Raw genomic sequence first — 57,671 nt, 5'->3', positions numbered from 1 at the left:
TATTGATATCTTTCAGCTTCGAGGTGAAGTTCCCCAGCACCAGCGAGCCGGAATCCGCCGAGGTAACATAAAACAGCATGCCGGTAATGGTGGCGACCGAGGCGCTGAACTTAAACGCCGGATACTGCGCCAGCAGGCTGTAGAACCCGCGCTCGGCATGCGCCATCACTTCCTGGGCAAAACCGGCATCGCCGTGGATGATCTCGTACAGCGCCGCGTTACCGAACACCGACAGCCACAGCAGCGTGAAGGTGAACGGGATAATCAGCGTGCCGAGCACAAACTCACGGATGGTGCGGCCACGGGAAATACGGGCGAGGAACAGGCCGACAAACGGCGACCACGCCACCCACCACGCCCAGAAAAACAGCGTCCAGCTGTTCATCCACTGCGTCGGACGATCAAACGCAAAGGTGTTGAGCGTCATGCCCATAAAGCGGTTGATGTAATCACCGACGTTCAGCACCAGCGCGTTGAGCAGGAAATCCGTCTTGCCCATAAACAGCACAAACAGAATCAGACCAAGCGCCAGCGCGACATTCAGCTCCGACAGGATGCGGATGCCTTTATCCACGCCCGAGGTCACCGAAATGGTGGCGATCACCACCGACAGTACAATCAACGCCATCTGCGCCGTCAGCCCTTCCGGCACATCAAATAACACTTTCAGCCCGTAGTTGAGCTGTACCACGCCGATACCCAGCGTGGTGGCGATACCAAAAATGGTACCGATCACCGCCGCGATATCCACCGTGTGGCCAATCGGGCCGTTAATGCGTTTGCCGAAGATCGGATAGAGCGCGGAGCGAATGGTGAGCGGCAGATTATAGCGGTAGCTGAAGTAGCCGAGCGCGATGCCCATCAGCGCATACATCGACCAGCCGGTCAGACCGTAGTGAAACAGCGTCCACACCATCGCCTGACGCGCCGCTTCCAGGGTCTGCCCGGCGCCTTCCGGCGGCTGCATATACTGCGTGACCGGTTCCGCCACCGAAAAGAACATCAAATCGATGCCGATGCCGGCGGCAAACAGCATCGCCGACCAGCTCAGCAGACTGAATTCGGGTTTGGACTGCTCCGGGCCCAGCTTAATGGCGCCGTAGCGTGAACAGGCCATATAGATGACAAAGACGATATACAGCGTGGCGGCCAGCATGTAGTACCAGCCAAAAGTGGACGACACCCAGTTGACGGCGCTCTGGATCCAGCCGGCAGCGAGATCGCTGTACAAAATGGTGACAAGTGAAAATGTCAGAATCAGTCCGGCAGAGGTGTAAAACACCACGGGATTGATTCTGTCTTTTTCACTGGCAGGTGGATTAATCATCGGTTACCTCTGGTTAATTTCCTGTAATTATTCAATGAAGTAGCAGGGCCGTAGCGATCGGCCTTATCGGTATCGTTCTCCTGTTTTCCCTCCTGATTGTCCGGCACGGTTAAGTATTCACCTTCCCGTTGCGCTTTCATAACAACCGAAGCACAGTATCCTAACAAGTTTCTTTTTTATATTGAACGTGCAATCAAAAAAAGTTTTAATAGGGGTCTTACATTGCGGTGGAGCTGGAGTCATGCCAAAGGTGGGAATGCAGCCGATACGTCGTCGGCAACTGATTGATGCGACCCTGAGTACCATTAACGAAGTCGGGATTAATGACGCGACCATTGCGCAGATTGCGCGGCGCGCCGGCGTCTCGACCGGCATCATCAGCCACTACTTCAAAGACAAAAACGGTTTGCTGGAAGCCACCATGCGCGACGTGACGCGTCAGCTGCGTGATGCGGTGGCGGCACGACTGAAACCGCTGACGGGAGCCGGCACCGAAGCGCGCCTGCTGGCGATTGTCGAAGGTAACTTCGACGACACCCAGGTGCACAGCGCGGCGATGAAAGCGTGGCTGGACTTCTGGGCCAGCAGCATGCATCAGCCGCAGCTGGGTCGCCTGGAACGCGTCAGCAGCCGTCGCCTGTTTTCCACGCTCGCTGCCGAGTTTCGCCGCGAGCTGCCGCGTGAGCAGGCGCGGCTGGCCGCGCACGGTCTGGCCTCGCTGATTGATGGCCTGTGGCTGCGCGCCGCGCTGAGCGGCAAACCGTTTGATCTGGCGATTGCCAGAACGCTCACCACCCAATTCATTCGCCAGCAGCTGGCTGGCGCCGCGAATCACTGAGGAAGGAGCAACCATGTCCCGATTCACCGAGCAGCATTTATACATTGATGGTCAATACGTTGCCGCAGCAGCGGGCGATACATTCCAGACTATCAACCCGGCCAATGGCGAAGTGCTGGCCGAGGTCCATGAAGCCGCGCAGGCGGATGTCGATCGCGCGGTCGCCGCCGCGCAAAAAGGCCAGAAAATCTGGGCGGCCATGACGGCGATGGAGCGGTCACGCATCCTGCGCCGAGCGGTGGATATCCTGCGCGAGCGTAACGATGAGCTGGCGGCGCTGGAAACCCTCGACACCGGTAAACCGCTGAGTGAAACCCAGGCGGTGGACATTGTTACCGGTGCCGATGTGCTGGAGTACTACGCCGGCCTGATCCCGGCGCTGGAAGGCCAGCAGATCCCGCTGCGTGATACCTCTTTCGTCTATACGCGGCGCGAACCGCTTGGCGTGGTCGCCGGAATTGGCGCATGGAACTATCCGATCCAGATCGCGCTGTGGAAATCTGCGCCGGCGCTGGCGGCCGGTAACGCGATGATCTTTAAACCCAGCGAAGTGACGCCGCTGAGCGCGCTGAAGCTGGCAGAAATCTACAGCGAAGCCGGCGTACCGGACGGCGTGTTCAACGTGCTGAACGGGCGCGGCGCGGTGACCGGTCAGCTGCTGACCGACCATCCGGGCATCGACAAAATCTCCTTCACCGGAGGCGTGGCCAGCGGCAAAAAAGTGATGGCCAACGCGGCCGGCTCCACGCTGAAAGAGGTGACCATGGAGCTGGGCGGCAAATCGCCGCTGATCGTGTTTGACGACGCCGACCTCGATCTCGCCGCCGACATCGCCATGATGGCGAACTTCTACAGCTCCGGCCAGGTGTGCACCAACGGCACGCGCGTGTTTGTGCCGACGGCGTTGCAGCAGGCGTTTGAGGCCAAAATCGCTGAACGCGTGGCGCGCATCAAAGCTGGCGATGTCAACGATCCGGCCACCAACTTTGGCCCGCTGGTCAGCTTCCCGCATCGAGACAATGTGTTGCGCTATATCGAATCCGGCATCAGCGAAGGCGCGCGCCTGCTGTGCGGCGGTAAACGCATGAGCGGCGCGGCGTTTGATAACGGTGCCTGGGTAGAACCGACCGTGTTCACCGATTGCCGTGATGAAATGACCATCGTGCGCGAAGAAATTTTCGGACCGGTGATGTCGATCCTGACCTACGACAGCGAGGAAGAAGTGGTGCGCCGCGCCAATGCCACCGAATACGGCCTGGCGGCGGGTCTGGTCACCCGGGATCTGAATCGCGCGCACCGCGTCATTCACCAGATTGAAGCGGGCATTTGCTGGATCAACACCTGGGGTGAATCCGCCGCTGAAATGCCGGTGGGCGGTTACAAGCACTCCGGTATCGGCCGCGAGAATGGTCTGATGACGCTGCAGAGCTACACGCAGGTGAAATCTGTGCAGGTCGAACTGACCCGTTTTCAGTCGGTATTTTAATCAAGCTTAACCTGAGGAGCGACTAATGGAATTTGATTACATCATTATCGGAGCCGGATCCGCAGGGAACGTTTTGGCAACAAGACTGACCGAAGACAGCAGCGTGAACGTCCTGCTGCTGGAGGCCGGCGGTCCCGATTACCGCTTTGATTTCCGCACGCAAATGCCGGCGGCGCTGGCCTGGCCGTTACAGGGCAAACGCTACAACTGGGCGTACGAAACCGAGCCTGAGCCACACATGAATAACCGCCGCATGGAGTGCGGACGCGGTAAAGGGCTGGGCGGTTCGTCGCTGATCAACGGCATGTGCTACATCCGTGGTAACGCCATGGATCTCGACAACTGGGCGCAGCAGCCGGGTCTGGAAAACTGGACTTACCGCGACTGCCTGCCCTACTACCGCAAGTCGGAAACGCGCGATATCGGTGCTAATGATTATCACGGCGGCGAAGGCCCGGTGAGCATCACCACCTGTAAGCCTGGCAACAACCCGCTGTTCGCCGCGATGATTGAAGCCGGCGTGCAGGCGGGCTATCCGCGCACCGACGATCTCAACGGTTATCAGCAGGAAGGATTTGGTCCGATGGACCGTTTCGTGACGCCGCAGGGCCGCCGCTCCAGCACCGCGCGCGGTTATCTGGATACGGCAAAACAGCGTCCGAATCTGAAAATCATCACCCACGCCACCACCGATCGTATTCTGTTCGAGGGCAAACGCGCGGTCGGCGTGCAGTATCTGCACGGCGCCAGCGATACGTCGCACACCGTGCATGCGCGGCGTGAAGTGCTGCTGTGCGCCGGTGCTATCGCCTCGCCGCAGATTCTGCAGCGCTCCGGCGTTGGCGCGGCGGCATTGCTGAAGCAGCACGATATCCCGCTGGTGCATGATCTGCCGGGCGTCGGTGAAAACCTGCAGGATCATCTGGAGATGTACCTGCAGTACGAGTGCAAAGAGCCGGTGTCGCTCTATCCGGCCCTGAAGTGGTGGAACCAGCCGAAAATTGGTGCCGAGTGGCTATTCAAAGGCACCGGTATCGGCGCCAGCAACCAGTTTGAAGGCGGTGGCTTTATCCGCAGCCGGGAAGAGTTTGCCTGGCCCAACATTCAGTACCACTTCCTGCCGGTGGCGATTAACTACAACGGCTCGAATGCGGTAGAAGCGCACGGTTTCCAGTGTCACGTCGGTTCGATGCGTTCGCCAAGCCGCGGTCACGTGCGCATTAAGTCGCGCGATCCGCGCCGGCATCCGGCGATTCTGTTCAACTACATGGCACACGAGCAGGACTGGCATGAGTTCCGCGATGCCATCCGCATCACGCGCCAAATCATCAACCAGCCGGCGCTGGATAAGTATCGCGGCAAAGAGATCAGTCCGGGGCTGGAGTGCCAGAGCGACGAGCAGCTGGATGAGTTTGTGCGCAACCATGCTGAGACCGCTTACCATCCGTGCGGCACCTGTAAAATGGGCAGCGATGAGATGGCGGTTGTGGATGGCGAAGGTCGCGTACATGGCCTGCAGGGGCTGCGCGTGGTCGACGCCTCAATCATGCCGCTGATCATCACCGGTAACCTGAATGCCACCACCATCATGATTGGCGAGAAGATCGCCGACAACATTCGTGGCCGCCAGCCGCTGCCGCGCAGCGAAGCGGACTACTTCGTGGCGGGCGATCGCCCGGTGCGCGGCGAGCCGCTGCGTGCATAAAGCAGTAATATCTCAGGGGAGAACGTACGGTTCTCCCCTTTTTTTCGCCCTCTTCTCTCTCGCCACCCTGCCTGCCATTAAGGTCTGTCAGACTTTGCGCCGCACGGTGCTGCCGTCCGGTTGATGTAGCAAACTAACAGTATGTTGTAACTAGATAACCTAAACGCCTCCGCTAAGCGCCGGGCTCGTCCAGCGCCAGCGCCTGCAAAAAGCGTTGCAGGATGGCGTTGTGACGCGGGCCCTGGCGGGTGACGAGCGCGATTTGACTGTGGTAATGGAACTGCTGCGGCGCGAGGGCGCGCATTTGCTTTTTCTCCACCCACTGCGCGGCGTAGTGGTCCGGCAGGAAACCGATATAGCGCCCGGTGAGAATGAGAAATGCGATCCCTTCGCGATCGGAAGCGGTGGCGCTGCAGTTCAGCTGCTGATGCAGCGCAATCGCCTCCGCCGGCATGCGAAACAGCGGCGCTATCGCATCGCAGGCCGCCAGCGCGTGGTGTTCCGGCCGCTCCGCCTGGTTAAACAGCGGGTGCGCGTGGCTACAATAGAGCTGCGCATGTTCATCATACAGCTGTGCGTACGCCAGCCCGGAGACCGGCGCCGCCATCGGCAGCGCGCCCACGTGCAGGCGTCCTTCCAGCAGACCTCGCTCGATATCCGCCGCGGTTAACATACTGATGTTGATACGGATCCCTGCCCCGCTCTCCCGCAGCGCCGCCAGTGCATGGGTGAGACGCATGCGCGGCTGCGTCACCAGATTATTGATGATGCCGATGTTGAACTCTCCGCGCAGCTGCTGATGCATCTGGTTCACCTGCTGGCGAAAATCTTCCACCGCCGCCATCATGGTCTCGCTGTGTCGTAAAATTTCACGCCCTTCCTCAGTGAGCGCAAACCCGGCACGGCCGCGCTGGCACAGGCGCATGCCCAGCCGTTTTTCCAGATCGCTCATGTGCAGGCTGATGGCCGAGCGCGTAATACCGAGCAGGCTTTCGGCAGCGGAAAAGCTGCCGCACTCGCTGACGGTTTTGAAAACGCGCAGCAGTCTGAGGTCAAAGTCGGTCACCTGGGCCAGCGCTTTCTTTTTCATTCAGGTGAGTAAATCCATAAGTGAAGACAAGTTAATTAGCATTTAACTTAACCGGCGGCGGATTGCAAACTCTGCTTAACACATGCCGGAGAAAACCCGATGTCACAGCCGATCAATACCGCCGACCTGAATTTACAGGCGCACTGGATGCCGTTTACTGCTAACCGCTATTTTCAGCAGGATTCCCGTTTTATTGTCGCCGCGCACGGCCACTGGCTGACCGATGGCGACGGCCGCCAGATTTTCGATAGTCTGTCCGGTTTATGGACCTGTGGCGCGGGCCACACGCGCCGTGAAATCCAGCAGGCAGTCGCGCAGCAACTCGGTACGCTGGATTACTCGCCGGGCTTTCAGTACGGCCATCCGCTGTCGTTTCAGTTGGCCGAGCGCATCGCCAGCCTGATGCCCGGCCATCTCAACCACGTGTTCTTTACCGGTTCGGGGTCGGAGTCGGCGGATACTGCGGTGAAAATGGCGCGCGCCTGGTGGCGGGCCAAAGGCCAGCCCAATAAAACCCGGCTGATTGGTCGCGCGCGCGGCTATCACGGCGTGAACATTGGCGGCACCAGCCTTGGTGGAATCGGCGGCAACCGTAAGGCCTTTGGTCAGCTGCTGGAGGTTGATCACCTGCCGCATACGCTGCAGCCAGAGCTGGCGTTCACCCCCGGCCAGCCCGCCACGGGCGGCGAGGCGCTGGCAGATGAGATGCTGAAGCTGATTGAACTGCATGATGCTTCGACTATTGCCGCGCTGATTGTTGAACCGCTGTCCGGTTCTGCCGGCGCGATTATTCCGCCGCACGGCTACCTGCAGCGCCTGCGTGAAATCTGTACGCAGCACGATATTTTGCTGATTTTTGACGAGGTGATCACCGGCTTTGGCCGCATGGGACGCTGGAGCGGCGCGGAGTATTTTGGTGTCACACCGGATCTGCTCAGCTTCGCCAAACAGATTACCAACGGTGCCATTCCGCTGGGTGGCGTGGTGGCCAGCAGTGAAATCTATCACACCTTTATGTCTCAGCCGCTGCCGCAGCACGCGGTTGAGTTTGCGCACGGCTACACCTATTCGGCGCATCCGGTGGCCTGCGCGGCCGCGCTGGCGACGCTGGACGTGCTGGAAAACGAGGCGCTGATTAGCCAGTCGGCCGAACTGGCACCGCATTTTGAACGTGCGCTGCACGGGCTGCGCGATTGTCCGCAGGTGGTGGATATCCGCAACTGCGGGCTGGTCGGTGCCATCCAACTGGTACCCCGTGAAGGTGACGCGACCGTGCGGCCGTTTGAAGCGGGCATGGCACTGTGGAAAGCCGGCTTTTACGTCCGCTTTGGCGGCGATACGCTGCAGTTCGGCCCGATGTTTGATACCCAGCCGGCCGAACTGGACCGGCTATTTGATGCGGTAGGCGAAGCCCTGCACGGCCTCAGATAATCTCAGTGCTGTAGCTGACCGGCTGCGGCGGAATAAATGCCTGCACCGGCGTCAGTTCGCCGCGGTATTTGCGCAGCTGCACCACGGCGATTTGTCCGCTACAGCCCTGCGCCAGCGATGAAGTGCCGATATCCAGCGTCAGCACATTCGGATTGCCGTGGCGACACAGCGGTCGCAGCGCGGTGGGATCGACCGGATCGTACCAGGCGCCGGTCGGCAGCTGCACCACACCCGGCATAATGCTTTCGGTGACGCGAGCGCTGGCCAGCACGTGACCGCGCTGATTGTACAACTCGATAATGTCGCCGTCGGTAATGCCGCGCGCGGCGGCATCGTGCGGATGCAGGCTGCACACCTCACGTCCTTCGCGTTTGCCGCTCAGGCTGTAGTCACCAAAATCCAGCTGGCTGTGCAGACGCGTGGCCGGCTGATTCGCGATCAACCACAGCGGATGCTCCGCATCCGGCTGCTGCTGCGGCGCGCGCCACACCGGATGGCCGGGGCAATTTTCATAGCCAAAGCTGGCGATGGTGGCGGAAAAGATTTCGATTTTGCCGCTCGGTGTCGGTAGCGGTGCCGCCGCCGGATCGGCCCGAAACGCATTGATCATCCGCCCGCCATCTTTCAGCTGCGGCAGTTCAATCACGCCCTGCAGCCAGAACTGGTCGAAGTCAGGAATCGTCACCTGATGCGCGGCCAGTTTTTCCTGCAGCTGCGCATAGTGATGGCGCAGCCAGCCGCGGGCGTCGCGTCCTTCGGTGAACGCCTCTTCACGGCCTAAACGACGCGCCAGTTCAGCAAAAATGGTGTAGTCATCCTGCGCCTGCGCGTAAGGTTGCGCCACCGGCTGCATGGCAAACAGATGACGATCGGTCGGCGCACCGCCGATATCTTCACGCTCCAGCGTCATGGTGGCAGGCAGCACGATATCCGCATGGCGCGCGCTGGCGGTCCACGCGGTCTCGTGCACAATCAGCGTATCCAGCTGGCAAAACGCCTGCCGCAGCCGCGCCAGATCCTGATGATGATGGAACGGATTGCCGCCCGCCCAGTAGGCCAGACGGATGTGCGGATAGGTCAGACGCCGGCCGTTGTAATCAAACTGCGTGCCGGGATGCAGCAGCATATCGGCGATGCGCGCCACCGGAATCAGCCGGTCAATACCGTTCCTGCCCTGCGGCAGCGCCGGGAAACTCACCAGATTATGATGCTTACCGTAATGGCCGAGTGCGCCGAGCGCATAGGTGTATCCACCGCCCGGCAGCCCCGGCTGTCCCAGCGCGGCCGCCAGCACCAGCCCCAGCCATACCGGTTGCTCACCGTGTTCCGCGCGCTGCAACGCGTGCGCCACGGTAACCAGCACGCGCTTGCCGTGCAGCTGGCGGGCAAAATCGGTGATTGTTGCCGCGCTGACGCCACAAATCTCAGCCGCCCACTGTGCGTCGCGCCGCGTACCGTCCTCTTCGCCGCGAATATAGGCGACCATTTGCGGCCAGCCGACGGTGTAACGCGCGAGGAAAGCCTCATCGGTGCGCTGCTCGTCAATCAGCACCGACAGCAGACCGAGAATGAAGGCCGCATCGGTACCAGGTCGCAGCGCCAGCCACTCTCCCTGCGCCTCATCGGGCAGATCGCTCTGCAACGGGCTCACCGAAATAAAGCGTGCGCCGCGCTCTGCCGCCTGCTGCATAAAGCCGCGTTCGGTGTGTTCGCTCAGACCACCGCTTGCCACCTGCGAGTTTTTCAGCGCCAGGCCGCCGAACGCCAGCACTATCTCGCTATGCCGGGCGATCTCTTCCCAGCTGACGCCGCGGCGGGCGATCTCATTCATGTCGCCAACGATATGCGGTAACAGCACCGAAGCCGAGCCGGAACTGTAGCTGTTCACCGAGCGCACATAGCCGCCCATCACCGTGTTAAGAAAACGGTGCACCTGGCTCTGCGCGTGGTGAAAGCGGCCGGCACTTGACCAGCCATATGAGCCACCAAAAATACCTTCCGGCCCATACGCGTCACCGACGCGCTGCAGTTCGCGCGCCACCAGCGTGTAAGCCTGCTCCCAGCTCACCGCCACATAGTCGTCATTACCGCGACGTGGATCCGCGCCGGGCCCATTTTCCAGCCAGCCACGGCGCACCATCGGTTGCGCCACGCGCGCCGGGTGATGCAGGACATTGTGAAAGTTTTGCAGCAGCGGGCTGGGATCGGGATCGCCGTGAAACGGTTCGATAGTCAGTCGATCGCCCTGCAGGCGGGCAGTAAAAGCACCCCAGTGGGCGCTGTGCATCACCGGTTTTTGCGTCATCATGCTTCCTGGAGTCAAAAATGAAAAACGGTGCTTACAGCACCGTTGCAATAAAGTTTCTTACCCGTCCGTTTTCCGGATCGTCGAGCACCTGCTGCGTCGGCCCCGCCGCCACAATCCGCCCGCCTTCCATAAACACGATGTTATCGGCCACCTCGCGCGCAAAACCGATCTCGTGTGTCACGATCACCATGGTGATGCCGGAGTGCGCCAGTTGTTTAATCACCTGCAGCACTTCACCCACCAGTTCCGGATCGAGCGCAGACGTGGGCTCATCAAACAGCATCACGCCGGGATCCATCGCCAGCGCACGGGCGATCGCCACACGCTGCTGCTGACCACCGGAAAGATTCTGCGGCCACTCTTCTTCGCGCCCGGCCAGCCCCACCTGCTTAAGCAGCGACAGCGCTTTGCTGGTCGCCTGCTGGCGGCTCTGTTTTTTCACCCGCATCGGCGCATCGACAATGTTTTGCAGTACGGTGCGGTGCGGGAACAGGTTGAACTGCTGAAACACCATGCCGATTTCGGCACGCTGACGCGCAATCTCGCTGCTGCTCAGCTCGTGCAGCGCCTGGCCTTTCTGCTTGTAACCAATGATCTCGCCACCGATACGAATCGTGCCACCATCCAGTTTTTCCAGATGGTTGATGCAGCGCAGCAGCGTCGATTTGCCTGAGCCGGACGGTCCGAGGATCACCGTCACCGAGCCCGCCGGGATATCAAGATTAACTTCATCCAGAATGGTGACGCCGGAAAAACGTTTGGTCACCTTACGTAAGGCGATCGCTTCAGCCATTGCTTACGCTCCTTTCGGCTTTAGGCGCGGAGAAACCGGGCAGCGACTTGAGTAAACTGCGCTTTTCGCGGCGCGTGACGCCACGGCCAAAGTAGCGCTCGACATAGAACTGACCAACCGACAGTACCGAAGTCATCAGCAGATACCACAGCGTCGCCACCAGCAGCAGCGGGATCACTTCATAGGTGCGCTGATAGATGATCTGCGCCGAAAACAGCACATCCTGCAGGGAGATCACCGATACCACCGCCGTGGTTTTCAGCTGGCCGATGATTTCGTTACCGGCCGGCGGCATGATGGCGCGCATCGCCTGCGGCAGTACGGTATGGCGGAAAATCTGCGCCGGACGGTAACCCAGCGCGCGGGCGGCTTCCAGCTGGCCGTTGCCAACGCTCTGAATCCCGGCGCGCACGATCTCAGCCGCATAGGCAGACTGATGCATTACCAGCGCGATCACCGCCGCGCTGAACGGACTGACCAGCGCATTAGACTGAGTACTCCAGATTTCACCCAGGCCCGGCAGCGACAGCGAAATGGTCGGGTACAGCGCCGCGATGTTGTACCACAGGAACAGCTGTACCAGCATTGGCACGCCGCGGAAAAACCAGGTATAGAACCAGCTGACGCCGACCAGCACCGGGTTGGATGACAGGCGCATCAGCGCCAGCACCGTGCCAAAGGCGAAGCCCAGCACCACCGAAATCGCTGTCAGCTGCAGCGTCATCAGCACGCCCTGCAGGATCGACTCGCCGGTGAAGTTTTCCGCAATCACGCCCCATTCGAAGCGCGGATTGTTGATCATCGAATGCGCCATCGCCACCACGCACAACAGCACCACCAGCGCACTGAGCCAGCGTCCGTAGTAGCGTTTACCGACGATTTTCAGATCGTCGGTGTGGTCGTGAAAGTCACTCATTGAAAGATATCCTGATTACGTTTTGACTCTTTAACCGCGCCAAAGCCGATGCCCCAGTTATCCAGGATCTTCTGGTAGCTGCCATCTTTAATCAGCGAGTTCAGCGCTGCCTGTACCGCAGGTTCAAGCGCGGAATCTTTCGGGAAGGCGACCGATACCGGCGCATCATGCACGGTGATTTCGCCGCTCATGGTCAGCGGTTTGATCACTTTCACCTGCCACAGCAGGCCTTCGTACGGACCGAGGAACATCGGCACACGCCCGCTGACCACGGCCTGAACACCCGCCGGGCGATCCGGGAACACTGACACTTTAATCGGTTTTTTCCCGGCCGCTTCACAGGCTTTGCTGGCCTCTTCCAGACGGGTCACCTGAGTGGTGCCGGAACCGGCGCCGACTTCTTTACCGCACACCTCGTCGAGGGTTTTGAACGGCGCGACGTTGGCGTCTTTCCGCGAAATAATGCCAAGACGGCTGGCGTCGTAGTAACTCACAAAGTCGATAATTTTGGCGCGCGCCGGCGTGGCGTTGATGTTGGACAAGGCCACATCGTAGCGGCCGGTTTTCAGTCCCGGAATGATGTTGTCGAAGCCGCCGGTGTCACGCCACTGCACCTGAATGCCGAGACGCTCACCGACCGCGTTCATGATGTCAATTTCACGGCCGGCCAGCGTTTTGTTGTCTTCTTTATAGAAGGTGGTGGGCGGCGTGTTGGGGTTGGTTCCTGCCACAATATAGCCGCGCTTCGCCACGTCGGCGGGCACCAGGCTTTTCAGCGCGGCATCAGCCTGAACATGCAGTGAGCTGTCGGTTGGGACGGATTGTTCGGCGGCAAACGCGGTGTGCGCACTGAGAGCGAGTGCGAAAAGGGTGATACCTTTTGCGAATTTCACTGGAACCTTTCTCCTGATATTTAAAATGTTTCCCGGCAGGGAAAAGGCGTTGAGGTAGCGATGTATTTTTCCCTTTGCCCATGTCGCGTAAAGCCGCGCGGCGCAAAGGATTGTCATCCTCTAAACGTCCCGCAGCCATTCTCTGGAAGATAGGCAGCGATCACAAATGCGAAAAACAGATATCTATTGCCGAAATCCGGCAATAGGGTTCTTTGCTGGCCTGAACGCGGCCCTGTCGTCGCGCAAAAATCAGATTGTTACCGCAAATCAGGCACCTGCTTATCCTGCCACGCTGGATGATTTGCTTATGAGCCATAACGTTCCTGTCTAAGCCACTATGTTGCCCTGCTGACAAAAACTGACAAAAAAGCGGCACGGTGAGGCGATTTACGCAGGAATGTAAAGAAGTTGCACACCAATATACAATGCAAACCATTCTCATTATCATGCGCATTTGCTTACAAATGTTAACGCATCAGGGAGATGATATAAGTGAATGTAACTGTATGTGGCAAAAAGCGTCCGGTCGCACTGTGCCTGGCAGGCCTGTTAACCTCACCGGTGTTTGCCGCTGAACCCACGGAGAAGCTGGCCGACGATGAGTCGATGATTGTAACGGCAGAGCAGGAGCTGAAGCAGCAGCCGGGGGTTTCCACCATTACCGCTGAAGACATCAAAAAAAGTCCGCCCGTTAACGACCTCGCGGACATCATCCGCAAAATGCCCGGCGTTAACCTCACCGGTAACGGCGCCAGCGGCAGCCGCGGTAATAATCGCCAGATCGACATTCGCGGCATGGGCCCGGAAAACACTTTGGTGCTGATCGATGGCGTGCCGGTCACCTCCCGTAACTCGGTGCGTTACAGCTGGCGCGGTGAGCGCGACTCACGCGGGGATACCAACTGGGTACCACCGGAAATGGTGGAACGCATTGAGGTGATACGCGGTCCGGCCGCTGCCCGTTATGGCTCCGGTGCCGCCGGCGGTGTGGTCAACATTATTACCAAACGCCCGACCAATGACTGGCACGGCTCGCTGTCGCTGTTCACCAACCAGCCAGAAGATGACAAGGAAGGCGCCACCCGCCGCGCGAACTTCAACGTCAGCGGTCCGCTGGCCGGTGAGGCACTCACCATGCGGCTGTACGGCAACCTGAACAAAACGGATGCCGACGCCTTCGACATCAATACCGCGCAAAATGGCGCTTACGCCGCCGGACGCGAAGGGGTGCGTAACAAAGACATTAATGGCGTGCTGTCGTGGAAAATCACCCCGACGCAGATTGTCGATTTCAGCTATGGCTACAGTCGCCAGGGCAATATTTATGCCGGCGACACGCAAAACAGCAACAGCAATGCCAGCGCCAACGGACTGGTGGAAGCGCTGTACGGCAGCGAAACCAACCGCCTGTATCGCCAGAACTATGGAGTGGTGCACAACGGCATCTGGGACTGGGGCACCTCTAAGCTCAACTTTAGCTATGAGAAAACCAATAACACCCGCCTGAAAGAAGGCTCCGGCGGCAGCACCGAAGGGATGATCAACAGCGATACGTACGCTACCAGCCGGCTGGAGAGCTATCGCGCCGGCGGCGAGATCAATTTCCCGCTGCAGCTGCTGGTCGATCAAACCGTTACGCTGGGTGCTGAGTGGAATCGCGATGAGCTTAACGATCCGGCATCGGTACAGGCCACCAGCGCACCGGGCGTCGATTTCGGCGGCGTTTCCAGCGACGGTTCGCAGCGTGACAGTAAAAACAGCGCCACCATCAGCTCGCTCTATTTCGAAGACAACATCGCCGCCACCGACTCCACCGAAGTGATCCCCGGCCTGCGCTTCGACTATCACGATCAGTTTGGCGCTAACTGGAGCCCGAGCCTCAACCTGTCGCAGGGCCTCGGTGATTACTTCACGCTGAAAGCCGGTATTGCGCGTGCCTTTAAAGCGCCAAACCTGTATCAGTCCACTGAGGGCTACATCCTGTCGACGCGCGGCAACGGTTGTCCGATTGGCCTGTCACGCTGTTACCTGCTGGGCAGCAAAGACCTTGATCCCGAGATCAGTGTGAATAAAGAAGTGGGCATTGAATTCAGTCATCAGGGCTATGTCGCGGGCATCACCTGGTTCCGCAATGATTACAAAAACAAAATCATCTCCGGCACCACGCCGGTGGCTTCAACCGGCTCGTATAACCTGCTGCGCTGGGAAAACGGCGGCAAAGCGATCGTCGAAGGGCTGGAAGGCAATCTGAGCATCCCGCTGATCGCCGACACGCTGGAGTGGCGCACCAATGCCACCTATATGTTCCGCTCGGAGAGCAAAAAAACCGGCAACCCGCTGACGGTAATTCCGGAATTCACCATCAATTCGCAGCTGGAATGGCAGGCGACCGAGGCGCTCAGCGCCAACATCAACTGGACGCAATACGGGCGGCAGAAGCCACGTCAGTATGCGGAAACCAGCCTCGAGGCCAGCCGTGGTCTGTCGCAGCGTGAAATCAGCCCGTATTCCATTGTCGGGCTGAACCTCAACTATGACATCACTAAAAACCTGAGCGCCAACGCCGGTATCAATAACCTGTTTGATAAGCGCGTTTATCGCGAAAATGCCGGGGCATCGACCTATAACGAACCGGGCCGCGCCTGGTACGCCGGTGTCACGATGTCGTTCTGAGGAATGGACGCGATTGATTTGAGCGACCGAACTTAGCTGAGGGATTTAAGCACCGCCGCCTGTGCGGCAGGCCTGCGCGCTAGCCGGATGCTCAGCAGCGCGCCGGCCGCCAGACAAATCGACATACACACTATCGCCACGATGAAGGCATGGGTAATCTCTCCCGGCCCCTTGCCCGTGCCCAGCACGGCATAAAAGATCCCGCCGATAATGGCCACGCTCAGTGCCGTGCTCAGTTGCAAGGTGGAGCTGGCGATACCGGCAATCATCCCGGCCCAGGCGGGTGCCACGCGTCCGGTGACGATGTGCATCAACGTCGGCAGCGCCAGCCCCTGACCAAACCCCACCACAAACAACCCCAGGGCCAGCGGCAGCGCCGCCGGTGACACCCCGACCGGCGTGCTGGCCATCAGCCACGCCAGGCCCAGCAGGCCGACCACTTCCAGCACCATCCCAGTGGCGTTAACGTAAGGCCCAATCAGCCGTCGCGCAGCGGGCGTGGATAATGGCCCCAGCAGAAAACCCGCACCAAAGGGCAGGAAGATCAGCCCGGCGCTCAGTACGCCCTGATGCAGCGCGCCCTGTAAATAGATCGAGAACAGCAGGAAGAATACGCCAATCGAGTAGAACAGCAGCGCCAGCAGCATGGACAGCCCCAGCCCCGGCACGCTGAAAATCGCCGGGTCGATCAGCGGATCGCCGCCCTGCTTTGCCAGCCGGCTTTCATAGCGCCAGAACAGAGTGCCTAGCACCGGCACCAGCAGCAGCGATAGCCAGGCCCACAGCGGCCAGCCCGCTTCCCGTCCTTCAATCAGCGGCACGATCAGCAGACCCAGCGTCATCATCGACAGTCCCATTCCGCCAAAATCCAGCTTGCGCGCGTGCTGAGCTCGCGTCTCTTTAATCAACGGGATGCCAAACAACACCACCAGCAGCGCCACCGGCAGATTGACCAGGAAAATGGCGCGCCAGCCGCTATTGAACAGGTTGAGTGAGATCAGGATGCCGCCCAGCGCCTGGCCAATCACCGAGGCCAGGCCAAATACCGCGCCGTACAGGCTCAGCGCGCGCGATTTCTCCGCCTCCGGGAAAATCGCCTGAATCGAGGCCAGCGCCTGCGGTGCCATAATCGCTGCAGTGATGCCCTGCAGCACGCGACCAGCGATCAGCGCGCCCGGTGACCAGGCAAAGCCACACAGCGCAGAAGCCGCTGCAAAACCGGTCAGTCCAGCGAAGAACATGCGCCCGCGGCCAAACAGATCGCCGAGGCGACCGCCGGTGATCAGCGTGACGGCATAAAACCCGGCATAGGACGAGATGACAAATTGCTCCGCCGAGCCGGACGTGGCCAAGTCGCTCTGAATCGACGGCAGCGCCACATTGACAATAAAGAAGTCCAGCGGGGGTAAAAATGCGCCTGTCAGCAGGACGATAAACATCGCCCAGCGGCGTGGCTCGGGATTTAACGCGTGCGGATCGGACATCACAACACCTCACTAAGGAACCGATTAGTTCCAATATGGATAAAAAAATTAGTCGAGCAGACGCATCGTGCAGTCCACTACGGCGTTCATTTCTGCTTCCGTTGCCCCGGTTTTACCGAGGATGCGCATCCCTTCAATCTGGCAAACCAGTAAGCGGGCCAGCACCTGCTCATCACGCTCGGGCAGTTCTCCGCTCAGCTGACCGCGCACCAGTGTTGCCGCATACAGCTGCTGCAAACGCCGGAACATGCGTCCCGTGCGTTCGGCAATCTGTTCATCATGCGCGGCCATCTCGGTGGTGAGTGACACCACCAGACAACCGCGCCGCCCTTTCTCGCCGCTGGAGAGCGCGGCATAACGCAGCAGCGAGGCGCGAATCGCCGCTTTAACCGCGCCGGGCTGCGCCAGAATATCCGAGGTGGCTTTCAGACCTTCGGTCATGTAGATATCCAGCGCGGCCAGCAGCAGCCCTTTTTTATCGCCGAACGCCTTGTAGAGACTGCCGCGCGATAAACCGGTTCCGGCGATCAAATCCGGTAGCGACGCCGCTTCATAGCCGCGATCCCAGAAAACGTGCATGGCGCTGCGGGCGGCCTCTTCCAGCTCGAACTCGCGCGGGCGACCGATTACGGTCAGGTTCTTCATCACTGCCCTCCCCTTTAATTATAAACCAACTGGTTCCTATCTTAGCCGCAATGCAGTGGCTATTGCAAGTCAGCCGCCCCCCCCCTTCACGGCTCGGCCGCTTACACATGGATAATCAGGGTTAAGTGATGCGTCACACAAAGAACTGACGTAACGCGTCGGCCAGCGCCTGCGGTTGCTCATCCGGGATAAAGTGACCACAGTGCGCGAGGCGAATCCCGCTGACGTCGGCCGCAAAAGTGCGCAGCGGCTGGGCCATATCGGCAATCGAACCCTGATCGGCGCTCACCGCCAGCAGCGGGATCGCCAGTTTTCCCCGGGTTTGCAACAACTGACGATTCTGCTCCGCCGAGGTGCTGACCTCACGATACGCCGCCATGCCGGCGCGGAGGCGCCGTTTTGCTGCAGCAGCCGCACATATTCCGCCATCTCTTCGTCACCAAACACCATCGGGCTGGCTGCTTTGCGCTGCAAAAACCACTGCAGATAGAGCGCTTCACGACCGGCGATCAGCGCTTCCGGCAGATCCGGCAACAGGTGAAAAGCAAAGTGCCAGGTTTTCCAGGCTTTGTCCGGCGTCGCAGGCAGCGCATCCGGCAGCGTCACGCCGGGAATGCCGGCATCCAGCAGCGCCAGTTTGCTGATGGCATCACCGTGCAGCATCGCCAGCGGCCAGGCAACCCAGGCACCCACGTCATGCGCGGCCAGGTAGTAACGCTCAACCCCTAACTGCTGCAACAATCCCTGCACGCTGTGCGCCAGCGAGGTGGTGTCATAACCGCTGGCAGGCTTGTCGGAATCGCCCTGGCCGGGCAGATCCGGCGCAATGATAAAGTAGTCTGCCGCCAGCTGCGCCATCACCTTACGCCAGGCAAACCAGCTCTGCGGAAAGCCCGCCAGCAGTACCAGCACTGGTCCCTGCACATTGCCGCCGCTGACGTAGTGCAGCCGCACGCCCGCGACCGTGGCGTAAGCATGGTTAAACTGCGGCAGGTGATCGACGGGCTGTGACCAGCGCGGCGCGGCGTTCAGGGCAGGCAGTGACATAAGCGTTCTCCGGTTATTTTGGTAAAGATTATTTCCTTATTGGATGCGATCCTGCGCTACCGCGCCGTTAACGCGGACTCATTAAGGAAATGTTTATTTCCTTAATATTAACGACAGCCACGCGCGCCTTGCAAGCGAGTCTGTGAAATAGATCCGGAAGCGAACGGCGGAGTGAATAGCCCCGCCGCCGCGCCTGAGTGATGTGCGGTTATCCCGCCTTCTTCGACGTGGGTTTCAGCGATCGATTGAGATCCTGAATGCGTTTCATGGTTTTAACCGTGCGTGCCGAACTGGCAGAGGCCACCGCCAGAATCAGCATTTCGAGGCACACCAGCACCGTACCGTGCAGCGGCATGCGACCATTTTCACCGCCGCGCGGCACGTTAATTACTACATCCGCCTGCTGCGCAAACGCCGAATCCAGCGCGTGGGTCAGCAGAATCACCGGCATACCAAGCCGCTGCGCCTCTTTCAGCGTCGTCATGCCCTCACGGTGCGCCGATTTCTGCGCCATCATGATCAGTACATCGCCGCGCTGTAGCGTAATCAGCTGTTCTGCCAGCGCAATCCCGGCACGGTTAAGCGTCACCGCCGGCAGGCCGATGCGCCGGAACAGTCGCGCGCTGTACTCCGCCAGAATGCCGGAAGCGTTGATGCCAAACAGCGCCACCTGACGCGCTTCCAGCAACAGTGTCACCGCAGCTGCCACCGCCTGGCGGTTGACCGGTTCTGCCAGCACTTCGCAGGCGCGCTGATGGCCGCCCAGCACAAAATCGATGCCGGAGTTGATGTCACACGACAGTTCGCTGATGGTTGCTCTCATCTTCTCTTCCGAGTTTTGCGCCGGACCAAACCACGCGGCCAGCGTGGTTTTCAGATCGCGCAAACCGGCAAAGCCCAGCGCCTGCACGGTGCGCACCACGGTGGCGTCAGAGGTTTGGGTGGCCTGGGCGATATCCAATGCAGTCGCGTCTAATATAGCCTCACGATGTTCGTGGATATATCGCGCCACCGTTTGCAGGCTGGCCGATAATGTCGTGACGCGCGCACGGTAGCGTTCACCGAATACATCCACCCGATTTTTAATGTTATTTGCCGCCATTATGTTGCCTGTTAGTAATACCGCATCGTTGTGAACCGCGTCGGCAGGCCGGCTTGTAGTAAAAATTTGCGCCGCTACCGCTGCCCACTCCCTTCACGCCTGGCTTAACCCGGCCAGCCTCAAACTACAAAAAAAGCATAATCGACTGATTGTAAATAAATTTTCTGACAATCCCGGTTCAAAATTTTCTACCGCGTTCTGCTGTAGTATCCACACCATCATTTACGTTTACTACTACATTTTTTCATGTTTGAATGATTCTCAATTACATCTCAGCCGCCTTTTTCCGCTGACTGATGGCATAACAATGCCGGGCCGCGAATGTCCTGTTCGTCAACGGCAGTATTTTACTGATAGCTTCGTTGCGCGGAATAAATAATCCCGCAATTACACCAGGTTTATATTCGATGCAGAACAACTCACCGCGGGCGGTTAAATTACTGTGCCATCCGGCTATCCTTGCCGCTATTTACGGCGTAACGGCACTCAGCAGTACTGACAGCCTTGCCGCTGAACAAAACAGCACCCTCACCGTGACGGCGCAGCAGCAAAACAGTGACGACGGCTATAGCGCCACCAGCAGTTCGGTCGCCAGTAAAACGCCGGTGTCGCGCCTCAATGAAGCCCAATCGGTGAGCGTGGTGACGCAACAGCAGCTGGAGGATTATCAGGCCGCCAGCCTCGCCGACGCGCTGCGCTTTGTCAGCGGCGTAAGCGAAGGCAATACGCTGGCAGGTACCGAAGATGGCTTTGTACGCCGCGGCTTTGGCAGCAACTCGGATGGTTCCATCTATCGTGATGGCGTGCGCAGCAGCCAGGGGTTGAATTTTGATGCCACCACCGAACGTGTCGAGGTGCTGAAGGGCTCGGCTTCGCTGCTGTACGGTATCCAGAATCCCGGTGGCGTGATCAATATTGTGAGCAAAAAGCCGCAATACACCTGGCACACCAAAGTCAGCGGTCGCGCAGCCAGCGAGGGCGGCGGCGCCGGCACGCTGGACGTCACCGGCCCGCTCGGCAACGGTTTTGCTTTTCGCCTGATTGCTGAAAAGCAAAGTCAGGATTACTGGCGCAATTTCGGCAGCGATAAACACACCTTAATCGCCCCCTCGCTACAGTGGTATGGCGAGCAGGCCAGCTTCCTCATCAGCTACGAAGATTATCAGTACGATATTCCTTACGATCGCGGCACGGCGTTTGTTAACGGTCAACCGGTGGCGATTGGCTATAAAGATCGCCTTGACGATAAAGCTAACCATGCGTGGGGCCACAATAAAACCCTGAACGCGCACTACGACTGGCAGTTTAATGAGGCATGGAGCACGCGCCTGACTTTTGGCTGGAACCAGCGTCAGTACGACAACAACGAAGTGCGGGTCACGGCGCTCAATCCTGCCACCGGCGTGGTGACGCGCCGCGCCGATGCCAACCGCGGCTTCAACCATAAAACCAAATACGTAGCATGGGATGTGATCGGTTCGCCGCAGCTGTTTGGCATGACGCACGATGTGGTGTTCGGCACCGATTATGAAATGAACCAGACTTACCGTGCGCACCAGTATCAGGGTAAAGCGAACACCGGCTTCAACCTGTACGATCCGCAATACGATATGCTGGCACCGATCACCAACAGCAGCAGTGAAAATAGCGCCAACGCCAACCTGCTTAACCGCCTGCACAGTCGCTCGGTATACGCCAAAGACAGCATTTCGCTCACCGACGACTGGATTGCGGTGCTGGGCGGACGCTATCAGCACTATGAACAGCGCGCGTCAAAGGGCTTCGATCCGGTGGTGCAAACGCTGGACAGCGAGGGCAACAAGTTCCTGCCGCAGGCCGGGCTGATTTACAAACTGACGCCGGATGTCTCACTGTACAGCAGCGTGAGCAAATCCTTTACGCCGTCGACTGACGTCGATGATGACGGCAACGTCGGCAAGCCGGAACAGGGCACCACATGGGAAGTGGGCAGCAAGTGGCAGATTTCGCCCCGGCTGTTTGCCAGCGTAGCGCTGTACCGCATCGACGAACGCGATATGTCCCTTAATATCAACGGCACCACGCGCGCCATCAATAAAGCGCGTTCGAGCGGCGCTGAATTTGAGCTCAATGGAGAAGTGCTGCCGGGCTGGGATCTGAGCGCCAACTACAGCTACGATAAAGCCGAAATCGTCGACGATGGCGTCAACCCGGCGAACAAGGGCAACCGCCTGCAGAACGCACCGCGTCACGCCGGGGCACTTTACCTGAGCCATAATCTGACGCTGAACGGCATTCCCGGTGGCTTCCGCGTCGGCGGCGGTGCGCGCTACGTTGGCTCACGCGCCGGCGATCCGGAGAACAGCTTTACGCTGCCGGATTATGTGGTCGCCGACAGCTTTATCGCCTGGAATAATCAGCTGTTTGGCGAGAAAACCCAGCTGAAGCTTAACCTGAATAACCTGTTCAATAAGCACTACTACACCTCCAGCGGCGGCAACCTGCGCGTGCGCGAAGGGGAAACCCGTAACCTGATGGTCGAGGCCAGCGTTGAATTCTGATCGAGCGAAAAAGCCGCTGACGTGGCGAGCCTGGCTGGCTGCCCTCCTGCTGCTGGCGTTCAGCACCAGCGCGCTGGCCAGGGTGATCACCGATATTGACGGCAATCGGGTGGAGATTCCCGATAATCCGCAGCGCATCGTGCTGGGTGAGAGCCGCATGCTGTATACCCTGGCACTGCTGGCGCCGGATGACCCGTTCCGCCACATCGTCGGCTGGCCGCGCGATCTGCAAAAGTATGACAGCCAGACGTGGAACAGTTTTGCGCAGCGGTTTCCGCAGATGCTGAACATCCCGACGCTCGGATCGGGCGGCCCTCAGGCGATCAATCCGGAGCAGATTCTCGCCCTGCGACCGGACGTGGTCATTCTGCCGAGTCTGGCGCGCTACGATGATGCCGATCTGAGGCTGGTCAGCATCCTGAATGCTGCGCATATTCCGGTAGTGAAGATCGATCTGCGCGTACATCTGTTAAAGAACACCCGGCGCAGCGTAGAGATTTTTGGTGAGGTGCTGAATCAGCAGGCGCGCGCGGCGGCGTTCAACCGCTTTTACAGTGCGCATCTGCAGGTGATCGAGGAACGGCTGGCGCGCTATCACGGGCCGAAACCCACGGTGCTGTTGCAGTTGCATCTGGGACGGCGCAACGAGTGCTGCGTGACGGCGATTAACGGCAGTCTGGGCGAGCTGCTCAACGCCGCCGGCGGCGACAATATTGCTGGCAAAACCCAGCACGGCGTGTTTGGCCGTTTGAGTGAGGAGCAGGTGATCGCAGCCCAGCCTGAGTATTACTTCGCCACCGGCTTTGGCGATAACGCCAGCGCAGGCCTGCTGCGCCTCGGGCCGGACGTCGCGCCCGACGCGGTGCTGAGCAGTTTTCGTCAGCTCACCGCGCAGCAGAACGGCTTACGTGAGCTGAAGGCGATTCGCAACGGCCATGCAGCGGCAATCTGGATGAATTTTTATCTCAGCCCGTGGCATATTGCGGTGACCGAGTTCATGGCAAAAACGCTGTATCCGCAGCTGTTCGCCGACATCGATCCGCAGCAGACGCTGGAAACCCTGTTCCGTGATTTCCTGCCGATCCCCTATCGCGGCACGCTGTTTATGCGCATTCCGGCGGTGGATTCATCCACCCAGCACAAGCCATAGCGGCGCAGCGATTGAATCAGCGCGATAAATCGCGCCGCTACAAAGCGTGCCAGCGAATAATTCCGTTATTACATACTGCACCAATCGTAGCGGCGCAATTTATTGCGCAAAAACACAGCGGCGCAGAGGTTTGATCAGCGCGATAAATCGCGCCGCTACGAAACGTGCCAGCGACCAGTACCGTCATCACATTCTGCACCAATCGTAGCGGCGCAATTTATTGCGCAAAAACACAGCGGCGCAGCGGTTTGATCAGCGTGATAAATCACGCCGCTACGAAACGTGCCAGCGAATAATACCGTTATAAACACTTATTTATGCCTGCGGCTGGCGCTTAAACACCCAGAACGCCCAGCTGTGGTACAGCAGCGTCAGCGGCAACACAATCAGCAAACCCGTCACCACGAACCCCTGTGTCACCGGCGAGGAGGCCTGCTGGTGCATCTCCAGCTGCCACGGCAGCAACCACGGATAAAGTCCGCACGCCAGCGCCGCGACCACCACACCCGTCTGTACCAACGTGATCATCAATAACGCCACCATCGCTTCCCGCCACAGCGTGAGCAGCTGCAGCAGCCACAGCGCAGGCAATAGGCTCAGCAACACTTTTCCCGGCCAGCGCTGCCAGCTCTGCTGCCACAGCGCCGGCTCCAGCAGCAACACGGCAATAAAGCAGGCCAGCGTCACCACCCACCACAGCATGGCCAGCGCCCGCGCCCGCTCCACCACCGGCTCGCCAATGCGCCAGCACAGCCAGCAGCAGCCCAGCAGCAGATCAACCGCCACCAGCCCGAGGCCGCACAGCAGCGGCACCAGCGAAAAATCAATCACAATCCCGCTGGGCGGACGCGACACCAGCATCAATCCGCTCATCCAGCCTGGCAGAAACGCCGCCAGCAGCGAGCTGACCATCAGCAGCCGGTCCAGCCAGCGTCGCCCGGTCTCGCCAGGCTGACCGCGATACGCCAGCGCCAGCCCGCGCAAAAACAGCGCCAGCAGGAATAGAAACAGCGGCACTTTCAGCGTTTGTAACAGCAGACTGTACAGCGGCGGAAACAGCGCCAGCATGCCGCCTGCCAGCAACACCAGCCAGGTTTCATTGGCATCCCACAGCGGCAGCAGGCTGTGCACCATCCACTGCCGTTCTTGTGGCTGGTCGAAACTGTATAGCAGCATCCCCACGCCGCTATCCGTGCCATCCAGCGCCAGATACATCAGCAGGGCAAACAGCAGGAGCACCGCAGAAAGTTCGACCAACATTCTCACCCTCCTCAGGCTGGCGTCTGTATGGTTTCCGCTACCGCCGTCGCCTGCGGATCCGGCAGCGGTGCCGCCAGGTGGCGCAGCAGATAACACAGGCCAAAGGCAAAACTCAGTGCGTAAATCACCACCACCGACACGAAAATGGCGACGCTGCTGCCGAGGGACATTGGCGCCAGGCTGTCGGCGGTACGTAGCATGCCGTATACCGTCCACGGCTGCCGGCCGACCTCCGTCACCACCCAGCCCGCCAGCAGCGCAATGAAGCCAGCCGGTGACATCAGCGCCAGCAGACGCAGCACGCGCCGCGACTGATCAAGACGACCGCGCCAGCGCTGCACATTGCCCGCCAGGCTGCTCAGCAGCATCAGCAGCGCCAGTCCCACCATCAGGCGAAAGGCAAAAAACACCGGCAGCACCGGCGGCAGGCTGTCGCGCGGAAACTCACGCAGGCTTTTGATGTGGCCGCTGAGGTTATGGCGCAGATAGAGCGAACCGATAGCCGGGATTGCCAGCTCGGCGTGGTTCCGCTGCTGCACCTGATCGGGCAGCGCAAACAGCCGCAGCGGCTCGCCCTCCCCTGGCGCAGGCGGCTGCCAGCTGCCCTCGATCGCCGCCAGTTTGGCGGGCTGATAGTCACGGGTGTTTTCGCCGTGCAGATCGCCCACCACCATCTGCAGCGGCAGGATGCACAGCGACACCGTCAGCGCGCTGCGCAGCATCAGCCGGCTGGCGGCCTCGCCAGCATTACGCAGCAGGCGCCACGCCGCGACACCACCCAGCAAAAACGCCACGCTGATCCACGAGGCCAGCAGCATGTGCGCCAGCCGCCAGCCAAATGAGGGCGCGGAAATCAAACTCCAGGCGCTATCCGGCGTGAACTGCCCCGCATCATTTAGCGTAAAGCCGCGCGGAGTTTGCATCCAGGAGTTAGCGGCGAGGATCCAGAAAGCGCTAAAAATCGCGCCGAGCGCCACCAGACAGGTAATGGCGAAATGCACGCCGGGTTTCACCCGATCGATGCCAAATAGCATCACGCCGGTCAGCGCCGACTCGAGGAAAAAAGCGATCAGCACTTCATACAGCATCAGCGGACCGATAATGCCGCCCGCTTTGCTGGCAAACACCGACCAGTGGGTGCCGAACTGAAACTCCATGATCACGCCGGAAACCGTGCCAATCGCCACGGTGAGCGCGAATACCTTGATCCAGAAGTGCAGCGCCTGATGCGCTTCCGGCCGTCTGCCCCACAGCCAGCGCGCTTCAAACCACACCAGAAACGGGGCCAGCCCCAGCGTCAGTGCTGCCAGGGTAATGTGCATGCCCATCGTCAGGGCAAACTGACCGCGCGCGATCAGCAGCACCCACTCCTGGCTACTCACGGCTCGGCTTACCGCTGTAGCGGGTTATCGGCTTCTCCTCATCACCCTGCATTGCGCGTGCGAAGGTTTCCAGCGCCGCCAGCAGTGGCCGGATGCCCTGCCACAGCGCCTCATCATTCAGCAGTTTGAGCACACCGCTGACGCCCGGCGCGCTTTTTTCCTGCTGCGCCGTGTCGCTGGCCGGCTTCATCGCCAGCAGGGCATCCCGCAGCGCCAGCAGTAAATGGTTGAAACGCTCCGGCGGTACGGTGCTGAGCGTCATAAACAGCAGCGACAGGTTCTGAACCGCATTCTGCGTGCCGGGCCGGTTAAGCCCGGCGGCGACGATTTTGCCGATGTCATTGTTGGCTTTTACCATGTCATTAGCCAGGCGCAGGAAACCGTGCTGATGCAGATTCTCCAGCAGTTCGTTCAGCGCCTCCTGCGCGCTGGGTTCGGTGCGCGTCGGAGTGGGTTGATAGTGCAGCGGTTCGGCCATTAGCTTTTCTCCGGATGCGAAACGTGTTCAGGCGGCAACCGGTATTCAGGCTGCTGCCATTTTTGTTCAACGGGAAGATGATCCAGCGGCGTGCGCTGGCCGTGGCGGAAGTTGTGCAGCGGAATCGGGTGCGGCTGTGGCGCATGCGCCAGTTTACGCATCGTCACCGCAATCTCTTTATAGGCCGGGGTGTTGACGTCGGGATCGTGGTGTTCACCGGTCAGCCCGTTCACCCCCGGTTTGCCGTGGTGGATAGGAATGAACAACACATTGCCGGCCATCCGTTCAGTCACTACCACCGGCACCTCTACACTGCCCCGGCGCGAACGCAGCTCCACCCAGTCGCCCTGCTGTAATTGCCGCTCCTGCGCCAGCTGTGGCGAAATCTCAACAAACCAGTTGGGCGACAGCGATTTGATGCGTCCACCCTGCCCGGTCTGATTGGTCGACTGGAAATGCTCCAGCATGCGGCCATTGTTCAGCAACAGGTCGTACTGCGCATCGGGCGCTTCCATCGGTGGCTGCCACGTCAGCGGGTACAGACGCGCTTTGCCATCAGGAAAGGCGAACGCCTCGGTATAAAGCAGCGGCGTGCTGCTGCCGTCGGCGTTTACCGGCCACAGCTGTGACTGCCAGCCGACGAGGTTCTCATAGTTGACCCCGGCAAACAGCGCGGCGATACCCGCAGCTTCTGCCATGATGGCGCCGGGATTCGGGTAGTGCCAGTGATGGCCGAGACGCGCGGCGACCTCAGTCAGTATCTGCCAGTCAGGCCGGCTGTCGCCGAGCGGCGCAAACGCAGGCGAGAAGTGCTGAATGCGCCGTTCGGTATTCACGAAGGTGCCCTCTTTCTCCAGGCTCGGACAGCCAGGCAGCACCACATCCGCGAACTGCGCGGTACGGCTCATGAAGATGTCCTGCACCACCATGAAATCCAGCCGGCTAAAGGCTTCGTGCACTTTGGTCGAGTCCGCATCGGAAAAGGCGGTCTCTTCGCCGATGATGTACATGGCGCGCACCCGCTGTTTATGCGCGTCTTCCACCATCATGAAGTTATCCAGCCCGGCCTCTGAGGAAAGCGCTTCCGGCGCCACGCCCCAGGCGCGCGCCCACTTTTCCCGTACCTGCGCATCGGTCACTTTTTCGTAGCCGGGATAGACATTGCTTAAGCAGCCAAAATCGCTGGCACCCTGCACATTATTGTGACCGCGCATCGGGTAACCGCCGGTGCCAGGGCGGCCGTAGTTGCCGGTGACCAGCAGCAGATTGGAGAGCGCGGTGCTGGTATCCGCACCGTGGCTGTGCTGCGTAATGCCCATCGCCCACAGCAGGCAGGCGCTGCCCGCGTTGCCGATCATCTCGGCGGCTTCGGTCAACTGCGCCACGCTCAGACCGGTGACTTCACTGGCCATCTCAAGCGTAAACGGCGCCAGTGACGCGCGATATTCCGCCACCTGATTAACGCGCGTGCGCAGGAATGCGTCATCGGCATAACCGTGATCGAACATGTAGCGCGCCATCGCCGACGCCCACACCATGTCGGTACCTGGGCGGATGCGCAGATAACAGTCGGCGCGCTCAGCCATTTCGTGACGGCGCGGATCGACCACCAGCAGCTTTTGTCCGCGATGTTTGTGGCTCTGCTTGATATGTGACGCGAAAACCGGGTGGTTTTCCGCCAGGTTGCTGCCAACGGTGATGATCAGGTCGGTCTGCTGCAGATCGCGCAGCGTACCGGCATCGCCGCCGTAGCCCACGGTGCGAAACAGCCCTTCCGTCGCCGGGTTCTGGCAATAGCGCGAGGAGTTGTCCACGTTGTTGGTGCCGAAAATCAGGCGGGCGATCTTCTGCGTCAGGTAGGCTTCCTCATTGCTGGCTTTACTGGAACCAATAAAACCAATCGCGTTACCGCCGTGCTGGCGTGCCACCGCGCGCAGGCCGTCGGCCACGCGCTGTAGCGCCTCTTCCCAGCTGGCCGGGCGGAACTGGCCGTTTTCACGAATCAGCGGCGTGGTCAGCCGGTTTGGGCTGTTCACAAAATCCCAGCCAAATTTGCCTTTGACACAGGTTGAGATGCCGTTGACCGGCGCATCGGCCACCGGCTGGATTTTGAGGATGTGGCGATCGCGCGTCCAGACTTCAAAACTGCAGCCGACGCCGCAATAGGTGCAGACGGTTTTGTTTTTTTTGATTTCGACTTTGCGCAGCGCATCATCGATCAGCGAAATTCCGGTGATCGGCTCCATACCGATGCTGTTTTCCAGCGATTTGACGAAATCAATCAGCGGCCGCTTCAGGTCTTCATCCATCGCGGTGAAGGGACCGGCGTCGGGCTGCATGGTTTTTTCCAGCAGCGCGTTGCACGGGCAGACGGTCACGCAGTGACCGCAGCTGACGCAACTGGAACCGGCAATCTGCGTCCCGCCATCCCACAGCACGCGCGGGTGATCGGCGCTGTAATCAATCGACAGCGTCTCATTCACTTCGACATTCTGGCAGGCTTCCACGCAGCGTCCGCACAGAATGCACTGATCCGGATCGTAGGTATAAAACGGATTACTGTGGTCTTTGCTGTCCGGTTTGCGCTGGTAGGGGTAATACTGAATTGGGATGTGCATGTCCGCGACGGTGTTATGCAACGTGCAGTCGCCGGTGTTGTGCTCACACACCGTGCAGTAGAGTTCGTGGCGATTGAGGATGCGGTCCATGCCCTCCTGCTGTGCCGCCTGCAGTACCGCACTCTGGCTGACCACGCGCAAGCCCTCGGCGCTGCGTAACGTGCAGCCGCGCACGGCTTCGCCATCCACCTCCACCCAGCAGACATCACAGGTTTGCAGCGGCGGCAGCGCCGGGTGATAACAGACATGAGGCAGTTTTTTTCCCTGCTCCTGCAGAAAATCAATTAACGGTTGATTTGCGGTTCCGCTTAAGCGTTCACCATTAAATATAATGGTACATTGTGCTTCGCTCATTTAACGCCTCGTTTAAGCCATCGCTCATAAATATTCGGGCCGGACAGCGCCGGTTATTATGTAAAGTTATGCATAGAGCTTAGGAACAAATCTTTATCCCGCAAGCAGACCGATTCGCTTAATAATGCGCACAGCTTACGCAGCGCTAAAATAATCATTACGTTAGTGATTTTGTAACTAAAAATATCATTTCAGCCACTGCCGCCACGCTTTAATAAAACGCGACTGCTTATTTTTTGACGTGACAAATATCACATCTCTGCCAGGCTTAATTTACTCGTTCCACTGTACAAGGAGATAGGTATGACTTCATTTACTAACAAAACGCTGATTACCCAGGAATATCCAAAGCCGCCATTCAAAAAGCAGCATCAGCCCATTCCGGGATTAGCCAGTAAGATGGAACCCCGTCCCGATCACGGTGAAACCAGCTATCGCGGCACTGGCCGTTTAACCGGGCGCAAGGCGCTGATTACCGGTGGTGACTCCGGCATTGGCCGCGCAGTAGCCATCGCGTATGCCCGTGAAGGGGCTGACGTGGCAATCAACTACCTGCCGGAAGAGGAGCAGGACGCCGCTGAAGTGGTGCAATTAATCGAAGCGGAAGGCCGTAAAGCGGTGGCTATTCCGGGTGATATTCGCTCAGAATCTTTTTGCCAGCAGCTGGTAAAAGAGGCAGCAGAAAAACTCGACGGTCTGGATATTCTGGTGAATAACGCCGGTCGCCAGCAATTTAATGAGTCAATTCGCACGCTCTCAACGGAAGATTTTGACGCCACCTTTAAGACCAATGTTTATGCGATGTTCTGGATCACCAAAGCGGCACTGGAATATTTGCCTGCCGGATCATCCATTATTAATACCTCGTCGGTTCAGGCGTATGAACCGAGCGCCATTCTGCTGGATTACGCGCAAACCAAAGCCGCTATCGCTGCCTTTACCAAAGCGCTGGCGAAACAGCTGGGCGAACAGCAAATTCGCGTCAATGCCGTCGCGCCAGGACCGTACTGGACCGCGCTGCAGGTGTGCGGCGGCCAGCCGCAGGAAAAAGTCGAGCAGTTTGGTGCCAGCGCGCCGCTGGGCCGCCCCGGCCAGCCAGCTGAAATCGCGCCGCTGTATGTGACCTTTGCGGAGACCACCAACAGCTTCACCTCAGGCCAGGTATGGTGCTCTGATGGCGGTACCGGCACCCTCTGACATACGGGTGCTCATCCGGATTACGTGGCTGCCGCGGGCGGCCACGTTGCCGTTTCTGCTGACAGGGAAGATCCATGAATAATCAAACGCTGCAGTCGCCGATGCGCGATCAGGGCTTTGCCCGTCTCGGCGACTACGCGGCCATCGGTGAAGGCCGGTCGGTGGCGCTGATCGCGCCCGACGGCGCCATTGACTGGTGGTGCGCACCCAACCTCGACTCAGCCCCGCTGTTTGACCGCCTGCTCGACCCGGAGATTGGCGGTTTTTTCCAGATTGAACCTGACATCCCTTACCGCATTGAGCGCGCTTATCGCGCCGACAGTAACGTGCTGGAAACCCGCTTTTTTACCGATGACGGCAGCGTGCTGCTGACCGAATCGCTGAACAGCACGCTGGCTGGCCGTCTGCCGTGGAGTGAACTGGCGCGGCGCGTAGAAGGCATTGATGGCGAAGTGACCCTGCGCCTGACGCTGCGCTTTGGCACCGTTGCCGAAACGCGCTCGCCGTGGCAGGACAGCACCGAACAGGGCGACGTATACCACATCGGCGATCTGATGGCGATGCTGCGCACCAGCGAGGACTGGCAGATCGAACAGCGTGACGATGAGCAAATCAGCGCTACGCTGCAAACGGCTGCGGACAGTCGCTCGCTGGTGGCGTTGCTGGTCACCGAGCGCGAACCGCTGGCGGTGCCGCCGCTGGAGGCGATCGATACCCGGATTGAAACCAGCCATACCGCCTGGTGCGACTGGACCCGCAGCCTGAGCTATCAGGGACGCTTTGCTGAGCACGTGCGCCGCTCGGCGCTGTCGCTGAAATTTTTATGGTATTCCCCCACCGGTGCGCTGGCGGCGGCAGCCACTACCTCGCTGCCGGAAGGCATTGGCGGGGAAAAGAATTATGACTACCGCTATGCATGGGTACGCGATGCCTGTCTGATCATCAAAGCCTTTGTTTTTCTCGGTGCGCTGGAAGATTGTAAAGCGGCGTTCTCCTGGCTGTCGAAAACCATCATTCGCCACGGTACCGCGCTGCGCACCTGCTACACGCTGGAGGGCAACGAAGTGCCTGCCGAACGCTTAGTGCCGCTGCGTGGCTATCACCATTCTCAGCCGGTACGCGTGGGCAACAACGCGCGCGACCAACTGCAGCTCAGTATGTATGGCGACATGCTTGCCACCGCCGAGCTGTTTATTCGCGCCGGGCACGTGCTGGACTTAGCCACCTCGCGCATGCTGGGTGCGCTGGCTAATCACTGTGCCGATTTATGGCGTCAGAAAGACAGCGGCATCTGGGAACTGCCGGAACAGCAGCACTATACCCATTCAAAGATGGCCTGCTGGCTGGCGTTGGATCGTGCCGTAGCGCTGGCCGAAGCGCGCCACATTGAACCCACGTGGCTGAAACGCTGGCAGCGCGAGCGCGACCGCATCAGCAGCTGGATTGAAGCGCACTGCTGGAACGAAGCGAAACAGGCGTATGAATTTTATCCCGACAGCGACGGACGGCTGGATGCCGCGCTGGCGCTGGTGCATGCCTACGGCAGCCGGGTTAACCCGGCACGCATGCGCGCTACCTATCGTGCCATTGAGCAGGAACTGGGGCACGGTAGCGCCATGCTGTATCGCTACAGCGGCACGGAACAGGAAGAGAGCACCTTTATCGCCTGCTCATTCTGGCTGGTGGAAGCCTGGGCGGCGCTGGGAGAATGCACGCGCGCCGAGAACGCCATGCAGCAGATTCTCGGCAAACTGTGCCAGCGCGGCAACGTGGAAACTTTCAACGAAATGTTTGATGTGCGCAGTGACGAATGGCGCGGCAATATGCCGCAGGGCCTCAGTCATCTGGCATTAATTTGCGCCGCACAGGCGCTGACCGATCATGGCTGAAATGCCCCGCCGGCTGGCGGGGCATGATGTTAACGCGAAGGCTGTGGCGCACGAAACACCAGCAGGATACCCGCCAGAATCGCCGCCATGCCCAGCAGGCTCAGCCACGGCAGTCGGTTACCCAGCAGCAGATAGTCGAGCAGCGCGGTAATCACCGGCACCAGATAAAACAGGCTGGTGATGTTAACGATACTGCCCGCGCTCAGTAAGCGATACAGCAGCAGCTGGGCCACCACGGAGATCATCACGCCGAGGAACAGCGCGGCCAGCCAGAAATGCAGCGTGAAGCTGACATGAAACGGTTTAACCGGCAGCAACAGCAGGCACAGCAGTAAACTCACGCCGTACTGCAGCGGCAGCACCTGCGCCGGATGCTGCGTCACACGCTGCTGCATAATGGCACCGAAGGTCATGCACAGCAGCGCAGCCAGCGCAAACAGCACGCCGCTGAGCGGCAGCTGCGACGCCGCCAGACTGCGCCACACCAGCAGTATCAGCCCCGCCAGCGCGACCGTTAAGCCCAGCAACCGCCTGCCCGGCAGACGCCGCTCCACCAGGCACAGCGTCAGAATTGGCTGGATGCCCATGATGGTGGCGATCAGCCCTGGCGTCACGCCCTCCGCCATCGCCTGGAAATAACACAGCGAATAAGCGCCGATCAACACCAGACCGGTCAGCATTACGCGCGGGCGCGTACCGGGCTGCGGCAGCCAGCGGCGGCGAAACAGTCCCACCAGCAACAGCGCAACCAGCGCGATGCTAAAACGCACCACCAGCAGTGCCAGCGGTGAGGCATTATCCAGCCCGAGACGCGAGAAAATGGCTGCGCTGCCCCACAGCAGCACAAAGCCTGACGTCGCTGCCTGCGAAGTCAGCGAAGAAGAAGAACGCATAGCATTGCTCCTGAAACAAACGTTGTTAGCGCGCTCGCTAAGCGAGGCGCAGGAAGTTCGATACTTAGCGAATCACAACGCGTGCCGGAGGTGGCGGGCAGCAAGGCGCATACAGGCGAAAGTCAGATGACGATGCGGAATCAGCAGAGAGTGTCATAAACGCGCCTGTATCATGGGGTTGAGGCCAAACGTTAACAGATTGTTTACACCCTGTCATCCATTTAGCCGTTGCGGAAACACCTCACGCAGCCAGTCAATCAGCACCCGCAGGCGCTGGGTGAGATGGCGGCTCTGCGGATAAACCACGTGGAACGGATAGTCGGACGGACGCCAGTCGGCGAGGATCTCCACCAGCCGTCCGGCCTGCAAATCCGCGGCCGCAGCGTAACGGAACGTCTGAATGATGCCCAGACCCGCCACCGCCGCGGCAAGGTGCGCGTTGCTCTCATTGACGCCAACGCGGTGCGCGGTCTTGATCTCGATTCGCTCTTCACCATGGCGAAAGCGCAGCGGAAAGGCGCGCCCGCTCTGCGGCGACAGATAGCTGATGATGCGGTGGCCATTGTTCAGCTCCTGCGGATACGCCGGAATGCCGTAGGTCCGCAGATAGCCGGGCGTGGCACAGGTGATCATTTGCGCATTGCCTAAGTGCCGTGCCACCAGTGACGAATCGCTCAGCGGACCGCCGCGCACCACGCAGTCCACGTTATCACTGATGAGATCCACGGTGCGATCGGACACGCCAAGGTCCAGGGTGATGTCGGGAAACCGGGCGACAAAATCGGGCAGCGCCGGCAGCAGCACATCGCGCGCCGTTGAGCCGCCGATATCCATACGCAGCTGACCGTGCGGTTTCGTCGTGACGCTATTGAACGCACAATCGATATCTTCCAGATCGCGCACGATGCGCAGCGCCCGCTCGTAGTAATCGCGCCCTTCTGCCGTCACCGTGACCCGGCGCGTGGTGCGCTGCAACAGACGCACGCCGAGATGCGCTTCCAGCTCCTGCACCAGCTTACTCAGGGTGGCGTTAGGCATATCCAGTGAATTGGCCGCCCGGGTAAAGTTACCTGCCTCGACCACGCGGGCAAACGCCCGGATTGCCAGCAATTGATCCATTGTTACCCCTAACCTGATTATCCACCCAGAGAAATAGTCCTTTCGATTTTACACCATTTATCCGTAAAAGCGGCAGCGCTACAGTGCACTTCAGCGACGGCAAGGCCGTCACCACCTAACCTGATCAACTGTGGAGTACATACTATGAACCTGATTCTGCAAGACAAAATTGCTTTAGTGACCGGCGGCACCTCCGGTATTGGCCTCGCCACTGCTCAGGAACTGGCGGCACAGGGCGCACGCGTGTTTATCACCGGTCGTCGTCAGGCTGAGCTGGATGCAGCCGTCGCCAGCATCGGCGCCACCGCCACCGGCATTCGCGCCGATGCGGCACAGTTAAGCGATCTCGACGCCGTCTATGCGCAGATTGCGCGCCAGGCCGGCCGGCTGGATATTCTGTTTGCCAACGCCGGTGGCGGCGACATGCTGCCGCTGGGGGCCATCACAGAAGAACATTTTGATCGTATCTTCAGCACCAACGTCCGCGGCGTGATGTTCACCGTGCAGAAAGCGCTGCCGCTGCTGAGCGATAAGGCATCGGTGATTCTCACCGGCTCCACCGCCGCAATTCAGGGTACGCCGGGCTTCAGCGTTTACAGCGCCAGTAAAGCGGCGGTGCGTAACTTTGCCCGCTCGTGGGCGCTGGACGTGAAAGATCGCGGCATCCGCATTAACGTGGTGAGCCCTGGCCCGGTGCAGACGCCAGGCTTAGGCGGACTGGTGCCGGAAGATCAGCGCCAGGGGCTGTTCGATGCGCTGGCCGCGCAGGTGCCGCTCGGTCGTCTGGGTGAGCCGGGAGAGATTGGCAAGGTGGTGGCGTTTCTCGCCTCCGACGCCGCCAGCTTTATTAATGCAGCCGAGCTGTTTGTCGATGGCGGTATGGCGCAGGTGTAAGCGGGTATTGTACCGGTGCGCCGCCTGGCGCACCGGCTTTCTGCCTGAAGCATGGCTGCGGTTAACGCAGCGAATGCTCACCTGCCACCGCAGCCGGCTCGCCTGCGGTGAGCTGCTGCTCCAGCTGCTCCAGCGATATGCCTTTGGTCTCCGGCACGCGACGCAGCACAAAGACAAAGCCCGCCGCACAAATCACGCCATACAGCATAAAGCTGCCCGCTGCACCAAGTCCGGCATTGAGGATGGGAAAGGTATAAGTCAGCACAAAACAGGCAATCCACAGCGCCAGCGTGGCGACCGACATCGCCAGACCGCGAATCCGGTTGGGGAAAATTTCCGCCAGCAGCACCCAGGTGACCGGCGCCAGCGTCAGCGCATAAACCGCAATCGCCGCCAGTACCAGAATCAGCACCGGCCAGCCGGTGATGCCCAGCGTGTAGGCACCGGCAATCAGTGCATAACACAGCGTCAGTCCTCCGGCGCCGATCAGCATCAGTTTGCGGCGACCGAGCCGGTCCACCAGCGGCAGCGCCAGCACTGTTGCCAGCAAATTGATCAGGCCGGTGGCCACGATCGACTTCAGCGTGCCGTTGATATCGAAACCAGCCGAAGCAAAAATCTCCTGCGCATAATTGAAAATCACGTTGATACCGCACCACTGCTGGAAAATCGCCAGCACGATGCCGGTGATGACAATCGGCAGCGTGCGCGGTGCCAGCAGCGAGCCGGCGCGGGCGCGCGTTTGCTGGCGATCCTGTTCCAGCGCGCGGGCAATCTCGCGCTGCGTCTGCTGCGCATAAGCAGGCGAACCAATTTTATTCAGCATCGCCAGCGCGCGCTGCGGCTGGCCCACCAGCATCAGCCAGCGCGGTGATTCCGGCACCCACATCATCAGCAGCAGAAACGCCAGCGACGGCACGGCAGCCGAGGCGAACATCCAGCGCCAGCCAACCTGACCGTTCCAGGTTTCACGCAGCGCCGCATGGGTTGATGCGCCGACGACCGGATCGGCAATCATCAGGTTGACCAGCTGCGCCGCCAGCACGCCAATAACGATTGTCAGCTGGTTAACCGCGACAAACTTGCCGCGCTTGTCTGCCGGGCTGATCTCCGCGATGTACATCGGGCTTAGCGCCGAGGCGATACCAATGCCGACGCCGCCGAGAATGCGCCACCAGACAAACAGCGTAAAGCTGCTGGCCAGCGCGGTGCCGATCGCCGACACCACAAACAGCAGTGCGGCGACGATCAACGGCAGCCGCCGCCCCAGCTTGTCCGCTGACCAGCCGGACACTAGCGCGCCAAACACGCAGCCCACCAGCGCCGAACTCATCGCCCAGCCGGATGCCGCCGGATCGGTGACGTTGAACCAGGCCTCATAGAAGGGTTTGGCCCCGCCAATCACCACCCAGTCATAGCCAAACAGCAAACCGCCGCAGGCTGCCACCAGACAGATGCTCCACACGTAACGCATATTCAGATGTTGATGATTGTTCACGGCCACTCTCCGCACCAGGGTCAAAGTGCGGCTATCTCACCACCGATACCGCAGGGTGAAAGTTCAGGCCCTCACAGATTTTAGTAACAGGAGTTTAGTAAACTACGCCGTACCGGGATCGGCCTCGACATAGAGATAACCGATGCCGAGGACCTGACGGGCGCGATCCAGCTGACCAAAATGCACGTTGGTGGCTTTGCTTTTTAGCGCATCGCGCGGATCAAAAGGATTGAAATCAATCTGGTGCACGATGGTCTGCAGCCAGCTCTCACCAAAAGTACAGCTGCGACCGTACAGCCAGATTTGATTGATATTCAGTGTATTAAGGAAATTGTACAGACTCATGCCGATGGCTTCCGCGCTGCGCAGCGACCACTCGACGATCCACGGCTCGCCGGCCTGCCAGGCGGCCAGCAGCTGACGGCTGGTGGGCTGCACCGCCTGCGGCGCGCGCTGATGCGCCAGCCGCTTAAGCGTGCTGAGCGAGGCGACCGTCTCCAGACAGCCCTGCCGTCCGCAGTTACAGCGCTCCCCGTGCGGATCAATAATGGTGTGGCCAATCTGCCCGCTGCCGTACAGGTTGCCGCGAAAGATCTCGCCGTTGATGACAAATGATGAGCCGATGCCGTAATCGACATTGATGACGCAGAATTCGGCCAGCGCATTGCGGTTCAGCCACTTTTCCGCCAGCGCCAGCATCACGCAGTCATTATCGACGCGGACGTCAACCGCCAGCTTCTCCTCCAGCAGAAACTTCAGCTGCAGCGGGCTGCGCCACGCCGCCTGCGGCATATGCTGCGAGACACCAGTTACCGGATCGACCTGCCCGTGCACCGCCAGCGCCAGATTAATCTGCCGCTTCGGCCAGCGTTTACAGGTCGCGCGCCACACCGTTTCAATCTCCGCCAGCAGCTGCTCTGGCGTCTGCGCGTTGATGCTGATTTGCTGATAGTCGCCCTGCGCCACCAGCTGCGCATCCGCCAGCTGCAGCTCAATGCTGGTCGGCTTGACGCACAGGCACAGCGTCCACGCGCCTTGCGCTGGCAGCTGAAAACTGCCGTTACTGTTGCCGCGCGTGCTCAGCGTGGCGCTGGAGTGCTGCACGTGGCCCTGCTCCAGCAGCTCCTGCAAAATCTTGCTGGCCGCCGGAATGGTCAGGCCGCTGAGCTGCGCCAGCTGCGATTTGCTCAGACGTTTATGACGCCACATCAGCTGCATAAACAGCGCTTTGTTGTGCTTACGCACCTGAAAATTATTCAGTCCGACGGTTTTCACGCGGCCTCCTTTCGCTTCATCCGCGCTCATCTTACTAAACAGTGTTTACTGACTTCTGTGATGGTTGCGCCATCCTGCGCGCCTGCCGTGCTTTAGAGTCCCTGCTCATAACAACCCGTTCGCGCTATCCCGGTAAAAAACGTTCTGATAATGCCGGGCGAACGCTTTATCTGGCTGTGCTGACACCAACCCTACAGAGAAAACATAATGACAACATCACCTGCAACCCATCCGTGGCTGATCCGCCTCGGCATTCCGCCCGCGCTGGCCTGGGGCTATCTCGCGGTCCTGCTGTTTATGATTGGCGACGGCGTCGAGTCCAACTACCTCGCGCCCTATCTGCATGAAAACGGCTTCTCCCTGAATATCGCTGCCTGGGTAATCGCCTTTTACGGCGTCACCGTCACGCTGGGCTCATGGCTGGCCGGTTCGCTGTCAACGCTGATCGGCCCGCGTAAAGTGATGCTGGCGGGCGGCCTGATCTGGATTGTGTTTGAAGTGCTGTTCCTGGCCGTGGCGCTGCCGTCACACAGCGTACTGCTGCTGGCACTAACCTATGGCCTGCGCGGCGTGGCTTATCCGATGTTTGCCTACGCCTTTCTGGTGTGGATTCAGTCGGCGGCCCCGGCGGAGATGCGCGGCTCCGCCACCGGCTGGTTCTGGCTGGCATTTACCGGCGGGCTGCCGACGCTCGGTTCGCTGGTAGCGATCTTCTCTATCCGCCTGGTGGGCGAATACGCCACCTTCTGGCTGTCGCTGGGTCTGGTGGCGATCGGTCTGCTGGTGATGCTGCTGGCGCTGAAAGAGCGCAGCGGTTATCAGTCGCTGCTGGATGCCGAACATCGTCAGCAGGGCACGCTGCGCACGCTGATGGGCGGCATCGATATTCTGTGGCGTGAGCCGCGCATCGCTGCCGCGGCAGTGGTGCGCATCATCAACACCACGCCCTATTTCGGCTTCTTTATTTTTCTGCCGGGCTTTTTCACCGAACAGATTGGCTTTTCTCAGACCGAATACCTCAGCCTGATCACCATCATGGGACTGGTGGGTATGAGCTTTAATCCGATCGTCGGCAAGCTGAGCGACCGCATCGGCTGGCGCAAAGTGCTGACGGTGTTCGGCGGCCTGGGTTCCGGCGTCTCGATGCTGCTGATGTACTTTGTGCCGCAGTGGAGTCACGGCAGCTTTGTGCTCAGCGTGATCTGCGCCTGCCTGTACGGCATCACGCTGTGCGGCTACGTACCCGCCGCCGCGCTGTTCTCCTCGCTGTGCCAGCCGAAGGATAAAGGTAACGCCATGGCGATTTACTGCTTCGCCGCCGGCTTGTCCACTTTCTTTGGACCGGCGCTGTACGGCGCAATCAATGCGCTGCTCGGCACACTCGGGGTGGTTTGGGGCTACGCCTTCCTGTATCTGGTGAGTGCGTTTATCTCGTGGCGTTATCTGCTCAGTCCGCTCGATCCGGGCGAGCAGCACAACCCGGCGGCGCAGCGCCTGCGCCGGTTAGATTCCATCGCATCGGAGTAAACGGAGCGTTATGAAAGAGTACGATTACATTGTGGTGGGCGGCGGGAGCGCGGGCTGTATCGTTGCCGCGCGCCTGGTCAGCGAAGGAAATGCGCGCGTGCTGCTGCTGGAGGCCGGGCGCGACGAATACCATCCGGTGCTGAAAATGCCCGCCGGCTATATGAAGTTTCTCGCCAGCGACCGGTTTCTGACGATGCATCAAACCGAAGCGCAGCCGCAGCTCAACGGACGCGGCGTGATCGTGCCGCAGGCCAAAGTGCTGGGCGGCGGTTCGACTGTCAACGCCATGGTCTACATGCGCGGCCATAAACAGGATTACGCCGACTGGAACCAGGCGCTGGGCCATCAGGGCATCGACTGGTCGTGGGAGGCGCTGCTGCCGCACTTTACCGCCATTGAAGATAACGATCACCTCGGCGCACCCAATCACGGCGTTGGCGGCCCGATGAAAGTGTCGCATCTCGGCCACTTCAGTCCGCTGAGCCGCGCCTATGTCAAAACCCTGCAGGGGCTGGGTATTCCCTACACGCCGGATTTTAACAGCGGCAATCCGTCTGGCGTCGGCTTCATGCAGCACACCATTGACGGTCAGACACGACAGCGCTGCAGCGTGGTCGATGCGTTTATCAACCCGCTGCGCCATGACGCACGGCTGACGCTGGTCACCGGTGCGCAGGTGGAAGAGGTGCTGTTTGACGGCACCTGCGCCAGCGGCGTGCGCTATCGTCAGGATGGCCAGCCGCAACAGGCGCGCGCCAGCCGCGAAGTGATTCTGGCCGCCGGTGCCTACCAGACGCCAAAACTGCTGATGCTCTCCGGCATCGGTCCGCAGGAACAGCTGAAACAGCACGGTATTACCGTGCGCCATGCCTTGCCGGGCGTGGGTAAAAACCTGCAGGACCATTACGAAGTGCCGGTGGTTGCCAGCACGCGCGGTGCGTTTGGCTACTACGGCCAGGATCGCGGCTGGCCGATGGTCAAAGCCGGACTGCAATATCTGCTGTTCAAAAGCGGCCCGGTGACCACCACCGGCGTGGAAACCTGCGCCTTTTTCGATCCGCTCGATTTCACGGCGACGCCCACCATTCAGATGTTCTGCGTGCCAACGGTTTATCTCGATCGCGATGTAATGGGGGCCGATCCCGGTGACGGTGTCACAGTGAATTCTCTGCTGCTGCGCCCCAAAGCCACCGGTGAAGTCACGCTGCGCGATAACAACGCCAGCAGCCTGCCGGTGATCGATACGCAGATTTTCGGCCATCCGGACGATTTAGCCCGCACCCTCGCCGGCTTTCGCTTTGCGCGTCAGGTGCTGGCCGCCGCGCCCATCCGCGAGATGGTCGATGAAGAGATTTTCCCTGGTGCAGAAGTCACCAGTGATGAAGCGATTGGCGCCCACTGCCGGCGCATGGTAAAGACCGGCTATCACCCGGTCGGCACCTGCCGCATGGGCCACGATGACGATCCGCTGGCGGTGTTGCACGACGACCTGCGCGTGCGCGGCGTAAAGCGGCTGCGCGTGGTGGATGCCTCGATGATGCCGAATATTATCAGTGGCAACACCAATGCGGTGGTGATGGCCGTGGCGCATCGCGCTGCGGAGCTGGTTCTGCAGTCGCAGATTGTTGAGCACAAGGAGGCCGTGTATGAGTGACAAACTGGCGCGCCTGCAACAGGCGCTGGCGCACTGGCAGCTGGATGCGGTATTGCTGACGCGCCGCGATAACATCGCCTGGCTGACCGACGGGGCCAGCTATTATGTAGTGGATCGCGCCGAGACTGGCGTTGCCAGCCTGCTGATTGGCCGCGACAGCGTGCTGCTGCTGGCACCGGACAATGAGCTACCGCGCATTCTGGCCGAAGAGCCGCTGCCGTTCAGCTGTGCGACCCGGCACTATCCGTGGTACCAGTCGCTGAGCAGCGTGCTGCCGGCGGGCAATATCGGCAGCGATACGCCCATGGCAGGATTGAGCGATATCCAGCCGCAGATGATTACGCTGCGCCAGGGGCTGAGCGCAGCGGAACAGCAGCGCTTTCGCACGCTGGGACAGGAGACGGCGCAGGTTGTCGAAACGGTGGCGCGCCAGCTGCGCGCGGGCGTCAGCGAATGGCAGGTCGAAGCCGACATTGCCGCCGGCTGTCTGGCGCGCGGCATTCGCCCGATGTGCACGCTGGTGGCCGCCGATGAGCGCATCGCCGCATTTAAACATCCGGTGCCGACGCACAAAACGCTGCAGCGCATGATGCTGATCACCCTCGGTGCCGAACGGCACGGTTTGCATGTCAGCCTGACGCGCCTGGTGCATCTCGGCGAACCCGACGCGGCGCTGCGCCAGCGCATCGTGACGCTGGCGGAGATCCATGCCGATATGCTGTATGCCACCCAGGTGCAGCGCAGCTGGTCAGCGGTTTTTGCCGACATCACTCAGGCTTATCAACGCCACGGTCACGCTGAGGCGTGGCGCGATCATCATCAGGGCGGTCCGGCCGGTTACGGCTGCCGCGACTGGATTATCACCCCGGAGAGTCGCGGCGAGGTGCAGCCCGACATCGCCGTGGCGTGGAACCCGACGCTGAGCGGCGTGAAAAGCGAAGACACTTTTTTGCTCAGCCGCAGCGGGCTGGTGCCGCTCACGCGCAGCGACAGCTGGCCGCTGATTCGCCTGCAGCGCGGTGATAATACCCTTGAGCTGGCCGACTGGCTGATTCTCCCGACATCCTCATAAGGAAGCGACTATGTCCCCACGTTTAGCCAATAAAACCGCCATCATTACCGGTGCCGGTAGCGGCATCGGCAGCGCCATCGCCACCCTGTTTGCGCGCGAAGGCGCCCGCCTGGCGCTGTTTGATCGCGACGCACACAGCAGCGAAGCGCTGGCGGCGCAGCTACAGCAGCAGTCCGGCCAGCGCTGTCTGGCCTGCGCAGCCGATGTCACGCAGCCGCAGCAGGTTAGCCGCGCGGTACAGCAGGCACAGCAGGCGCTGGGGGATATTGATATCCTGATCAACTGCGCTGGCGTAAACGTTTTTCGCGATCCGCTGACGCTGGACGAGGATGACTGGCAGCGCTGCATGGACACCAATCTGAAAGGACCTTACAACCTGATACGCAGCGTCCTGCCGGCGATGCTGGCCCGTCAGTACGGCAACATCGTTAACGTTGCCTCGGTGCACGGGCACAAAATCATTCCCGGCGCGTTCCCTTATCCGGTGGCTAAACACGGGCTGATCGGCCTGACGCGTTCGCTGGGCGTGGAATACGCCGCGCAGGGCATCCGCGTAAACAGTATTTCGCCCGGTTTGATCATGACGCCAGCCGCTGAAGCCTGGCTGGCGAGCTGTCCGGATCCGCAGGCTGAGCGCGCGCGTCAGGCGGCGCTGCTGCCGTGTAAACGCATCGGCGAGCCGGATGAAGTGGCCTACACCGCGCTGTTTCTCGCCAGCGACGAGGCGCGCTTTATCAATGCCACCGATATCCTGATCGACGGCGGCCGCAGCCAGATGTATCACGAGTAGAGCGGAATCACCGGTTACGGATGCACACGCCGGCAATGATCGGCACCCGCCGCCACCGGATGGGCGGCGATATCAGCGCGGTCGGCGCGGATTGTCGCGGTATCGACGTCAAAGCGCTTGTCGCGGTCAGCCAGCAGCGCCGGATTAAGCTGACCGTCGGCGGTAAAGCCCATCATCAGCGTCGGCGCGCCCAGCGGCAGCGTTTTATCGCGGTCGGTATGCCAGGTGTGCCAGGTTTTTCCGTAGGTGTTGACGATTTTTCTCATCAGCGCGTGCTCCGCGGCCGGCGGCAGGCCGGGCGCAATCAGCGTACCGGATTTCACTTCATAGCGATGGCTGTGCCAGTACTGCTTTTCCTGCGCTGGCAGCTGCTTAAATAAACGTTCACTGATGATGTATTCCACGCCCATTAATTTGGCGTCTTTTTTGTTACCGTCATAAATAACCGCCTGCATCACATCGTCATTAAGAATGGTGACGTAGTGATGGGCCTCCATCTGCCCCTGCTGATTTCCGCAGTAATAATGAAAACCATCCAGATACGTATTGATCGCCTCAATCGGCGGCCGCGACTGCAACGCCGCCGCCCCGCTCTCCAGCAGCGCGGTTTTCCCCGCCTCAGGCGCACCAGGTGCCGTAACCGGCGAGGCGCTGTTATTCGCGCCACAGCCGGATAATAACAATAACGCCAGCGCGCTAAATACACGGTTTCGCATTTCATCACCCCATTCTTATATTGAGTGATAAACATAGTTAATCAGCGACAGGACGCGAGCGCAGCGGGAACCCTATCCGGCGGCGAATTAAAACCGCCACGCGGTAAATAACCAACCATTCAGCTGGCCGCCGATTCAGTGATGAATGTGTCGGCCACTGTCAGCAAAGTGACAGGCTGTGAGGCTAAACTGGAGGGTGGGTGAATAAGTTTCGTGAGCGAACAGACGATTCCGCTATCATGAGTGAACGCTCATAAAACAAGGCTGCACCGATGAGAGAGTTACCGCCTACCGCCATGCTGCGCGCGTTTGAAGTGGCAACGCGCCATCCGACCTTTACCGCCGCCGCGGAAGAGCTGTTTATCACCCAAAGCGCCGTCAGCCATCAGCTCAAAAACCTGGAAGAGATCTGGGGCGTACAGCTGTTTCAGCGCGGCAAAACGCTGAGTCTGACGCCGGCCGGTGCGGCGCTGGCACCGATCGTGCGCGAGTTTTTCAGTAATCTGGAAACCACCTTAGCCGACTTACGCGAGCAGAAAGGCCGCGTGCGGCTGCGCGTGAATACCACCTACTCGTTTGCGCTGAAGTGGCTGTTGCCGCGCCTGCCGGGCCTGACGCGCCAGCACCCGGAAATTCTGGTAACGCTGGAAAGTACCGATGATGCGATTACCTTCTCGCGCCAGGATTCTGACGTGGCGATCCGCTTTGGCCATGGCAATTATCCGGCGCTGCACAGCGAATTTATGTTTCGTGAACAGTTGTTTCCGGTCGCCAGCCCGGCGCTGCTGCAGCGCTTCGGCACACCGCAGGAACCGGCAGAGCTGCTGCGTTACCCGCTGCTGATGCGTGATGGCGCCGATCTGGTGCCAAAGTGGGAGATCTGGTTTAAACAGGTCGGCCTGACGCTGGATGCCTTACAGGAGAGCGTACGTTTTGCCGACACCAATATGACGCTGGAAGCCGCGCTGCTGGGGCAAGGCGTGGCGCTGGCGCGCAGCGGTCATGTTGAAAAAGAGCTGCGCGACGGCAGCCTGGTACGGCTGTTCAACGTCGCGTTTTCCTCGCCCGCCGCCTACTATTTCGTCTGTCCGCAGGGCATTGAAAGCCAGCCGCACATCGTTAATTTTCGACGCTGGCTGCTCGCAGAATCACGTCAGGCGCAGCAGGATTATCAGTGAAGTATGAGTATTTACTCATAGCGCAATGATAAATCTTCGCTTTTCAATCGATCTGCGGCTGCATAGCATCAGCCTATGCCTGATTACATTATTGTCTTAACGCTGTGCGCCGCACTGCTGCACGCCAGCTGGAACACCTTACTGCGCGGCGGATCCGATCGCCTGTGGTCAATGACCATTATGTGCGTGGCGATCGCGCTGGTGTGTGCGCTCAGTACGCTGTTTCTGCCGCTGCCGGCGCGCGCCAGCTGGAAATATGCGCTGCTTTCGGCGCTGCTGCACGTCGGCTATAACCTGTGCCTGGTGCGCAGCTACCAGAGCGGCGATCTCGGCCAGACCTATCCGATTGCGCGCGGATCGTCACCGCTGCTGGTGACCTGCGCCGCCGCGCTGTTTGCCGGCGAGCACATCGCCTTTACTACGCTGTGCGGCATTGTGCTGGTGTCCGCTGGCATTGTGTCGCTGGCGCTCCGCGGCGGCAAACTGGCGCTGCCGGGCCTGCGCTACACGCTGGCGACCGGTGCCTTTATCGCCGCGTACAGCGTGGTGGACGGCATGGGCGTGCGCGTTGCCGGCAATGCGTTTGCTTATACCGCGTGGATGTGCAGCTTGTGGGGCATATTAATGCCGGCGGTTTACATCGCGCTACGCGACAGCAAAAGCCTGCTGCAGTGGCGGCCGGGCGTGCTGAGCGCCGCGGCGGGTGGCCTGGTTTCGCTGCTGGCCTACGGCATCATCATTTACGCCATGACGGCAGCGCCGATGGGCGCGGTGTCGGCGCTGCGTGAAACCAGCGTGCTGTTTGCCGCCGTGCTGGGCGCGCTGTTTCTCGGTGAAGCATTAACGGTAAGGAAAATGCTGGCGTGTGCGGTGATTGCACTCGGCACGCTGATGATCGGTTAAGCGATGAGGAGATGGCAGCATGTCTGAACGTTGTAAAATCGCCCTGCTGGGCCCCGGTGCAATTGGCACCACCGTCGCGGCGGTGCTGCATGAAGCCGGGCGCACCCCGCTGCTGTGTGGCCGCACGGCCCATGCCCAGTTAACGCTACGCTACGATGCGGGCGAAATCAGCGTGCCCGGTCCGGTATTGCATGATGCCTCGCAGGTTACTCAACGCTGCGATTTGCTGTTCGTGGCGGTTAAAACCACCCAGGTCGCGGACAGCGCCGCGTGGCTGGCCACTCTGTGTGATGAAAAAACCGTGGTGTGCGCGCTGCAAAATGGCGTCGAGCAGCAGAGCCAGCTGGCGCCTTACGTCAACGGCGCCACGGTATTACCTTCGGTGGTGTGGTTTCCGGCGCAGCGCGAGCCGGATGCGTCAGTCTGGCTGCGCGCCCAGCCTCGCCTGACCTTGCCGGATGTGCCGCAGGCCGCGTGTGTAGTGGATGCGCTGCGCGATACGCGCTGTGAGGTGGCACTGGCCGCGGACTTTCTCTCTATCGCCTGGCGCAAGCTGTTACAAAATGCCGCCGCCGGTTTGATGGTGCTGGCCAACCGTCGCGCCGGCATGTTTAGCCGCGGTGATATTACGCAGCTGGGATTAGCCTATTTACAGGAGTGCCTGACGGTGGCACGCGCGGCCGGCGCGGTGCTGGACGACAGCGTGCCGCAGGAAATTATTGATGGCTTTCATCGCGCGCCGCCCGATCTGAGCACCTCGATCCTGGCCGATCGTCAGGCCAACCGCCCGCTGGAGTGGGATACCCGCAATGGTGTGGTACAGCGCTATGGCCGTCAGCATGCTATTGCTACGCCGATTAGCGATGTCGTGGTGCCGCTGCTGGCAGCGGGCAGCGAAGGGCCGGGCTGATAAAATAGGTTGCCTGACGCGCGGGGAGAAACAGCTATGCTGCGAATTGTTTATACAACGGCCAGGTTTTGATCGCGGCGCAATGTGTTGCGCGATAAATAGGATGCGATGTCTAGCTGATTTAAACCATCGCCTTCCCGGCATAATCACGATGACGGCAACGGGACGCGCTTATGACAGATTACGTTTTTTACCGCAAACAACAGGTTATCGCCACGCTGGAACGATCGGATGTGGAACGTGCCCGGCTGCTGATGGCGGACGGTTACAGCAAGCTGGATGAAGAAATTAATGCAGCCAGCGCGCAGGCGGCGCTGCAGCGGCTGGCTGATATTCGCCATGAAGAGCACATGACCGAACACGCTTTTGCCACCGGTTCGGTATTCAGCGCGGTGGTCAGCGCCCTGTTCAGACACTGACGTTATGCGCCAAACGCCCCATCAATGGTGTGCATGGCGCCGGTGACGAAACCGGCTTCGGGTCCTGCCAGCCACGCCACCATGCCAGCAACCTCTTCAGAACGGCCATGGCGTTTGATGGCCATGAAGCTGTGCATCAGATCCTTCATCGGACCATTTTCCGGATTGGCATCGGTATCAATCGGGCCCGGTTGCACCACGTTAATGGTGATGCCGCGCGGGCCGAAATCCCGCGCCAGGCCGCGCGCCAGCCCCTGTAAAGCGGATTTACTTAGCGCATAAGACGCCATACCGGGAATCGGCATACGGTCGCCATTGACCGAACCGATAATGATGATGCGGCCGCCGGCTGGCATCTGTCGGGCGGCTTCAACCGCAGCATGATACGGCGCGTGAATGTTAATGCGGAACAGGCGATCGACCGCGTCCGGATCCTGTTCCAGCGCATCGCCGAACAGGGCGATACCAGCATTAACCACCAGCACATCCAGCGGTCCACTGTCGCGCACGGTAGCAATCACCGCATCGCGCTCTGAGCTGTCGGTATGAACGGCAGCCGAACCGGTTTCGTGCGCCAGTTTTTCGGCGGCCTCAGGCGAACCGGAGAAGGTGAAGGTCACGCTGGCACCCTCATCAGCAAAGCGACGCACGATAGCCGCACCAATACCGCGACTGCCGCCCAGAACCAGAACCTGCTTATCTTTAAATACGCTCATTTGCATCTCCACGTGTGATTTCTTAGTATGCATTACAAAATGAGCCCGATTTAATGTCAATGTAATTTTGTAGCGAGAACTATAAAATATGAAATCACCTGGTCGTCCCCGTAACTTTGACCCCGAACACGCCGTAGCGGTTGCGCAGGGATTATTCCATGCCAAAGGTTATGACGCCGTCAGCGTCGCCGATGTCACTGACGCGCTGGGCATCAATCCACCGAGCTTTTACAGCGCGTTCGGTAATAAGGCCGGATTGTATGCCCGCGTTCTCGATCGCTACGCCACTACCGGCTCGATTCCCCTGGCTGAGATACTGCGCGACGACCGCCCGGTGGCCGAAGCCCTCGATGCATTACTGAAAGCGGCGGCGCTGCACTATGCCGGGGATGAGGTGTGTGCGGGTTGCCTGGTGCTGGAAGGGATTCGCTGTCAGGATCAGCAGGCGCGCGAGGCGGCCAGGGTGTTTCATCGCGCCGCTGAAGACACCATTCGGTGCTACATCGCCGTCCGCTATCCGCAGGAGGCACAGCGCCTGACCGATTTTGTCAGTACCGTGATGTCCGGACTTTCTGCCAGAGCGCGTCAGGGTCACAGCGTTGAGCAACTGCTGGCCAGCGCGGAGCTGGCGGGTCTGGCGGTGGTTGCAGCGCTTGAGGCGTGACCGCTTTTCAGCGATGTTCTGACTGCGAAGGGATGCCGGTTAACTGGCTGAGTCAGTGTCCGCCACCGACCGCTGGAACATGCGCATAATGCCGCCAAGATGCCAGTGCAGAAGTTCCAGCGCCTGTTCATCCTCGTAATTAGTTAACCCCGCCACGATCGCCTCATGATCGTTTTGCGAACCCTGAAACTCATCCGGCGTGCGCGTCAGGTGATTGAGAAAGGCACGAATGCGGTTGATGCTGGTTTTGTAAAAACCGACCAGCTCGCTGTTCTGGCTGGCTTCAATCAGTGCCATATGAAACGCCGCATCGGTTTCGCGGTAGGTCTCCGGCGCGTTTTGTAATGCATCGCGTCCACGCGCCAGCTGTTCGTTCAGGCGCGCGATCAGCGCCTGACGATCGTATTGCAGCGCCAGCTTTAATGCGCCTGATTCCAGAATCTGCCGCATCTCACAGGTTTCGCGCATCTCCCGCTCATTGAACGAAAACACAAAAGTGCCGCGCTGCGGGATAATTTGCACCAGACGCTCCATCTCCAGCTTTTGCAGCGCCGCTCTTACCGGCGTCCGGCTCACGTTAAGCTGGGTGGCAATGTCGTTCTCGGAAATTAATGCACCGGGTGCAATCTGGCAATTCACGATAAGGTCCCGAATATGATCGGCCAGAATGCTGCTCAATGACTGCGGGCGGAGGATGTTTTTCGATGACCAGTCAATGATGAGTTTATCGGCGGGCATAGCGTGGCGAGCGTCCTTTAAACAGCGAGCATTTAGGGGGTCAGAATGACGATGTGCACTGTGTTTTGTAGTATACAAGAGACAGATCCCCCAAACAATAACGGGCCTGTTTGAGGGAGCGTTGGGTTATGAGGTGAACAAGTATGTCTGCTGCTGGATATGCGCTGGATTAAGTGCCATGCCCATGCCGGGTCCCTGCGGTACCGGGATTAACCCGTTTTGTGGCACCAGCGGATCGCGCAGGAAGTACTGATGAATATCGTTCCATTTCACCAGATACTCCTGATAAGGCGTGTGGATCGGCGATTGCGTGGTGCTGAAATGGGCCGTTGCGATGCTGGAATGTCCGTGCGGGATCACCTGCAGATCGTACAGGGTGGCGATAGCGGCAATTTTTAACGTTTCTGAAAGCCCACCGCACCAGTAGATATCGGGCTGAATCACATCCAGCGCCCCGGATTCAAAGAAGCGCTTGAAACCCCAGCGCGTGTACTCATGTTCGCCTCCCGCCATCGGGATGGACAGTTTATCTTTGAGTCGTTGCATACTGCCGATTCTGTCAGCCATCACGCACTCTTCCAGCCAGCGCGGGCGATACGGCTCGATGCCCTTTGCCAGTTCGAGCAGATACGTCACATCCATCGACTGCCAGCAATCAAACATCAGATCGTAATCATCCCCCACGGCTTCGCGCAGCGTTTTTGCCAGTTCGATGTTTTTCTTCAGCCCTTCTCTGCCGCTCATCGGGCCGTGGCGGAAAAACCATTTTTGTCCGCGATATCCCAGCGCCTTATACTCCAGCGCCCGCTCGTGCACTCGTGCCATATCCTGCACCGCAAAGCCCAGCATCGATGCGTACGCCGGTATTTCTTCCTGTAGCGAACCGCCCAGCAGGCGAAACACCGGTTGCTGCATCCATTTGGCACGCAAATCCCACAAGGCACAATCCACCGCGCTGATCGCCACCATGCCATCGCCCTGACGCCCATGAATCTGCGCCCGGTACATCTGATCCCACAAACGCTCAGTGTCGCGCGGATCCTGACCCAGCAACAACGGCCGCAGTTGGCCATGAATGATTGATGCAACGGCATGCGGCACCGGTCCTGCCAGCCCGTCCACGCCCTCATCAGAAACGATCTCAAGAAACACGGTGGTAATGGCAAAACCGTCTTCCAGCTGAACGCCACCGTCATGATTATTCACGGTACGAAACTGCGCATAGACATCGGTGGGACGCGCGAGACGCTCCTCCCAGAAATCGCCCTCTCCCGGCATCACGCCTTTCACCTGAAGTAACCGGACATCAATAATCTTCATACTACTGCCCCTCACGTTGTTCATTGCTGGCCTGGTAAGCCGGTAAACGCTGACGACGGAAGATGATGCTCAGGGTAATGATCGAGAGCATCGCCATCGCCGCCAGCCAGTAAAATCCGCCGTTATAACTGCCGCTGCGGTCGCGTATCACGCCGATGACCCACGGATTCACCACACTGGCAATACTGCCCAGCGCATTGATCAGGGCGAGGCCGCCCGCCACCACGGACGCCGGGATAAACTGCGCGGGCAATCCCCAAAACACCGGCATCGCGCCGAAAAAGCCAAATGCCGAACAGCACAAAAACATCATTTTCACCAGCGAGTTATCGAACCACGCAACGCATAACAGCCCGACAAAGGAGAAGATCAGCGCCAGATAATTGGCCAGCAGACGCGACCCGGGACGATCGGCTATACGGCCCAGCACCAGCATGCCGGCCAGACCAAATACGTAAGGGATGATGGTGATGAATCCGGTCTGAACATGACTTAAGCCGGTTTCGCTGATGATCAGCGGCAGGAAGGTGCTCACCGCACCGTTGAGGTTCGCCAGTCCGTAATAGGTGAGGCTGAACAACAACACCAGCGGGCTGAACAGCGCTTTCAGCAGACCGCCGTGGCCGCGCGACGGCAGTTTTTGCCGCTCAGCAGCCAGTGTTGTCACCAGCCAGTGCTGCTCATCTGCGCTGAGGAAGCGGGCATCTTCCGGCCGATCGGGCAACGCAAAGGGGACGATCAATCCCAGCACAATCGCCGGAATGGCCTCCAGCAGAAACATCAGCTGCCAGCCGCGCAGCCCCAGCCATCCGTGCAGCTCTAACAACAGGCTGGAAACCGGTGTGCCGATAATCAGCGCAATCGGAATGCCGGTCATAAACGAGGCGATGATGCGTCCGCGCCACGCCACCGGAAACCACAGGGTGAGATAAAACACGATGCCGGGGAAGAAACCGGCTTCAGCGGCACCCAGCAGCGCGCGCATCACATAGAGGCTGTTTTCACTCCACACAAACATATGCGCACCGGAGATGATGCCCCAGGTCACCATAATGCGGGCGATCCACCAGCGCGCGCCCACCCTTTCCATCAGCAGATTGGAGGGCAGTTCGAGGATGGCGTAAGGCAGGAAAAACAGACCGGCGGCGAGGCCAAAACTGGCGGCGCTGATGCCGAGATCGGCATTCATGGTGAGGGCGGCCACGCCGATATTGGCGCGATCGATCACCGCAATCACGTAGCAGCCAATCAGGAGCGGAATCAGTCGCCACGACAGTTTACGGATCACCCGCTTTTCAATTTCAGTATCTGTACTTTGCATGGTCTTTCCCGATGTTGGTGTCATGGATAAAAAATGCTCTTGTATACAAGTTCTGTTGTATACATACGGTGACCACTCTTCAATGGGCTGAGTAAGGAAATGAGATATGAAACGTTTCAGCGAGAAGCCGCTGGTAAACGTTTATAGGAGGGTTGAGCCGGGCGAAGATGAACTAAAAACGTGGAGATTATTCGAAGTGAACAGAGTGCGCTGGCACACTCCGGGCAGGGTTATTTTATGCGCAGCCATTGTATAAACGCGCGCATAGCAGGTGACATGGCTTTACCCGCTATCCAGCAAAGTGAATAACCCGGGAATTCCATCTCCCAGGGTTGCAGAAGGCGACAAAGCTTGCCGGCGGCCAGCGATGCACTGACCCGTTCCGCCGTTAACTGGGCAATCCCTGCGCCAGCAATAGCGGCCTGCCGCTGCCTTTCGCGATCGTCTACCACCAGGTTTCCGTGCACGGGAATATCAAAAATTTTCCCCTCATTTAAAAACTGCCAGGGCTCTACCCTGTTACTTCCCGGCCAGCGCCAGCCGATGCAATTGTGATTGAGCAGATCTTCCGGGACTTCAACCGCACCATGCTTTGCCAGATATGCTGGCGCAGCGACCACAATCTGATGGAGCGGCTTGCCTAATGGAATAGCAACAAATCCCGGTTCCAGCACCTCGCCTAAGCGCAGTGATAAATCATAGCCGCCGCGGCTCAGATCGACCGGCGCATCGCTGGTTGTGATATCCAACTGCACGTTGGGATAATCAGTAAGAAACCCGGCAATATTGTGATCAATAAACATTTCAGCACCCGATCGAAAAGCATGAACGCGAATCAGCCCCTTAATATCCTGGCTTCTGGCGTGTGCCTGCTGCAGGGTCTCATGCAGGTTTTTCATAATGGGTGCAGTCTGAAGAAACAGGGACTTGCCATCATCGGTAAGATATACCGCCCGGGTGGTCCGGTTCAGCAAACGTTGCCCGAGTTGTGCTTCCAGCGCGGTGATTTGCTGACTGACGGCTGACGCGGATACCCCGAGTATTTCCGCAGCGGCTCTGAAATTCAGTTGCTGAGCAACCACGACAAAAGCCCGTAAAGCCAGATACTCCGCGCTGTTAATCATTATTGATGTCCTTTATTAATTGCCACTTAACACACCATTAAGATACAGGACCTTCACGCCTGTAAGTATCTCGTTATAATCACTCAAAACATAATTAATAAATAATATCAGGAGCACTTTATGCTGCAAGAAAACCTTGAATTAGCCCAGAGATTACAAATTATCGAAGACAAACTGGCTATTTATGAATTGATTGCGTCACATCCCCCCAGCGCAGATACTGCAATGGCGGAATATACATTATCGGTTTATCTGGAAAAGAGTGAATTCAATCGCGGCCCTCATCTTGATGGTGCGGAGGGTGCAGAGGCGATAGCCGCCTTTATTTTGCGGCCTGAGCATGAGGAAGCACTGGCTAGCGGATTAGCGCATTTTACCGGATTACCCTTGATTGATCTGCGCGGAGACAGCGCGGTAGTCACCTCTTATTTACAGTTAATTTATCTGGATGATAAAGGCGAATCACGCATGCTGGCCAATCACGGCAGCTCTCCTGGCTATCGCATTCACCGCGTTGTAGTGAATCGCTGGGAGTTAAAACGCATTGCGGGCCAATGGAAAATTCATCGCAGGACGTTGATTCCTGTGGACGGTAGCGGTTTATCACGCGCATTGCTTTCCCAGGGGCTGAAAGATATATTCAGCCGGCAATCAAGATAATTAACGCGACGAGACAGCCATTGAGCCAGACCACGATGTGCAGCTAAGTCATCAATGACAATCCGCTACGAGACTGGCGGCGCAGGTTGGTGTCCAGCATGGCAACAGTCTGGCTATTCCTTTCAGCCAAATCCTTAGATGATGTACTTGCCTGTAATGTAGGAAATTTATCAAAGTCGATATCCTTATCATGTAGCAATGCAGCATATTCCCCTATAAATCACCGCCTCACCATAGAATATCATGTGCAGAATACCATCAGCTTAAAGCATTAGCATAATGGGTTATTTCAGCCACTGCGCCTTTTGACAGTCTCATACTCTAACGCTACGCTTAATTGCAAGGATATATGTCGCAAACTTGCGTAAAGATAAAATATTTCCTAAGGTGACCGCCTTTCAGCCTCTTATAGCTTTCATTTCCCTTTGTGAAGTGCCGGCTGCGAAAGCTATAAGATCGCTCCAATTTTACTCATGGGGAGTTTATGAGCACCGGAACGATGACCAATAAACCTGATTTGACCGTTGACGATATTACCGTCATTGACAACAAATTATTGAAACGCGCCGTCAGCGCCGCAGCGCTGGGTAATACCATGGAGTGGTTTGATTTCGGCGTTTATAGTTACCTTGCCGTGATTATCGGCCAGGTATTTTTCCCGGACGCCAGTAATACCGCGCAGCTTATTGCGTCGTTTGGTACTTTTGCGGCCGCGTTTTTAGTGCGCCCGATTGGCGGCATGGTATTTGGTCCACTCGGCGATCGCTTTGGCCGGCAGAAAGTGCTGGCCTTTACCATGATTATGATGTCGATTGGTACCTTCTGTATTGGCCTGATTCCCAGCTATGCCAGTATCGGTATTGCCGCGCCGATCCTGCTGTTGCTGGCGCGTCTGGTGCAGGGCTTTTCCACCGGCGGTGAATATGGCGGTGCCGCCACCTTTATTGCGGAATACTCCACCGACAAACGCCGCGGCTTTATGGGCAGCTTCCTGGAGTTTGGTACGCTGGCCGGTTATCTGCTGGGCGCCAGCCTGGTGACAGGTATGATTGCGCTGCTGCCGCATCAGGCGATGATGGACTGGGGCTGGCGCATTCCGTTCTTCCTGGCCGCGCCGCTGGGGCTGTTTGGCCTGTATATCCGCCTGAAGCTGGAAGAGACCCCCGCGTTTAAAGAGCATATGGATAAGCGTGAAGAGGCCGAACATAACAAGCCGCAGCTCACGCTGTGGCAAATGCTGCGCACGCAGAGCAAGCCACTATTAAAGTGTATTGGTCTGGTGCTGCTGTTTAACGTGTCTAATTACATGCTGACCGCCTATATGCCAAGTTATTTAACCGGCATTCTGGGGCTGAGCGAAATATCCGGTCTGCTGCTGGTGATGGTGGTGATGTTTATCATGATGCCGCTGACCTTAATGTGGGGCCATTTTACCGACCGCATCGGCCGTAAACCGGTGATTGGTTTCGGCGCGCTGGGATTATTGGTGCTGGCGATTCCGGCATTCATGCTGATTGGTTCTGGCAACATGCTATGGGTATTTGCCGGTCTGGCTGTGCTGGGCTTACTGCATACCTGCTTTAGCGGCACCATGCCAGCAACATTACCGGCACTGTTTGTCACCGATATTCGTTACAGCGCACTGGCTATCGGCTTTAATTTGTCAGTCTCGCTGTTCGGTGGCACCACACCGTTAATTACCGCATGGCTGGTCGACACTACGCACAATACCATGATGCCGGCGTATTACATGATGGGTGCCGGCGTGATTGGTTTGTTAACGGTATTGACGCTGAGTGAGACAGCACGTAAGCCACTGAAAGGTTCATCCCCTGCGGTGGCGACTAAAGCCGAGGCGCATAAACTGATTGATAAACTGCGTAAACAGCGCAGCCGTAAAAAACAGCAGCCAGCATAATCCCCACTGATATTCACATCAGGTGCGCTCCATGCGCACCTTTTTTTGTGCCCTGCGTCAGACTTATAGCTCAGATAATCTCCCCGGGCTGCGGTAGACTGACCCTCTCTGACTGTTTTTTACTCATTAAGGGATAATGATGTCATCTGCAGTGGCTCCCGCCGTTAATCAAAAGCGCGTACTGATTGCCGGATCCGTCGGCAATTTTATCGAGTGGTATGAATTCGCCGTGTACGGTTTCATGGCCACGCTGATCGCTAAACATTTCTTCCAGCTCGAAGGAGAAAGCGCCCTCACCAGCCTGATTCTCACCTATGCGGCCTTTGCGGTGGCGTTCTTTTTTCGCCCGTTAGGGGCGGTACTGTTTGGCCGCCTGGGCGATCGTTATGGTCGTAAACCGGTGCTGATCGCGGTGCTGGTATTGATGACGCTGGCCACCGTCGCTATCGGTCTGGTCCCGGTTTATGCCAGCATTGGCGTGGCTGCGCCGCTGCTGATTACACTGCTACGCATTTTGCAGGGGCTGTTTGCCGGCGGAGAATACGGTGGCGCGGTCTCGCTGATGACCGAATCGGCGCCGCCCGGCAAGCGCGGATTTTATGGCGCATGGCAGTCGCTGACGGTGGCGCTCGGACTGCTGGCGGGCGCGGGAGTGGTGGCAGTACTGCCGCTGCTGCTGGGAGACGCCGCCATGAACGCCTGGGGCTGGCGCATTCCCTTCCTGCTGGCGCTGCCGCTCGGCGCAGTGGCGCTGTGGCTGCGTAGCGGACTCGACGAATCACCGCAGTTCAGCCAGACACCGGCGGCACCACAACAGCAGGCGTCGCTGGGTGTCACGCTGCGCGCTATCGGGCTGGGCATTGGGCGGTTAATGGTATGGTCGGCCGCCGGTTATACCTACCTGGTGATCATGCCCACCTATCTGCAGGCCGCGCTGCATACCGGCTTTAACCAGGCGCTGCTGATTGCGGTGATCTCTAACCTCGGCTTTGCCGCCACCATCCTGCCGGCCGGCATACTCAGCGATCGCTATGGCCGCCGCACATTAATGCTGCTGGCGACGTTTTTGCTGCTGGTGCTGGCTTTCCCGCTGCTGAAAGTGCTGCAGCATCCGGAGAGCGGTATGGCGATCAAGGCGCTGGTGGTATTTATCGCCGGTGCGCTGGTGGGCATGCTGGCCGGACCGGGACCGGCGATGCTGGCCGAGATGTTCCCGACCCGCGTACGTTACACCGGGCTGGGGCTGGCCTATTCGCTCTCCAACGCGCTGTTTTCCGGCTGCGCGGGTCTGATCATTACCGGCCTGATGAAGCAAACCGGCAACGCCGACATTCCCGCCTGGTATGTGATGGCCACCGCCGTAGTGAGTTTTGTCGCGCTGCTTTCGCTCAATAAGGACGATCACCGCAGACCCCTTTGAGAAAAAGCGTTTGTGCAGGTAAGCACCTGTCATTGGTCGCCATCAATGGCGACCCTACAGGGGCCGAAAGATTTTTTTACAGGAGTGATGAATACATAGGCATATATATGTCTAAAATAACATAGAAAATAAATCAAGACATGCCTGATATTTTATCCAGCTCAAAAACAGTGCCATTATAAATAACAAAACCCCGGCACATCAGTGTGCCGGGGATAACCAACACTACCAGTTAAATTTATTACTATCTTCCCACTCTTTGACTTCTTTCTCTGCTTGATCTTTACCGTAGCCGTAGCGCTCCTGAATGCGGCCGACTAATTGATCGCGTTTCCC

Annotated in this window: 45 protein-coding genes and 1 pseudogene (1 of these 46 running past the window's edge); 22 read left to right on the top strand and 24 right to left on the bottom strand. The window is 59.0% G+C overall.

The window, feature by feature from the left end:
• Nucleotides 1-1,327: the 5' portion of a choline transporter gene (locus FT726_RS10565; protein WP_021509525.1), read on the bottom strand. It extends 704 nt beyond the left edge of the window; only the first 1,327 of its 2,031 coding nucleotides appear in the window; it begins with the start codon at nucleotides 1,325-1,327; its stop codon lies off the left edge, out of view.
• Nucleotides 1,328-1,568: 241 nt separating this feature from the next.
• On the opposite strand from FT726_RS10565, the gene betI reads away from it, so the two are divergent.
• Genes betI through betA form a run of 3 tightly spaced genes read left to right on the top strand, consistent with a single transcriptional unit; the run spans nucleotide 1,569 to nucleotide 5,356 of the window.
• Entirely contained in the window at nucleotides 1,569-2,165 is a 597-nt protein-coding gene (gene betI, locus FT726_RS10560) for a transcriptional regulator BetI (RefSeq protein WP_150059071.1), read from the top strand.
• Nucleotides 2,166-2,178: 13 nt separating this feature from the next.
• On the top strand, nucleotides 2,179-3,651 hold the full coding sequence (gene betB / locus FT726_RS10555) for a betaine-aldehyde dehydrogenase (protein ID WP_104187214.1): 1,473 nt from the start codon (nucleotides 2,179-2,181) through the stop codon (nucleotides 3,649-3,651).
• A 25-nt stretch (nucleotides 3,652-3,676) separates the two neighbouring features.
• A complete protein-coding gene (gene betA / locus FT726_RS10550; RefSeq protein WP_021509528.1) occupies nucleotides 3,677-5,356 on the top strand; it encodes a choline dehydrogenase in 1,680 nt (559 codons plus the stop codon).
• Nucleotides 5,357-5,528: 172 nt separating this feature from the next.
• Here betA and FT726_RS10545 read toward each other — a convergent pair whose 3' ends face one another.
• Nucleotides 5,529-6,446, bottom strand: coding sequence for a LysR family transcriptional regulator (locus tag FT726_RS10545; protein ID WP_282996219.1), 918 nt, complete (start codon nucleotides 6,444-6,446; stop codon nucleotides 5,529-5,531).
• A gap of 99 nt (nucleotides 6,447-6,545) precedes the next feature.
• Between FT726_RS10545 and FT726_RS10540 the strand changes: the two genes are divergently transcribed.
• Entirely contained in the window at nucleotides 6,546-7,877 is a 1,332-nt protein-coding gene (locus FT726_RS10540; protein WP_346302790.1) for an aspartate aminotransferase family protein, read from the top strand.
• Here FT726_RS10540 and FT726_RS10535 read toward each other — a convergent pair.
• The 4 genes from FT726_RS10535 to FT726_RS10520 are packed head-to-tail and all read right to left on the bottom strand — an operon-like array spanning nucleotide 7,870 to nucleotide 12,787.
• Nucleotides 7,870-10,182: a molybdopterin-dependent oxidoreductase gene (locus tag FT726_RS10535; protein ID WP_346302793.1), complete on the bottom strand. Its 2,313-nt coding sequence runs from the start codon at nucleotides 10,180-10,182 to the stop codon at nucleotides 7,870-7,872. The genes FT726_RS10540 and FT726_RS10535 overlap by 8 nt on opposite strands.
• A gap of 34 nt (nucleotides 10,183-10,216) precedes the next feature.
• A complete protein-coding gene (locus FT726_RS10530; RefSeq protein ID WP_058758829.1) occupies nucleotides 10,217-10,978 on the bottom strand; it encodes an amino acid ABC transporter ATP-binding protein in 762 nt (253 codons plus the stop codon).
• Entirely contained in the window at nucleotides 10,971-11,894 is a 924-nt protein-coding gene (locus tag FT726_RS10525; protein ID WP_021509533.1) for an amino acid ABC transporter permease, read from the bottom strand. Before FT726_RS10525 ends, FT726_RS10530 begins: the two co-directional genes overlap by 8 nt.
• On the bottom strand, nucleotides 11,891-12,787 hold the full coding sequence (locus FT726_RS10520; RefSeq protein WP_021509534.1) for an ABC transporter substrate-binding protein: 897 nt from the start codon (nucleotides 12,785-12,787) through the stop codon (nucleotides 11,891-11,893). Before FT726_RS10520 ends, FT726_RS10525 begins: the two co-directional genes overlap by 4 nt.
• A 492-nt stretch (nucleotides 12,788-13,279) precedes the next feature.
• Here FT726_RS10520 and FT726_RS10515 point away from each other — a divergent pair, with 492 nt between their 5' ends.
• Nucleotides 13,280-15,460 carry a TonB-dependent siderophore receptor gene (locus FT726_RS10515; RefSeq protein ID WP_288422392.1) on the top strand — a complete coding sequence of 727 codons (2,181 nt, stop codon included), beginning with the start codon at nucleotides 13,280-13,282 and terminating at the stop codon, nucleotides 15,458-15,460.
• A gap of 32 nt (nucleotides 15,461-15,492) precedes the next feature.
• On the opposite strand, the gene FT726_RS10510 is transcribed toward FT726_RS10515, so the two are convergent.
• The 4 genes and pseudogenes from FT726_RS10510 to FT726_RS10495 form a co-directional block, all read right to left on the bottom strand.
• Nucleotides 15,493-16,944, bottom strand: coding sequence for an MFS transporter (locus FT726_RS10510; RefSeq protein WP_346302789.1), 1,452 nt, complete (start codon nucleotides 16,942-16,944; stop codon nucleotides 15,493-15,495).
• 48 nt (nucleotides 16,945-16,992) lie between these two features.
• On the bottom strand, nucleotides 16,993-17,589 hold the full coding sequence (locus FT726_RS10505; RefSeq protein WP_058770527.1) for a TetR/AcrR family transcriptional regulator: 597 nt from the start codon (nucleotides 17,587-17,589) through the stop codon (nucleotides 16,993-16,995).
• A 133-nt stretch (nucleotides 17,590-17,722) separates the two neighbouring features.
• Nucleotides 17,723-18,636, bottom strand: a pseudogene (locus FT726_RS10500) (alpha/beta fold hydrolase).
• Nucleotides 18,637-18,844: 208 nt separating this feature from the next.
• Nucleotides 18,845-19,738, bottom strand: coding sequence for a MurR/RpiR family transcriptional regulator (locus tag FT726_RS10495; RefSeq protein ID WP_288422387.1), 894 nt, complete (start codon nucleotides 19,736-19,738; stop codon nucleotides 18,845-18,847).
• A 407-nt stretch (nucleotides 19,739-20,145) separates the two neighbouring features.
• Between FT726_RS10495 and FT726_RS10490 the strand changes: the two genes are divergently transcribed.
• Nucleotides 20,146-22,278, top strand: coding sequence for a TonB-dependent siderophore receptor (locus tag FT726_RS10490; RefSeq protein ID WP_346302788.1), 2,133 nt, complete (start codon nucleotides 20,146-20,148; stop codon nucleotides 22,276-22,278).
• Nucleotides 22,268-23,428, top strand: coding sequence for an ABC transporter substrate-binding protein (locus FT726_RS10485; RefSeq protein WP_407075064.1), 1,161 nt, complete (start codon nucleotides 22,268-22,270; stop codon nucleotides 23,426-23,428). The genes FT726_RS10490 and FT726_RS10485 overlap by 11 nt, the downstream gene beginning before the upstream one ends.
• Before the next feature lie 315 nt (nucleotides 23,429-23,743).
• On the opposite strand, the gene FT726_RS10480 is transcribed toward FT726_RS10485, so the two are convergent.
• From FT726_RS10480 to fdhF, 4 genes are read right to left on the bottom strand one after another with little or no spacing between them, the layout of a single operon-like run.
• A complete protein-coding gene (locus FT726_RS10480; protein WP_158251402.1) occupies nucleotides 23,744-24,688 on the bottom strand; it encodes a cytochrome d ubiquinol oxidase subunit II in 945 nt (314 codons plus the stop codon).
• Nucleotides 24,689-24,699: 11 nt separating this feature from the next.
• A complete protein-coding gene (locus FT726_RS10475) occupies nucleotides 24,700-26,070 on the bottom strand; it encodes a cytochrome ubiquinol oxidase subunit I (protein ID WP_288422384.1) in 1,371 nt (456 codons plus the stop codon).
• Nucleotides 26,063-26,548 (bottom strand): hypothetical protein, encoded by a 486-nt coding sequence (locus FT726_RS10470; protein WP_021509544.1) that lies wholly within the window; start codon nucleotides 26,546-26,548, stop codon nucleotides 26,063-26,065. Before FT726_RS10470 ends, FT726_RS10475 begins: the two co-directional genes overlap by 8 nt.
• Complete coding sequence (gene fdhF / locus FT726_RS10465) at nucleotides 26,548-29,520, bottom strand: formate dehydrogenase subunit alpha (RefSeq protein ID WP_288422382.1); 2,973 nt, start codon at nucleotides 29,518-29,520, stop codon at nucleotides 26,548-26,550. Before fdhF ends, FT726_RS10470 begins: the two co-directional genes overlap by 1 nt.
• A 303-nt stretch (nucleotides 29,521-29,823) precedes the next feature.
• Here fdhF and FT726_RS10460 point away from each other — a divergent pair, with 303 nt between their 5' ends.
• Both FT726_RS10460 and FT726_RS10455 read left to right on the top strand, forming a co-directional pair.
• Nucleotides 29,824-30,717, top strand: a complete 894-nt coding sequence (locus FT726_RS10460) for an SDR family oxidoreductase (protein ID WP_058770520.1) — start codon at nucleotides 29,824-29,826, stop codon at nucleotides 30,715-30,717.
• 74 nt (nucleotides 30,718-30,791) lie between these two features.
• Complete coding sequence (locus tag FT726_RS10455) at nucleotides 30,792-32,606, top strand: glycoside hydrolase family 15 protein (RefSeq protein ID WP_288422380.1); 1,815 nt, start codon at nucleotides 30,792-30,794, stop codon at nucleotides 32,604-32,606.
• Nucleotides 32,607-32,635: 29 nt separating this feature from the next.
• Here the strand turns inward: FT726_RS10455 and FT726_RS10450 are convergent, their stop codons facing one another.
• Nucleotides 32,636-33,499, bottom strand: coding sequence for a DMT family transporter (locus FT726_RS10450; protein ID WP_288422379.1), 864 nt, complete (start codon nucleotides 33,497-33,499; stop codon nucleotides 32,636-32,638).
• A 213-nt stretch (nucleotides 33,500-33,712) separates the two neighbouring features.
• Complete coding sequence (locus FT726_RS10445) at nucleotides 33,713-34,618, bottom strand: LysR family transcriptional regulator (protein WP_346302787.1); 906 nt, start codon at nucleotides 34,616-34,618, stop codon at nucleotides 33,713-33,715.
• 144 nt (nucleotides 34,619-34,762) lie between these two features.
• Between FT726_RS10445 and FT726_RS10440 the strand changes: the two genes are divergently transcribed.
• Nucleotides 34,763-35,512, top strand: coding sequence for an SDR family oxidoreductase (locus tag FT726_RS10440; RefSeq protein ID WP_150360204.1), 750 nt, complete (start codon nucleotides 34,763-34,765; stop codon nucleotides 35,510-35,512).
• Between the two features lie 61 nt (nucleotides 35,513-35,573).
• On the opposite strand, the gene FT726_RS10435 is transcribed toward FT726_RS10440, so the two are convergent.
• Both FT726_RS10435 and FT726_RS10430 read right to left on the bottom strand, forming a co-directional pair.
• The gene (locus FT726_RS10435) at nucleotides 35,574-37,010 is read right to left on the bottom strand and encodes a sugar porter family MFS transporter (protein WP_104093556.1); all 1,437 of its coding nucleotides are present in this window, start codon (nucleotides 37,008-37,010) and stop codon (nucleotides 35,574-35,576) included.
• Nucleotides 37,011-37,112: 102 nt separating this feature from the next.
• Nucleotides 37,113-38,285, bottom strand: coding sequence for an ROK family protein (locus FT726_RS10430; protein WP_346302786.1), 1,173 nt, complete (start codon nucleotides 38,283-38,285; stop codon nucleotides 37,113-37,115).
• A 207-nt stretch (nucleotides 38,286-38,492) separates the two neighbouring features.
• Here FT726_RS10430 and FT726_RS10425 point away from each other — a divergent pair, with 207 nt between their 5' ends.
• From FT726_RS10425 to FT726_RS10410, 4 genes are read left to right on the top strand one after another with little or no spacing between them, the layout of a single operon-like run.
• Nucleotides 38,493-39,812 carry an MFS transporter gene (locus FT726_RS10425; RefSeq protein ID WP_021509553.1) on the top strand — a complete coding sequence of 440 codons (1,320 nt, stop codon included), beginning with the start codon at nucleotides 38,493-38,495 and terminating at the stop codon, nucleotides 39,810-39,812.
• 10 nt (nucleotides 39,813-39,822) lie between these two features.
• Nucleotides 39,823-41,466, top strand: a complete 1,644-nt coding sequence (locus FT726_RS10420) for a GMC family oxidoreductase N-terminal domain-containing protein (protein WP_346302785.1) — start codon at nucleotides 39,823-39,825, stop codon at nucleotides 41,464-41,466.
• Nucleotides 41,459-42,538 (top strand): M24 family metallopeptidase, encoded by a 1,080-nt coding sequence (locus FT726_RS10415; RefSeq protein WP_346302784.1) that lies wholly within the window; start codon nucleotides 41,459-41,461, stop codon nucleotides 42,536-42,538. Before FT726_RS10420 ends, FT726_RS10415 begins: the two co-directional genes overlap by 8 nt.
• A gap of 10 nt (nucleotides 42,539-42,548) precedes the next feature.
• Entirely contained in the window at nucleotides 42,549-43,328 is a 780-nt protein-coding gene (locus FT726_RS10410) for an SDR family oxidoreductase (protein WP_215481387.1), read from the top strand.
• A gap of 14 nt (nucleotides 43,329-43,342) precedes the next feature.
• Here the strand turns inward: FT726_RS10410 and FT726_RS10405 are convergent, their stop codons facing one another.
• A complete protein-coding gene (locus FT726_RS10405) occupies nucleotides 43,343-44,044 on the bottom strand; it encodes a DUF1264 domain-containing protein (RefSeq protein ID WP_346302783.1) in 702 nt (233 codons plus the stop codon).
• Nucleotides 44,045-44,316: 272 nt separating this feature from the next.
• Between FT726_RS10405 and gcvA the strand changes: the two genes are divergently transcribed.
• From gcvA to FT726_RS10385, 4 genes are all read left to right on the top strand, one after another.
• Nucleotides 44,317-45,222: a transcriptional regulator GcvA gene (gene gcvA, locus FT726_RS10400; protein WP_104187184.1), complete on the top strand. Its 906-nt coding sequence runs from the start codon at nucleotides 44,317-44,319 to the stop codon at nucleotides 45,220-45,222.
• Nucleotides 45,223-45,297: 75 nt separating this feature from the next.
• Complete coding sequence (locus FT726_RS10395; protein WP_104093550.1) at nucleotides 45,298-46,125, top strand: DMT family transporter; 828 nt, start codon at nucleotides 45,298-45,300, stop codon at nucleotides 46,123-46,125.
• A gap of 19 nt (nucleotides 46,126-46,144) precedes the next feature.
• The gene (locus FT726_RS10390) at nucleotides 46,145-47,035 is read left to right on the top strand and encodes an oxidoreductase (RefSeq protein WP_288422368.1); all 891 of its coding nucleotides are present in this window, start codon (nucleotides 46,145-46,147) and stop codon (nucleotides 47,033-47,035) included.
• Nucleotides 47,036-47,208: 173 nt separating this feature from the next.
• Nucleotides 47,209-47,454 carry a hypothetical protein gene (locus FT726_RS10385; RefSeq protein WP_288422366.1) on the top strand — a complete coding sequence of 82 codons (246 nt, stop codon included), beginning with the start codon at nucleotides 47,209-47,211 and terminating at the stop codon, nucleotides 47,452-47,454.
• 2 nt (nucleotides 47,455-47,456) lie between these two features.
• Here the strand turns inward: FT726_RS10385 and bdcA are convergent, their stop codons facing one another.
• Nucleotides 47,457-48,170, bottom strand: coding sequence for an SDR family oxidoreductase (gene bdcA / locus FT726_RS10380; RefSeq protein WP_021509562.1), 714 nt, complete (start codon nucleotides 48,168-48,170; stop codon nucleotides 47,457-47,459).
• Between the two features lie 88 nt (nucleotides 48,171-48,258).
• Here bdcA and FT726_RS10375 point away from each other — a divergent pair, with 88 nt between their 5' ends.
• The gene (locus FT726_RS10375) at nucleotides 48,259-48,834 is read left to right on the top strand and encodes a TetR/AcrR family transcriptional regulator (protein WP_346302782.1); all 576 of its coding nucleotides are present in this window, start codon (nucleotides 48,259-48,261) and stop codon (nucleotides 48,832-48,834) included.
• Nucleotides 48,835-48,873: 39 nt separating this feature from the next.
• Here FT726_RS10375 and FT726_RS10370 read toward each other — a convergent pair whose 3' ends face one another.
• From FT726_RS10370 to FT726_RS10355, 4 genes are all read right to left on the bottom strand, one after another.
• On the bottom strand, nucleotides 48,874-49,572 hold the full coding sequence (locus tag FT726_RS10370) for a GntR family transcriptional regulator (protein WP_288422361.1): 699 nt from the start codon (nucleotides 49,570-49,572) through the stop codon (nucleotides 48,874-48,876).
• A 126-nt stretch (nucleotides 49,573-49,698) separates the two neighbouring features.
• Entirely contained in the window at nucleotides 49,699-50,892 is a 1,194-nt protein-coding gene (locus FT726_RS10365; RefSeq protein ID WP_346302781.1) for an enolase C-terminal domain-like protein, read from the bottom strand.
• Between the two features lies 1 nt (nucleotide 50,893).
• A complete protein-coding gene (locus FT726_RS10360; RefSeq protein ID WP_021509566.1) occupies nucleotides 50,894-52,213 on the bottom strand; it encodes an MFS transporter in 1,320 nt (439 codons plus the stop codon).
• Between the two features lie 230 nt (nucleotides 52,214-52,443).
• Nucleotides 52,444-53,337: a LysR family transcriptional regulator gene (locus FT726_RS10355; RefSeq protein WP_288422358.1), complete on the bottom strand. Its 894-nt coding sequence runs from the start codon at nucleotides 53,335-53,337 to the stop codon at nucleotides 52,444-52,446.
• A 120-nt stretch (nucleotides 53,338-53,457) separates the two neighbouring features.
• Here FT726_RS10355 and FT726_RS10350 point away from each other — a divergent pair, with 120 nt between their 5' ends.
• From FT726_RS10350 to FT726_RS10340, 3 genes are all read left to right on the top strand, one after another.
• Nucleotides 53,458-53,997, top strand: a complete 540-nt coding sequence (locus tag FT726_RS10350) for a nuclear transport factor 2 family protein (protein WP_288422357.1) — start codon at nucleotides 53,458-53,460, stop codon at nucleotides 53,995-53,997.
• Nucleotides 53,998-54,481: 484 nt separating this feature from the next.
• Complete coding sequence (gene proP / locus FT726_RS10345; RefSeq protein WP_031280122.1) at nucleotides 54,482-55,915, top strand: glycine betaine/L-proline transporter ProP; 1,434 nt, start codon at nucleotides 54,482-54,484, stop codon at nucleotides 55,913-55,915.
• A 136-nt stretch (nucleotides 55,916-56,051) separates the two neighbouring features.
• Nucleotides 56,052-57,335 carry an MFS transporter gene (locus tag FT726_RS10340; RefSeq protein WP_288422355.1) on the top strand — a complete coding sequence of 428 codons (1,284 nt, stop codon included), beginning with the start codon at nucleotides 56,052-56,054 and terminating at the stop codon, nucleotides 57,333-57,335.
• The last annotated feature ends 336 nt before the right edge of the window (nucleotides 57,336-57,671 follow it).

Origin of the sequence: Pantoea sp. Morm (assembly GCF_016643525.1) — a bacterium.
Taxonomy (GTDB): domain Bacteria; phylum Pseudomonadota; class Gammaproteobacteria; order Enterobacterales; family Enterobacteriaceae; genus Pantoea; species Pantoea dispersa.
Note: the sequence above shows the minus strand (reverse complement) of the source record. Positions and strands in the feature narration are given on the sequence as shown.

Excerpts from the sequence above, each read along its gene's own strand:
- FT726_RS10470 (WP_021509544.1), bottom strand. The coding sequence starts at position 26,548 with ATGGCCGAACCGCTGCACTATCAACCCACTCCGACGCGCACCGAACCC.
- FT726_RS10460 (WP_058770520.1), top strand. The coding sequence starts at position 29,824 with ATGACTTCATTTACTAACAAAACGCTGATTACCCAGGAATATCCAAAG.
- FT726_RS10510 (WP_346302789.1), bottom strand. The coding sequence starts at position 16,944 with ATGTCCGATCCGCACGCGTTAAATCCCGAGCCACGCCGCTGGGCGATG.
- betA (WP_021509528.1), top strand. The coding sequence starts at position 3,677 with ATGGAATTTGATTACATCATTATCGGAGCCGGATCCGCAGGGAACGTT.
- proP (WP_031280122.1), top strand. The coding sequence starts at position 54,482 with ATGAGCACCGGAACGATGACCAATAAACCTGATTTGACCGTTGACGAT.
- FT726_RS10390 (WP_288422368.1), top strand. The coding sequence starts at position 46,145 with ATGTCTGAACGTTGTAAAATCGCCCTGCTGGGCCCCGGTGCAATTGGC.
- FT726_RS10355 (WP_288422358.1), bottom strand. The coding sequence starts at position 53,337 with ATGATTAACAGCGCGGAGTATCTGGCTTTACGGGCTTTTGTCGTGGTT.
- FT726_RS10445 (WP_346302787.1), bottom strand. The coding sequence starts at position 34,618 with ATGGATCAATTGCTGGCAATCCGGGCGTTTGCCCGCGTGGTCGAGGCA.
- FT726_RS10420 (WP_346302785.1), top strand. The coding sequence starts at position 39,823 with ATGAAAGAGTACGATTACATTGTGGTGGGCGGCGGGAGCGCGGGCTGT.
- FT726_RS10545 (WP_282996219.1), bottom strand. The coding sequence starts at position 6,446 with ATGAAAAAGAAAGCGCTGGCCCAGGTGACCGACTTTGACCTCAGACTG.
- FT726_RS10480 (WP_158251402.1), bottom strand. The coding sequence starts at position 24,688 with ATGTTGGTCGAACTTTCTGCGGTGCTCCTGCTGTTTGCCCTGCTGATG.
- FT726_RS10370 (WP_288422361.1), bottom strand. The coding sequence starts at position 49,572 with ATGCCCGCCGATAAACTCATCATTGACTGGTCATCGAAAAACATCCTC.
- FT726_RS10525 (WP_021509533.1), bottom strand. The coding sequence starts at position 11,894 with ATGAGTGACTTTCACGACCACACCGACGATCTGAAAATCGTCGGTAAA.
- FT726_RS10375 (WP_346302782.1), top strand. The coding sequence starts at position 48,259 with ATGAAATCACCTGGTCGTCCCCGTAACTTTGACCCCGAACACGCCGTA.
- betI (WP_150059071.1), top strand. The coding sequence starts at position 1,569 with ATGCCAAAGGTGGGAATGCAGCCGATACGTCGTCGGCAACTGATTGAT.
- FT726_RS10490 (WP_346302788.1), top strand. The coding sequence starts at position 20,146 with ATGCAGAACAACTCACCGCGGGCGGTTAAATTACTGTGCCATCCGGCT.
- FT726_RS10385 (WP_288422366.1), top strand. The coding sequence starts at position 47,209 with ATGACAGATTACGTTTTTTACCGCAAACAACAGGTTATCGCCACGCTG.
- FT726_RS10360 (WP_021509566.1), bottom strand. The coding sequence starts at position 52,213 with ATGCAAAGTACAGATACTGAAATTGAAAAGCGGGTGATCCGTAAACTG.
- FT726_RS10530 (WP_058758829.1), bottom strand. The coding sequence starts at position 10,978 with ATGGCTGAAGCGATCGCCTTACGTAAGGTGACCAAACGTTTTTCCGGC.
- fdhF (WP_288422382.1), bottom strand. The coding sequence starts at position 29,520 with ATGAGCGAAGCACAATGTACCATTATATTTAATGGTGAACGCTTAAGC.
- FT726_RS10505 (WP_058770527.1), bottom strand. The coding sequence starts at position 17,589 with ATGAAGAACCTGACCGTAATCGGTCGCCCGCGCGAGTTCGAGCTGGAA.
- bdcA (WP_021509562.1), bottom strand. The coding sequence starts at position 48,170 with ATGAGCGTATTTAAAGATAAGCAGGTTCTGGTTCTGGGCGGCAGTCGC.
- FT726_RS10440 (WP_150360204.1), top strand. The coding sequence starts at position 34,763 with ATGAACCTGATTCTGCAAGACAAAATTGCTTTAGTGACCGGCGGCACC.
- FT726_RS10455 (WP_288422380.1), top strand. The coding sequence starts at position 30,792 with ATGAATAATCAAACGCTGCAGTCGCCGATGCGCGATCAGGGCTTTGCC.
- FT726_RS10350 (WP_288422357.1), top strand. The coding sequence starts at position 53,458 with ATGCTGCAAGAAAACCTTGAATTAGCCCAGAGATTACAAATTATCGAA.
- FT726_RS10450 (WP_288422379.1), bottom strand. The coding sequence starts at position 33,499 with ATGCGTTCTTCTTCTTCGCTGACTTCGCAGGCAGCGACGTCAGGCTTT.
- betB (WP_104187214.1), top strand. The coding sequence starts at position 2,179 with ATGTCCCGATTCACCGAGCAGCATTTATACATTGATGGTCAATACGTT.
- FT726_RS10410 (WP_215481387.1), top strand. The coding sequence starts at position 42,549 with ATGTCCCCACGTTTAGCCAATAAAACCGCCATCATTACCGGTGCCGGT.
- gcvA (WP_104187184.1), top strand. The coding sequence starts at position 44,317 with ATGAGAGAGTTACCGCCTACCGCCATGCTGCGCGCGTTTGAAGTGGCA.
- FT726_RS10395 (WP_104093550.1), top strand. The coding sequence starts at position 45,298 with ATGCCTGATTACATTATTGTCTTAACGCTGTGCGCCGCACTGCTGCAC.
- FT726_RS10535 (WP_346302793.1), bottom strand. The coding sequence starts at position 10,182 with ATGACGCAAAAACCGGTGATGCACAGCGCCCACTGGGGTGCTTTTACT.
- FT726_RS10495 (WP_288422387.1), bottom strand. The coding sequence starts at position 19,738 with ATGGCGGCAAATAACATTAAAAATCGGGTGGATGTATTCGGTGAACGC.
- FT726_RS10405 (WP_346302783.1), bottom strand. The coding sequence starts at position 44,044 with ATGCGAAACCGTGTATTTAGCGCGCTGGCGTTATTGTTATTATCCGGC.
- FT726_RS10415 (WP_346302784.1), top strand. The coding sequence starts at position 41,459 with ATGAGTGACAAACTGGCGCGCCTGCAACAGGCGCTGGCGCACTGGCAG.
- FT726_RS10540 (WP_346302790.1), top strand. The coding sequence starts at position 6,546 with ATGTCACAGCCGATCAATACCGCCGACCTGAATTTACAGGCGCACTGG.
- FT726_RS10365 (WP_346302781.1), bottom strand. The coding sequence starts at position 50,892 with ATGAAGATTATTGATGTCCGGTTACTTCAGGTGAAAGGCGTGATGCCG.
- FT726_RS10425 (WP_021509553.1), top strand. The coding sequence starts at position 38,493 with ATGACAACATCACCTGCAACCCATCCGTGGCTGATCCGCCTCGGCATT.
- FT726_RS10340 (WP_288422355.1), top strand. The coding sequence starts at position 56,052 with ATGATGTCATCTGCAGTGGCTCCCGCCGTTAATCAAAAGCGCGTACTG.